Origin of the sequence: Micromonospora sp. LOL_025 (genome assembly GCF_048060285.1) — a bacterium.
In the GTDB taxonomy this organism is placed as follows: domain Bacteria; phylum Actinomycetota; class Actinomycetes; order Mycobacteriales; family Micromonosporaceae; genus Micromonospora.
Genome location: NZ_JBHMIR010000021.1, coordinates 1 through 57109, shown reverse-complemented (window position 1 = coordinate 57109; position 57109 = coordinate 1). Strand labels below are relative to the sequence as shown.

48 protein-coding genes and 1 pseudogene (1 of these 49 cut by a window edge) are annotated in these 57109 nt (G+C 74.8%); 25 read left to right on the top strand and 24 right to left on the bottom strand.

Annotation, left to right across the window (positions count from 1 at the left end; all coding sequences use genetic code 11):
* Window positions 1–1212, top strand: the 3' portion of a protein-coding gene (locus ACFHW0_RS22955; RefSeq protein WP_416610667.1) for an alpha/beta hydrolase. It extends 594 nt beyond the left edge of the window; 1212 of the gene's 1806 nt are visible here — the last part of the coding sequence; its start codon lies beyond the left edge, outside the window; its stop codon occupies window positions 1210–1212.
* Window positions 1213–1261: 49 nt separating this feature from the next.
* On the opposite strand, the gene ACFHW0_RS22950 is transcribed toward ACFHW0_RS22955, so the two are convergent.
* From ACFHW0_RS22950 to ACFHW0_RS22910, 9 genes and pseudogenes are all read right to left on the bottom strand, one after another.
* On the bottom strand, window positions 1262–2425 hold the full coding sequence (locus ACFHW0_RS22950) for an acyl-CoA dehydrogenase family protein (protein WP_416610665.1): 1164 nt from the start codon (window positions 2423–2425) through the stop codon (window positions 1262–1264).
* 16 nt (window positions 2426–2441) lie between these two features.
* A complete protein-coding gene (locus ACFHW0_RS22945) occupies window positions 2442–4466 on the bottom strand; it encodes a biotin carboxylase N-terminal domain-containing protein (protein ID WP_416610663.1) in 2025 nt (674 codons plus the stop codon).
* Window positions 4467–4508: 42 nt separating this feature from the next.
* On the bottom strand, window positions 4509–6110 hold the full coding sequence (locus tag ACFHW0_RS22940; RefSeq protein ID WP_416610661.1) for an acyl-CoA carboxylase subunit beta: 1602 nt from the start codon (window positions 6108–6110) through the stop codon (window positions 4509–4511).
* Window positions 6111–6165: 55 nt separating this feature from the next.
* Complete coding sequence (locus tag ACFHW0_RS22935) at window positions 6166–7305, bottom strand: acyl-CoA dehydrogenase family protein (RefSeq protein WP_416610660.1); 1140 nt, start codon at window positions 7303–7305, stop codon at window positions 6166–6168.
* Window positions 7302–9086, bottom strand: coding sequence for an acyclic terpene utilization AtuA family protein (locus ACFHW0_RS22930; protein WP_416610658.1), 1785 nt, complete (start codon window positions 9084–9086; stop codon window positions 7302–7304). Before ACFHW0_RS22930 ends, ACFHW0_RS22935 begins: the two co-directional genes overlap by 4 nt.
* 95 nt (window positions 9087–9181) lie before the next feature.
* Window positions 9182–9964, bottom strand: a pseudogene (locus ACFHW0_RS22925) (TIGR03084 family metal-binding protein); the annotation flags it as partial.
* Window positions 9965–10017: 53 nt separating this feature from the next.
* The gene (locus ACFHW0_RS22920) at window positions 10018–10620 is read right to left on the bottom strand and encodes a TetR/AcrR family transcriptional regulator (protein ID WP_416610656.1); all 603 of its coding nucleotides are present in this window, start codon (window positions 10618–10620) and stop codon (window positions 10018–10020) included.
* 433 nt (window positions 10621–11053) lie between these two features.
* Complete coding sequence (locus ACFHW0_RS22915; protein ID WP_416610654.1) at window positions 11054–11797, bottom strand: metallophosphoesterase family protein; 744 nt, start codon at window positions 11795–11797, stop codon at window positions 11054–11056.
* Between the two features lie 73 nt (window positions 11798–11870).
* The gene (locus ACFHW0_RS22910) at window positions 11871–12548 is read right to left on the bottom strand and encodes a Crp/Fnr family transcriptional regulator (RefSeq protein WP_089003062.1); all 678 of its coding nucleotides are present in this window, start codon (window positions 12546–12548) and stop codon (window positions 11871–11873) included.
* 219 nt (window positions 12549–12767) lie between these two features.
* Between ACFHW0_RS22910 and ACFHW0_RS22905 the strand changes: the two genes are divergently transcribed.
* The 6 genes from ACFHW0_RS22905 (at window position 12768) to ACFHW0_RS22880 (ending at window position 18187) form a co-directional block, all read left to right on the top strand.
* A complete protein-coding gene (locus ACFHW0_RS22905) occupies window positions 12768–13430 on the top strand; it encodes an adenosylcobinamide amidohydrolase (RefSeq protein ID WP_416610651.1) in 663 nt (220 codons plus the stop codon).
* A 56-nt stretch (window positions 13431–13486) separates the two neighbouring features.
* A complete protein-coding gene (locus ACFHW0_RS22900) occupies window positions 13487–14650 on the top strand; it encodes a CapA family protein (RefSeq protein WP_416610649.1) in 1164 nt (387 codons plus the stop codon).
* Window positions 14651–14741: 91 nt separating this feature from the next.
* Window positions 14742–15530, top strand: a complete 789-nt coding sequence (gene nth, locus ACFHW0_RS22895; protein WP_416610647.1) for an endonuclease III — start codon at window positions 14742–14744, stop codon at window positions 15528–15530.
* Window positions 15531–15633: 103 nt separating this feature from the next.
* Window positions 15634–16257 (top strand): TlpA family protein disulfide reductase, encoded by a 624-nt coding sequence (locus tag ACFHW0_RS22890; RefSeq protein ID WP_416610738.1) that lies wholly within the window; start codon window positions 15634–15636, stop codon window positions 16255–16257.
* The gene (locus ACFHW0_RS22885) at window positions 16254–16946 is read left to right on the top strand and encodes an NUDIX hydrolase (protein ID WP_121401624.1); all 693 of its coding nucleotides are present in this window, start codon (window positions 16254–16256) and stop codon (window positions 16944–16946) included. The genes ACFHW0_RS22890 and ACFHW0_RS22885 overlap by 4 nt, the downstream gene beginning before the upstream one ends.
* Before the next feature lie 62 nt (window positions 16947–17008).
* The gene (locus ACFHW0_RS22880) at window positions 17009–18187 is read left to right on the top strand and encodes a MarP family serine protease (RefSeq protein WP_416610644.1); all 1179 of its coding nucleotides are present in this window, start codon (window positions 17009–17011) and stop codon (window positions 18185–18187) included.
* A gap of 4 nt (window positions 18188–18191) precedes the next feature.
* On the opposite strand, the gene ACFHW0_RS22875 is transcribed toward ACFHW0_RS22880, so the two are convergent.
* The 3 genes from ACFHW0_RS22875 to eccCa all read right to left on the bottom strand — a co-directional run bounded on the left by ACFHW0_RS22875 (window position 18192) and on the right by eccCa (window position 24536).
* On the bottom strand, window positions 18192–18962 hold the full coding sequence (locus ACFHW0_RS22875; RefSeq protein WP_416610642.1) for a phosphatase PAP2 family protein: 771 nt from the start codon (window positions 18960–18962) through the stop codon (window positions 18192–18194).
* A 124-nt stretch (window positions 18963–19086) separates the two neighbouring features.
* The gene (gene mycP / locus ACFHW0_RS22870; protein ID WP_416610640.1) at window positions 19087–20493 is read right to left on the bottom strand and encodes a type VII secretion-associated serine protease mycosin; all 1407 of its coding nucleotides are present in this window, start codon (window positions 20491–20493) and stop codon (window positions 19087–19089) included.
* Between the two features lie 74 nt (window positions 20494–20567).
* On the bottom strand, window positions 20568–24536 hold the full coding sequence (gene eccCa, locus ACFHW0_RS22865) for a type VII secretion protein EccCa (RefSeq protein WP_416610638.1): 3969 nt from the start codon (window positions 24534–24536) through the stop codon (window positions 20568–20570).
* A 102-nt stretch (window positions 24537–24638) separates the two neighbouring features.
* Here eccCa and eccD point away from each other — a divergent pair, with 102 nt between their 5' ends.
* Window positions 24639–26039 carry a type VII secretion integral membrane protein EccD gene (gene eccD, locus ACFHW0_RS22860; protein ID WP_416610636.1) on the top strand — a complete coding sequence of 467 codons (1401 nt, stop codon included), beginning with the start codon at window positions 24639–24641 and terminating at the stop codon, window positions 26037–26039.
* A 33-nt stretch (window positions 26040–26072) separates the two neighbouring features.
* Here the strand turns inward: eccD and ACFHW0_RS22855 are convergent, their stop codons facing one another.
* Window positions 26073–26579, bottom strand: coding sequence for an inorganic diphosphatase (locus tag ACFHW0_RS22855; RefSeq protein WP_121401614.1), 507 nt, complete (start codon window positions 26577–26579; stop codon window positions 26073–26075).
* Between the two features lie 548 nt (window positions 26580–27127).
* Here ACFHW0_RS22855 and dacB point away from each other — a divergent pair.
* The 4 genes from dacB to ACFHW0_RS22835 all read left to right on the top strand — a co-directional run bounded on the left by dacB (window position 27128) and on the right by ACFHW0_RS22835 (window position 32514).
* Complete coding sequence (gene dacB, locus ACFHW0_RS22850; RefSeq protein WP_416610736.1) at window positions 27128–28555, top strand: D-alanyl-D-alanine carboxypeptidase/D-alanyl-D-alanine-endopeptidase; 1428 nt, start codon at window positions 27128–27130, stop codon at window positions 28553–28555.
* A gap of 176 nt (window positions 28556–28731) precedes the next feature.
* Window positions 28732–29802 carry a zinc-dependent metalloprotease gene (locus tag ACFHW0_RS22845; protein WP_416610635.1) on the top strand — a complete coding sequence of 357 codons (1071 nt, stop codon included), beginning with the start codon at window positions 28732–28734 and terminating at the stop codon, window positions 29800–29802.
* Between the two features lie 10 nt (window positions 29803–29812).
* A complete protein-coding gene (gene tilS, locus ACFHW0_RS22840; RefSeq protein ID WP_416610633.1) occupies window positions 29813–30805 on the top strand; it encodes a tRNA lysidine(34) synthetase TilS in 993 nt (330 codons plus the stop codon).
* 68 nt (window positions 30806–30873) lie between these two features.
* Entirely contained in the window at window positions 30874–32514 is a 1641-nt protein-coding gene (locus ACFHW0_RS22835) for a gamma-glutamyltransferase family protein (protein WP_416610631.1), read from the top strand.
* 33 nt (window positions 32515–32547) lie between these two features.
* Here ACFHW0_RS22835 and ACFHW0_RS22830 read toward each other — a convergent pair whose 3' ends face one another.
* A complete protein-coding gene (locus ACFHW0_RS22830; protein ID WP_416610630.1) occupies window positions 32548–33504 on the bottom strand; it encodes a GlxA family transcriptional regulator in 957 nt (318 codons plus the stop codon).
* Between the two features lie 150 nt (window positions 33505–33654).
* Between ACFHW0_RS22830 and ACFHW0_RS22825 the strand changes: the two genes are divergently transcribed.
* The 4 genes from ACFHW0_RS22825 to folE all read left to right on the top strand — a co-directional run bounded on the left by ACFHW0_RS22825 (window position 33655) and on the right by folE (window position 37701).
* Entirely contained in the window at window positions 33655–33792 is a 138-nt protein-coding gene (locus tag ACFHW0_RS22825) for a hypothetical protein (protein WP_199729671.1), read from the top strand.
* A 101-nt stretch (window positions 33793–33893) separates the two neighbouring features.
* Entirely contained in the window at window positions 33894–34469 is a 576-nt protein-coding gene (gene hpt / locus ACFHW0_RS22820) for a hypoxanthine phosphoribosyltransferase (RefSeq protein WP_366643717.1), read from the top strand.
* Window positions 34470–34963: 494 nt separating this feature from the next.
* Complete coding sequence (gene ftsH, locus ACFHW0_RS22815; RefSeq protein WP_416610628.1) at window positions 34964–36997, top strand: ATP-dependent zinc metalloprotease FtsH; 2034 nt, start codon at window positions 34964–34966, stop codon at window positions 36995–36997.
* A gap of 38 nt (window positions 36998–37035) precedes the next feature.
* The gene (gene folE, locus ACFHW0_RS22810; RefSeq protein WP_357722686.1) at window positions 37036–37701 is read left to right on the top strand and encodes a GTP cyclohydrolase I FolE; all 666 of its coding nucleotides are present in this window, start codon (window positions 37036–37038) and stop codon (window positions 37699–37701) included.
* Window positions 37702–37766: 65 nt separating this feature from the next.
* Here folE and ACFHW0_RS22805 read toward each other — a convergent pair whose 3' ends face one another.
* Window positions 37767–38531 carry a hypothetical protein gene (locus ACFHW0_RS22805; RefSeq protein WP_416610626.1) on the bottom strand — a complete coding sequence of 255 codons (765 nt, stop codon included), beginning with the start codon at window positions 38529–38531 and terminating at the stop codon, window positions 37767–37769.
* Entirely contained in the window at window positions 38528–41074 is a 2547-nt protein-coding gene (locus ACFHW0_RS22800) for an FtsK/SpoIIIE domain-containing protein (RefSeq protein ID WP_416610624.1), read from the bottom strand. Before ACFHW0_RS22800 ends, ACFHW0_RS22805 begins: the two co-directional genes overlap by 4 nt.
* Window positions 41075–41269: 195 nt before the next feature.
* Between ACFHW0_RS22800 and ACFHW0_RS22795 the strand changes: the two genes are divergently transcribed.
* Window positions 41270–41833, top strand: a complete 564-nt coding sequence (locus tag ACFHW0_RS22795) for a hypothetical protein (RefSeq protein WP_416610733.1) — start codon at window positions 41270–41272, stop codon at window positions 41831–41833.
* A 3-nt stretch (window positions 41834–41836) separates the two neighbouring features.
* Here ACFHW0_RS22795 and ACFHW0_RS22790 read toward each other — a convergent pair whose 3' ends face one another.
* The 7 genes from ACFHW0_RS22790 to ACFHW0_RS22760 are packed head-to-tail and all read right to left on the bottom strand — an operon-like array spanning window position 41837 to window position 50283.
* Window positions 41837–42439 carry a hypothetical protein gene (locus ACFHW0_RS22790; protein ID WP_416610622.1) on the bottom strand — a complete coding sequence of 201 codons (603 nt, stop codon included), beginning with the start codon at window positions 42437–42439 and terminating at the stop codon, window positions 41837–41839.
* Between the two features lie 13 nt (window positions 42440–42452).
* Window positions 42453–43622, bottom strand: coding sequence for a M23 family metallopeptidase (locus ACFHW0_RS22785; RefSeq protein ID WP_416610621.1), 1170 nt, complete (start codon window positions 43620–43622; stop codon window positions 42453–42455).
* Window positions 43619–44176 carry a hypothetical protein gene (locus tag ACFHW0_RS22780; RefSeq protein WP_416610619.1) on the bottom strand — a complete coding sequence of 186 codons (558 nt, stop codon included), beginning with the start codon at window positions 44174–44176 and terminating at the stop codon, window positions 43619–43621. The genes ACFHW0_RS22785 and ACFHW0_RS22780 overlap by 4 nt, the downstream gene beginning before the upstream one ends.
* On the bottom strand, window positions 44173–46137 hold the full coding sequence (locus tag ACFHW0_RS22775) for an MFS transporter (RefSeq protein WP_416610618.1): 1965 nt from the start codon (window positions 46135–46137) through the stop codon (window positions 44173–44175). Before ACFHW0_RS22775 ends, ACFHW0_RS22780 begins: the two co-directional genes overlap by 4 nt.
* A 1-nt stretch (window position 46138) precedes the next feature.
* A complete protein-coding gene (locus ACFHW0_RS22770; RefSeq protein WP_416610616.1) occupies window positions 46139–49543 on the bottom strand; it encodes an ATP-binding protein in 3405 nt (1134 codons plus the stop codon).
* Between the two features lie 49 nt (window positions 49544–49592).
* Window positions 49593–49955, bottom strand: a complete 363-nt coding sequence (locus tag ACFHW0_RS22765) for a hypothetical protein (RefSeq protein WP_089003089.1) — start codon at window positions 49953–49955, stop codon at window positions 49593–49595.
* A 13-nt stretch (window positions 49956–49968) separates the two neighbouring features.
* Window positions 49969–50283, bottom strand: coding sequence for a hypothetical protein (locus ACFHW0_RS22760; protein ID WP_121401588.1), 315 nt, complete (start codon window positions 50281–50283; stop codon window positions 49969–49971).
* 343 nt (window positions 50284–50626) lie between these two features.
* Here ACFHW0_RS22760 and folP point away from each other — a divergent pair, with 343 nt between their 5' ends.
* The 7 genes from folP (at window position 50627) to ACFHW0_RS22725 (ending at window position 55259) form a co-directional block, all read left to right on the top strand.
* On the top strand, window positions 50627–51547 hold the full coding sequence (folP, locus tag ACFHW0_RS22755; protein WP_416610613.1) for a dihydropteroate synthase: 921 nt from the start codon (window positions 50627–50629) through the stop codon (window positions 51545–51547).
* Window positions 51544–51909, top strand: coding sequence for a dihydroneopterin aldolase (folB, locus tag ACFHW0_RS22750; protein ID WP_121401586.1), 366 nt, complete (start codon window positions 51544–51546; stop codon window positions 51907–51909). Before folP ends, folB begins: the two co-directional genes overlap by 4 nt.
* Window positions 51906–52433: a 2-amino-4-hydroxy-6-hydroxymethyldihydropteridine diphosphokinase gene (gene folK / locus ACFHW0_RS22745; RefSeq protein WP_416610611.1), complete on the top strand. Its 528-nt coding sequence runs from the start codon at window positions 51906–51908 to the stop codon at window positions 52431–52433. Before folB ends, folK begins: the two co-directional genes overlap by 4 nt.
* A 19-nt stretch (window positions 52434–52452) precedes the next feature.
* Window positions 52453–52995 (top strand): DUF3180 domain-containing protein, encoded by a 543-nt coding sequence (locus ACFHW0_RS22740; protein ID WP_121401747.1) that lies wholly within the window; start codon window positions 52453–52455, stop codon window positions 52993–52995.
* 122 nt (window positions 52996–53117) lie between these two features.
* On the top strand, window positions 53118–54332 hold the full coding sequence (locus ACFHW0_RS22735) for an ABC transporter permease (RefSeq protein WP_416610609.1): 1215 nt from the start codon (window positions 53118–53120) through the stop codon (window positions 54330–54332).
* A gap of 54 nt (window positions 54333–54386) precedes the next feature.
* The gene (locus ACFHW0_RS22730) at window positions 54387–54701 is read left to right on the top strand and encodes a hypothetical protein (RefSeq protein WP_416610607.1); all 315 of its coding nucleotides are present in this window, start codon (window positions 54387–54389) and stop codon (window positions 54699–54701) included.
* 60 nt (window positions 54702–54761) lie between these two features.
* Window positions 54762–55259, top strand: a complete 498-nt coding sequence (locus ACFHW0_RS22725; protein WP_416610605.1) for a hypothetical protein — start codon at window positions 54762–54764, stop codon at window positions 55257–55259.
* Between the two features lie 12 nt (window positions 55260–55271).
* On the opposite strand, the gene ACFHW0_RS22720 is transcribed toward ACFHW0_RS22725, so the two are convergent.
* Window positions 55272–56273, bottom strand: a complete 1002-nt coding sequence (locus tag ACFHW0_RS22720) for an ABC transporter ATP-binding protein (protein ID WP_416610603.1) — start codon at window positions 56271–56273, stop codon at window positions 55272–55274.
* A 2-nt stretch (window positions 56274–56275) separates the two neighbouring features.
* Between ACFHW0_RS22720 and ACFHW0_RS22715 the strand changes: the two genes are divergently transcribed.
* Complete coding sequence (locus ACFHW0_RS22715; RefSeq protein WP_311413184.1) at window positions 56276–56959, top strand: ABC transporter permease; 684 nt, start codon at window positions 56276–56278, stop codon at window positions 56957–56959.
* Window positions 56960–57109 lie beyond the last annotated feature (150 nt).

Here is a 57109-nt window from a genome sequence, read left to right as displayed (position 1 = left end):
CGGCCGCTCACCGGCGCGATGTCGACCGCCGAGGTCGCCCGCGACATGGACGTGCTGCGCCGCGCGGTGGGCGACCGGAAGCTCACCTTCCTCGGCTTCAGCTACGGCAGCATCCTCGGCCAGTACTACGCCAACATGTTCCCGGACCGGGTCCGCGCCCTGGTGGTCGACGGCGTGCTGAACCCGAACGAGTGGGTCGGTCAGGGCAAGGCGCGCAGCCTGTCCCAGGAGGAGCGGATGCGCAGCGCGCAGGGCGCGTACCAGGCGCTGCGGGAGATCCTGGTGCGCTGCGACAAGGCCGGCGCCCAGGCGTGTGCGCTGGCCGAGGGCGACCCCGTAGCGTCGTTCGACCTGGTCGCGAAGCGGCTGCGGGCCAAGCCGGTGGTCATCGAGGACCCCGACCTCGGCCCGATCACCGTCACGTACGCCGACTTCGTCGCCGCCAACCTGGGCGCGCTCTACGGCCCGACGGGCTACGCCGAGGTCGTCGACCTCACCGCCGCCCTGCTGGTGCTCACCGACCCGGCGTCGTCGCCGGCCGCCCGCCGCCCGGCGACGGCCGACGTGACCCGGCAGGCCGCCAAGGCCCGCGAGCAGGCCCGACGGTACGACTTCCCGTACGAGAACGGGTTGGAGACCTTCCTCGGCGTGGACTGCACCGACGCGTACCACCCGAAGGACGCCGGCTCGTTCCCGGCGCTCGCCGCGAAGGCCGACAACCGCGACCCGTACTTCGGTCGGCTCTGGACGTGGGCCACCTCGCCGTGCGCCCGCAAGACCTGGACCGTGCGGGACGAGGATGCCTACACCGGGCCGTTCAACCGGCGGACGGCCGCGCCGGTGCTGGTGGTGGGCAACTACTGGGACCCGGCGACCAACTACCGGGGCGCGGTCAGCTCGGCCCGGCTGCTGCCGAACAGCCGCCTGCTCAGCAGCGACAGTTGGGGTCACACCGCATACGGGACGTCGGCCTGCGTGACCGGCGCCGTCGACGCGTACCTGCTGCGCGGGGCGCTGCCGGCCAACGGCAAGGTCTGCGTGGGCGACGTCCAGCCGTTCGCCGAACTGCCGGCCGAGCCGGAGGCGACCCGGCGGGCGGAGGCGTCGAAGGGCGCGCTGGCCGCCGAGGGCACCCCTGCGCGGGGTGAGCCGAAGCGGCTCCCGCCGGTGGTCGCCCCGCTGCCGGCGGTCGGCACGCTGACCGTCCGCTGAGGACCCGGGGTGCGGCGGGCGATCGGGCGCCCGCCGCACCCCGGCCCGCTCAGTAGGACTTGTCCTGGCCGAGGACGTGCTGGGCGACGAAGTTGAGGATCATCTCGCGGCTGACCGGGGCGATCCGGCCGGCGCGCACCGCGCCGAGCAGCGTGGCCACCCCGTACTCGGTGGTCATGCCCGCCCCGCCGAGCACCTGGACGGCGGTGTCGACGGCCAGCGCGGCGGCCTCCCCGGCGGCGTACTTGGCCATGTTGCCGGAGACGCCGGCCTCCAGGTCGCGGCCCGCGTCGTAGAGGGTGGCCGCCTTGTGGATCATCAGGCGGGCCAGCTCGACCTGCACGGCCGCGTGCGCGAGCGGGTGGGCCACGCCCTGGTGCGAGCCGATGCTCCGGCCGCCCCAGACCTTGCGGGTGGCCGTGTACTCGCTGGCCCGCTCGATGGCGTACCGGCCGGTGCCGGCGCCCATCGCGGCGACCGTGATCCGTTCCGGGTTGAGCCCGGCGAAGAGCGCCGGCAGGCCGGCGTCCAGCGACTCGCCGACCAGCGCGTCGGCGGGCAGCCGCACGTCGTCGAGGTAGAGCAGGAACTGGTTCTCCGGGGAGACGATCTCCATGTCCAGCCTGGAGCGCGTCAGCCCGGGCGCGTCGGTCGGCACCACGAACAGCGCCGGCTTGAGCTTGCCGGAGACCGCATCCTCGGTCCTCGCCACCACCAGCACGTACGACGCCTCGTCGACGCCGGAGATGTAGCACTTGCGGCCGGAGACCAGCCAGTCGTCGCCGTCGCGGCGGGCCACGGTGCCGAGCCGGTGGAAGTTGGAGCCGGCCTCCGGTTCGGTGATCGCGAAGACCACCTTCAGCGAGCCGTCGGCGAAGCCGGGCAGGTAGCGCTTGCGCTGTTCCTCGGTGCCGTGCCGGGCGATCACCGTGGCCGCGATGGCCGGGGAGACCACCAGCAGCAGCAACGGGCAGCCGGCTGCCGCCAGCTCCTCGCAGACGATGGCCAGCTCCGTGATCCCGCCCCCGCCGCCGCCGTACTCGGTGGGGATGTTGACCCCGAGGTAGCCCAGCCGGCCGGCCTCGTCCCACAGCTCGGTGGTGTGCTCACCGGATCTCGCCTTGCTGACGAAGTAGTCGTGACCGTAGCGGCGGCCCAGGGCGCGCACGGCGTCGCGGAGCTGGTCCTGCTCGGGGGTGAGGTCGAAGTTCATCGCGGGGCCTCCAGGATCACTCGGGGTTGACCACGGCCAGCACGGCGCCCGTGTCGACCTGCCCGCCGGCCGCGACCGGAAGCTCGGCGACCACGCCGTCGGCCGGGGCGAGCACGGGATGTTCCAGCTTCATCGCTTCCAGGGTCAGCAGCAGGTCGCCGGCCGCCACCCGCTGCCCGACCTCGACATGCACCCGGGTCACCGCGCCGGGCAGCGGCGCGAGCAGCGACCCGGCCGCCAGCTCCGCGGTGGGCTCGGGGAAGCGCGGCAGCTCGGTCAGGCTCGCCGCCCCGTCCGGGCCGTCCACGAAGACGTCCGATCCCACCCGGTGTACGCGGTACGCGCGCCGCACCCCGTCCACGTCGAGCACCACCCGATCGGGGTACGCCCCGACCAGGGTCACGGCCGGCGGCGGCGCGTCTGCCGGGGTCGCTCCGTCCGGGGTCGGCCCGTCGGCGAGGGCGGCGGAACCGGCGTCCGGCGAGACCGACCACTCGGCGAGGCCGCCCGAGCGGTCCAGCCGGTAGCGGACCTCGATCTCGCCGTCCGGCCCCGCATAGCGGATGACCTGCGGGAAGGCGGGCACGTTGCGCCAGCCCGACGGGAGCCCGGCGAGCACCGGCGCGTCGGCCCGACGAGCGGCGGCGGTGGCCAGCGCGGCCGCCAGGGCCACCAGGGGGAACTGGTCGGCCGGCAGCAGCGGGGCGAAGACCTCCTCGTGCCGGTCCAGGAAGCCGGTGTCGATCTCCACCGCGCCGAACTCCGGGCTGCGCAGCACCCGGACCAGCAGGTCGCGGTTGGTGGCCACGCCGTGCAGCTCGGCGCGGGCCAGCGCGCCGGCCAGGGCGCGGGCCGCCTCGGCGCGGGTGGGCGCCCAGGCGATCACCTTGGCGAGCATCGAGTCGTAGTGGACGCCCACCACCGAGCCGTCGACCACGCCCGAGTCCAGCCGCAGGCCCGGCCCGGCCAGCGACCCGAACTCGGCCTTCGGACCGGGCAGGGCGAACCGGTGCAGGGTGCCGGTCGCCGGCCGGTACCCCTGCGCGGGGTCCTCGGCGCAGAGGCGTACCTCGATCGCGTGGCCCTGTGCCGGCGGGGTCGCCGCCACCGGCAGCGACCCGCCCTCGGCGACGATCAGTTGCAGCCGGACCAGGTCCAGGCCGGTGGTCAGCTCGGTGACCGGGTGCTCGACCTGGAGGCGGGTGTTCATCTCCAGGAAGTAGATCTCCCCGTCGGGCGCGAGCAGGAACTCGACCGTGCCGGCGCCGACGTAGTCGACCGCCCGGCCGGCGGCCACCGCCGCCTCGTGCAGCGCCGTGCGCACCTCGTCCGGGAGGACGCCGGGCGCCTCCTCGACGATCTTCTGGTGGCGGCGCTGGATCGAGCAGTCCCGCACGCCGAGGGCGACCACCGTCCCGTGGGTGTCGCCGAAGATCTGCACCTCGACGTGCCGGCCCCGCTCGACGTACCGCTCGACGAAGACCGTGCCGTCGCCGAACGCGCCGGCCGCCTCGCGGCGCGCGGAGGCGACGGCCTCGGCCAGCGCGGCGGCGTCCCGGACGACGCGCATGCCGCGCCCGCCGCCCCCGGCGGACGCCTTCACCAGCACCGGGAAGTCGGTGATCTCGTCGGCGTCGGTCCAGGTGGGCAGCATCGGCACGCCCGCCTCGGCGAGCAGGGCCTTGGCAGCCATCTTGTCGCCCATCGCGGCGATCGCCTTGGCCGGCGGGCCGACCCAGGTCAGCCCGGCGTCGGCCACCGCGGCGGCGAACTCGGCGTTCTCGGCGAGGAAGCCGTAGCCGGGGTGCACGGCGTCCGCGCCGGTCCTGCGGGCCGCGTCGAGGATCAGATCGATCCGCAGGTACGTCTCGGCGGGCGCGTTCCCGGGGAGCCGGACGGCGTGGTCGGCCTCGGCGACGAACGGCGCGTCGGCGTCGGCGTCGGCGTGCACGGCCACTGTCTCGACGCCCAGCGCGCGGCAGGTGGCAGAGACCCGACGGGCGATCTCGCCCCGGTTCGCCACGAGCAGTTTCCGGATCACTGGTCCCGCCTCTCGATCGCATTCATCGGGCGCACTGCCGCCTCACATCCGGAAGACGCCGAAGTTGTCGGCGCCCCTGACCGGTGCGTTGTGGATCGCCGACAGGCAGAGCCCGAGGACCGTACGGGTGTCGCGGGGGTCGATCACCCCGTCGTCGTAGAGCCGGCCGGAGAGGAAGAGCGCGCCGGACTGCGACTCGATCTGCTGCTCGACCATCATCCGCATCGCGGCGTCGGAGTCCTCGTCGTAGTCCCGGCCCCGGGCGGCGGCGGCCTGCCGGGCCACGATGGACAGCACGCCCGCGAGCTGCGCCGGCCCCATCACCGCCGACTTGGCGTTCGGCCAGGTGAACAGGAACCTCGGCTCGTACGCCCGCCCGCACATGCCGTAGTTGCCGGCGCCGTAGGAGGCGCCCAGGTTGACCGTCAGGTGCGGCACGGTCGAGTTCGACACCGCGTTGATCATCAGGGCGCCGTGCTTGATGATGCCGCGCTGCTCGTACTCGGTGCCGACCATGTAGCCGGTGGTGTTCTGGAGGAAGACCAGCGGGGTGTCGGCGGCGTTGGCGAGCTGGATGAACTGGGCCGCCTTCTGTGCCTCCTCGCTGAACAGCACGCCCCGCGCGTTGGCCAGCACCCCGACGGGATAGCCGTGCAGCTCGCCCCAGCCCGTGACCAGGGCGGTGCCGTAGGCCGGCTTGAACTCGTCGAACTCGCTGCCGTCGAGCACCCGGGCCAGCACCTCGCGCGGGTCGAACGGCACCTTCAGGTCGGCGCTCGCGATGCCGAGCAGCTCCTCCGGGTCGTACCTCGGCGGCTGCGGGGACGGGTTGCGCGGCGGCGGGCCCTGCTTGCGCCGGTTCAGCCGCCGTACGCACTGCCGGGCCAGCCGGATGCCGTCGCGCTCGTCGGCGGCCAGGAGGTCCGCGAGCCCGGACGTCGTGGCGTGCATGGCGGCCCCGCCGAGGGACTCGTCGTCGGTGACCTCGCCGGTGGCCATCTTCACCAGCGGCGGCCCGGCCAGGTAGACCTGCGACCGGTCCCGGATCATGATCACGTGGTCGGACATCCCCGGCACGTACGCGCCCCCGGCGGTGGCGTTGTCGAAGACCACGCTGACCGTGGGGATCTTCGCGGCCGAGAGCCGGGTCAGGTCGCGGAACACCCGCCCGCCCGGAATGAAGATCTCCGCCTGGGTGGGCAGGTCCGCGCCCGCCGACTCGACCAGGTTCACCATCGGCAGCCGGTTGGCCAGGGCGATCTCGCCCGCCCGGCGGGTCTTCGCCAGCGACCACGGGTTCACCGCGCCGCCGCGTACCGTCGGGTCGTTCGCGACGACCAGGCACTCGACGCCCTCGACCACGCCGATGCCGGTCACCACGCTGGCGCCGACGGGAAAGTCCGTGCCGTACGCCGCCACCGGGGACAGCTCCAGGAACGGGCTGTCCGGGTCGACCAGCAGCTCGATCCGTTCCCGGGGGAGCAGCTTGCCGCGCCCGTGGTGCCGGGCCACGTACTTCTCGCCGCCGCCGGCGCGAGCCTGGTCGAGGGCGGCGTCCAGCTCGGCGAGGCGCTCCAGCAGGGCCTCCCGGTTGGCGTGGTACCCCGGCGAGGACGCGTCGATCGCGCTGCGCAGTGTCGTCACAGAGCCTCCTCCGTTCGTGACCGCGGGGCTCGCAAACCCGGCTCACTCCTCGCACTCACAGGCCCATGCCCTTCGCGATGATCTCGTTCATGATCTCGGTGGTGCCGCCGCCGATGCCGAGGATCCGGGCGTCGCGGTAGTGCCGCTCGACCTCGGCGTCGCGCAGGTAGCCGTAGCCGCCGTGCAACTGGAGGGCCTGGTCGACCACCTCGGCGCAGGCGGCCACCGCGACGTTCTTCGCCATCGCCACCTCGGTCACCACCGGCTCGCCCGCCGCGACCCGCGCCGCCACCTGGTGCACGTACGCGCGGGCCGCCTCGGCGCGGGTGTGCATCTCGGCCAGCCGGTGCCGGACGAGCTGCCGGCTCGCCAGGGGACGGCCGAACGTGGAGCGGTCCCGGCACCAGCGCACCGCCAGCTCCACGGAACGCTGCGCGATGGCGTACGCCTGGGTGGCCAGCGAGAGCCGCTCCGCGGCGAAGTTCTGCATGATCGCCAGGAAGGCCGTGTCCTCCGCGCCGACCCGGTTGGACACCGGCACCCGTACGTCGGCGAAGGACAGCTCGGCGGTGTCCGAGCAGTGCCAGCCGAGCTTCTCCAGCCGGCGCCCGACCGTGAAGCCCGGCGTGCCCTTGTCGATCACCAGCAGGGTCAGGGCGCCGGTGCCCGGCGGCAGGGTGCAGACGGCGGTGGTCACGAAGTCGGCCCGGACGCCGCTGGTGATGTAGATCTTCGACCCGTTGACCACGTAGTGCTCGCCGTCCCGCCGCGCGTGGGTGCGGATGCTCGCCACGTCCGAGCCGCCGTCCGGTTCCGTGATCGCCAGCGCGCCGATCACGGTGCCGGCCAGCGTCGGCCGGACGTACCGGTCAATCAGCTCCGCGTCGCCGGAGGCGACGATGTGCGGCAGGGCGATGCCGTGGGTGAACAGGGCCGCGACCAGCCCGGACGAGCCGCCGGAGCGGATGATCTCCTCGGTGACGATGATCGAGTCGAGCAGGTCCCCGCCGCTGCCGCCGACGGCCTCCGGGAAGCCGATGCCGAGCAGGCCGAGCTTGGCGGCGGTGGCGTGCAGTTCCCGGGGGATCTCGCCGGCCCGCTCCCAGTCGGCCAGGTGCGGCAGCACCTCCCGGGTGACGAAGGCCCGGGTCAGCTCCCGCAGTTGCCGGCGTTCCGGCGTGTCCACGATGGTCATCGGCCCTCCCCGGGCGTCGTGCCGCCGGCCGGGGAGTCCGGGCCGCCAGGCAGGGAGTCCGGGCCGGGCGTGAGCTCCGCCGGCAGGTCGACGAGCCGGGAGCGGAGCAGTTCGCCGAGCGCCTTGGCCTGCGGATCGAAGCGGGTGGAGGCCGCCACCCCCTGCCCGAGCAGGCCCCGGACGACGAAGTTGACCGCCCGCAGGTTCGGCAGCTCGTACCGCTCCACGGTCAGCGGCGCGGTCTCCGGCAGCAGCTCGCGCAGCCGGGCGGTGGTCAGCCAGCCGCGCAGCCACGACCACGTCGCGTCGGTGCGGGCCCAGATGCCCAGGTTGGCGTCGCCGCCCTTGTCGCCGGAGCGGGCCCCGACCAGCTCGCCGAGCGGCGCGCGCCGGGTGGGCCGTTCGGCCGGCGGGTCGGTCCCGTCGGCCGGGTCTGCGGCGGGCGTCGTTGCGGCGGGCGGGGCGGCGGCGGGCGCCGGCCCGTCGGGCGGCCCGGCGGTGCGCGCCGGCGGCGGAATCGGCACCCGCTCGCCGGAGGGGAGCACCGCGACGTGCGGCACCGCGTCCTGCGGCACGGCGTCGGCGGTGAACACCCCGTAGGGCGTCGCGTCGCCGGGCAGTGTGGTCAGCGTGCAGCCGGGATAGGAGGCCAGGGCCAGCTCCACCGCGGCGGCCGAGAAGGCCCGCCCGGCCCGCGCCCTGTCGGCGTCCCGCAGGTGTACGTGCAGCAGTGCGCTCGCCGCCTCGGTGTCGACCGCGTCCGCGTGGTCGGTACGGGCCAGGGTGAACTCCAGCCCGTCCGTGCCGACCGCCGCCGCGACCTGACCGCGGACCAGGGCCGCCTTGGCGGGGATGTCGAGCCCGCACAGCACGAAGGTCATCGAGTTGCGGAAGCCGCCGAGGTTGTTGACGCCCACCTTGAGGGTGGTTGGCGGCGGCGTGCCCCGGACGCCGCTCACCCGCACCCGGTCCGGCCCGTCGGCGCCCAGCTCCGCCGTGTCCAGCCGGGTCACCACGTCCGGTCCGAGGTAGGCCGGGCCGCCGACCTCGTAGAGCAGCTGGGCGGTGACCGTCTCCACGGTGACCGCGCCGCCGGTGCCCGGGTGCTTGGTGATGACACAGGAGCCGTCGGGGTGCAGCTCGGCCACCGGGAAGCCGGGACGCCGCCCGCCGTCGGGCAGCTCCGTGAAGAAGCTGAAGTTGCCCCCGGTGACCTGCGCCCCGCACTCGACCAGGTGACCGGCGACGGTCGCCCCGGCCAGCGCGTCCAGGTCGTCGCGGCCCCAGCCGAACCGGGCGATGGCCGGCCCGACCACCAGGGACGCGTCGGTCACCCGGCCGGTGACCACCACATCCGCCCCGCCGTCCAGGCAGGCGGCGATGCCGTACGCCCCCAGGTAGGCGTTCGCCGTCAGCGCGTCCGGGCGGGCGAGGGCGTCGCCCTCGACGTACCCGACCCGAACGGTCAGGCCGAGCCGGTCGGCGAGGGCCCCGATGGCGGCGGCCAGGCCCGCCGGGTTCAACCCGCCGGCGTTGGTCACGATCCGTACGCCCCGGTCCAGCGCCGTGCCGAGGCAGCCCTCCAGTTGGCGGAGGAAGGTCTTCGCGTAGCCGAGGGAGGGGTCGCGCAGCCGGTCCCAGCCGAGGATCAGCATGGTCAGCTCGGCGAGGTAGTCGCCGGTCAGCACGTCCAGTTCGCCGCCGTCGAGCATCTCCCGCCACGCCGAGAACCGGTCGCCGTAGAAGCCGGAGGCGTTGCCCACACGCAGCACGTCGCTCACGCCGGCACCCCGCCCGCCACGCCGGTCCTGCCGGCCGTGTCGGCCGCCTCGGCCGGGCCGGCCGTGGGGGCCGTGTCGGTGGCGGTGGCCGCGCCGGTCGCGGTGGCCGTCGGCGGCCGGCCGGGACCCGGTGGGCCGGCGAAGGCCTGCGCGACGTCCAGCCAGGCGTCGGCGACCGGGCCGGTCGCCGCCAGCGCCAGGTCCGCGCGGTGCCTCCGCTGGGTGACCAGCAGGCAGAAGTCGAGCGCGGGGCCGGTGACCCGGTCGGCGGCGTCGGCCGGGCCGTACGTCCAGGTGTCGCCGTCCGGCGCCGCCAGCTCGACCCGCACCGGCGCCGTCGGCACCGGCCGGCCGTGGGCGGCGAAGCTGTGGCCGAGGGTACGGAAGCCGAGGTGCGCGACGTGCCGCAGTCGGGCCGTGCCGTGCCGGGGCGTGCCGAGCGCGTCGGCCACGTCCGTACCGTGCGCCCAGGTCTCCATGATCCGGGCGGTGGCCATCGAGGCGGCCGACATCCGGGTGCCGAACCAGGGCAGCTTCCCTCCCGCCGGCACCCGCGCCAAGGCGTCGGCGAGCGCCGCCCGGCCGGCACGCCAGCGGGGGAGCAGCTCGCTCGGCGGGGCGAGGAACTCCTCCGCGCCGGCGTCGACGAGCAGGGCCGGGTCGGGGGCGGCGAGCACGGCGGCGAGGAACGCCTCGGCGTCGGTGGCGGCGAGCAGCGCGACGTGGTCGGTCCAGGCGAGGTGGGCGATCTGGTGCCCGACGCTCCAGCCCGGCGACGGCGTGGCGCGCCCCCAGTCGGCCGACGGGCCGGTCACCAGGTCGTCGAGCTGCTGGGACTCGTCGGCCAGATCCGCGAGCAGGTCCTTGAGGTCGACCATGGTGCCTCCGGGGGCTGGGCGGGCGGCCAGGACGGGCCGGTCAGGGCGGGCGGTCAGGGGGTGAGCAGGGTGGCGAGCTGGCGTTTCCAGGTGTGCAGCAGGGCGGCGCGGCGGGACGAGTCGTCGTTGAGCAGGTTGGCCACGCCGAGCCCGCGGAGCAGGTCGAGGGTCGCCTGCACCGCCTCGCGTACGCCCGGACGGCGTTCGTCCACGTCGAGCAGCGCGACGGTGAGCCGGTGCATCTCGCGGCCGACCCGGGCCTCCAGCGGCACCAGGGCCTCGCGCAGCTCCCGGTCGGTGCGCGCGGCGACCCACAGTTCGAGGGCGGCGACGAAGAGCGGGCCGGTGAAGGCCGCGCCGAGCAGGTCGATCACCCGGTCGAGCCGCTGCGGGCCGGGCGGCAGCGCCTCGGCCTCGGTGCGCAGCTCCTCCGCCCGCCGCTCCGCGAGGTGGGCGACGGCGGCCGTGACCAGCGCGGCCTTGGTGGGGTAGTGGTGCAACTGGGCGCCGCGCGAGACGCCGGCGCGGGCCGCGACGACGGTGGTGGTGGTGCCGGACCAGCCGTGCTCGACCAGGCACTCGACGGTCGCCTCCAGCAGCCGCGTCCGGGTGGCGCGGCTGCGTTCCTGCTGAGGGACGCGGGTCGATGCGGGCACGGGGACAGCCTGCCGTCACAGAAACAAACAGTCAAGACTGACTTTTTCTGGGCGGGGAGTCGGTCGGCGTGCTGGCCGAGGTTGGTGACCAGGTGGTCGGGCGCTGTCGAGCTGCCCCCATGGATGGGGCAGGGGCCTGCGGGGCCACAGGCCCGCACGGACAGCCCCGCCCGCTGCCGGACGGCAACGGGGCTCCACCCCGGTCCGGGCTCAGGCCCAAGCCAGGCTGGGTCCAGCCAGCCCCGGCTGGGCTCTCAATCCGAAGCTGGGCTCGGTCGCGGCTGTGATCGCGTTCGCCGGGGCTCCGTCGGTAGGGCTCGCGTCGGTAGGGCTCGCGTCGGTGGGGGAGGCCGGCCGGTCCTATCGACGGGGCAGCTCGACAGGGCGCGACGGGTGTCGTCCCACCCGGGCGGGGGCATCCGTCGGTCACTGCTCAGCGGCCGTCGCGCGGGGCGAACACCGCGAGGGCGGTGGCGTCACTGTGACGGGAGCGCAGGTACTCGTCCGCCCACTCGGCGGCGTCGGGGAAGCCCGACTCGGCCGCCACACGGGCGCAGGCGGCGTCCACGTCGAAGGAGGTACGCCGCAGGTGCACCCCCGGCCCGAGGAGTGCCCAGTAGGCGCCGGGACCGCCGTAGGGCATCCCGACGCTGCCCGGGTTGACGATGAGCCGCCGGTCGGCCAGCCGGGTGAACGGCATGTGGGTGTGCCCGCAGACCACCGTCCCCACCTCGGTCGGGACGTCGGCGAGCACCTCCGCCCAGCGTTCCATCCGGGAGTCGACGAGCACGACCTCCTCGTCGTCGCGGGGAGTGGCGTGGCAGAACAGCACCGGACCGAGGCCGCCGACCTCCAGGGTGACCGTCAGCGGCAGCGCCGCCAGCCGGGCCACCTGGTCGTCGCGGAGCTGCTCCGCCGCCCAGTTGGAGACGTCGACCGGGGACGGGCGGCCGGCGCGTGCCTGCACCAGCTCACGATCCGCGTTGCCCCGCACCCAGCAGGCCCGGTCGCCGAGGCCGGCGAGCACGTCCAGCACCTCGACCGGCTGCGGGCCGGCCGCGATGTCGCCGGTGAGCACGATCAGGTCGGCGGCGGCGACGTCCGGCTCGGCCAGCACGGCCTCCAGCGCCGGCAGCGCACCGTGGATGTCGGAGAGAACGGCGACCCGGTCCAGCATCGCTCCACCGTGCCCGCCGGGCGGGCACGGTGTCCAGCGATTCTGCCCCTGGCAGATCTGACGGTCGGACGCGTCAGACGCGGGCGCGGCGGGCCAGCCGCTCCGGGTCGAGGATGATGATGCTCTTGCCGTCCAGGCGCAGCCACCCGCGGGAGGCGAAGTCGGCCAGCGCCTTGTTGACGGTCTCCCGGGAGGCGCCGACGAGCTGGGCGATCTCCTCCTGGGTGAGGTCGTGGGTCACCCGCAGCACGCCGCCGTCGCGGGTGCCGAAGCGGCCGGCCATCTGGAGCAGGTTCTTGGCGACGCGGCCGGGCACGTCGGTGAAGATCAGGTCGGCCAGGGAGTCGTTCGTGCGCCGGAGCCGGCGGGCGAGCACCCGCAGCAGCTGCTCGGCGATCTCCGGGCGGTTGTTCAGCCACGGGCGCAGGGCCTGCTTACGCAGCCGCACCAGCCGGGTGTCGGTGACCGCCGTGGCCGTCGCCGTACGCGGGCCGGGGTCGAAGAGCGACAGCTCGCCCACCATGTCCGACGGGCCCATCACCGCGATCAGGTTCTGCCGGCCGTCGGCAGCCCGCCGGCCGACCTTGATCTTGCCGGACAGCAGGATGTAGAGACTGTCGCCGGGCTCGCCCTCGTTGAAGACGATCTCGCCCTTGCGGACCTCGAGCGTCTCCATCTCCTTGGCGAGCGCCTCGGCAGCCTCCGGGTCGACGCCCTGGAAGATCCCGCTGCGAGCCAGTACCTCGTCCATCGCGCACCTCCGCCTGCGCGTGCCGTCCGTCGGCCGGGTCCGCCGTCCGCTGATCCCTCGCGCGTCGCCAGTCTAGGCGCACGTGAGCAGCAATCAGAGGTGCACCCCTGGAATCTTGATCGTTGGGCGTAACCTGCCGGCCCTGATCAAGCAGTAGGATCGCGCGCCCGCCCGGGCGCCGGGGGCGGCACTCGACGCCCGGGTCGTAGGGTCACCCACGTGCTGAGTGAACCCGTGCTGACCGCCCGCCAGGAAGACGGTCGGGACGTACCCCTGCTGGTCTGGCGCGTCGACCGCCCGCTGCGCGCGGTCAGCTCCGCGCCGCTGGGCGGCGGGATCGGCGTCCGGCACTGGGTCGTCAACGCGACCGTGCCCATGTCGTACGACCGGGACGACCCCGCCGACCACCTGGCCGAACTGGCCGACCGGCTCGACCTCGACGGGCCCGGGGTGGGCCTGCTGACCGGGGTGGACGTCGCCGAGGTGGTCGCCCGGGCGGACACCGGCGTGCGGGCCTGGGCGACGGTCGGCCTGGGCACCCCGGTCCGGGCGGCGGAGCCCGCCCCGGCGGCGCTGGCCCAGCGGGTCGGCACCGTCAACATCGTGGTGTACGTCCCGGCCCGGCTCGGCGACGCCGCTCTGGTCAACGCGGTCGCCACGGCCACCGAGGCGAAGGCGCAGGCCATCGCGGAGCTGGGCGTGCCGGGCACCGGCACCCCGACGGACGCGGTCACCGTGCTCTGCCCCGTCGGCGGCCCCGAGTCGGCGTACGGCGGACCGCGCTCCACCTGGGGCGCCCCGCTGGCCCGGGCCGTGCACGCCGCCGTGACGGCGGGCGGGGCGGGCACCGTCGTGCCGTGGTCGGACCGACCGGTGGGCTGAGACTCCGTCCGATCGGCCCTCGTTTCGGCGTTGCACAGCCGATAAGGTCGCGCTCGATGTACGCTGCCGCCTCCCCTCCGCGTCGCCGGGCCGCACTCGCCCTCGGCGCGCTGCTCGCCGTCCTGCTCACCGCCGGCTGCGGGGGCCCCGGGTCCGGGTCCGACGCGGTCTGGCAGCCCGGCACGGGTGGCGGCAACACCGGCGCCCCGGTCCGCTCGGGCGCGCCCACGAACACCGCGCAGCCGGCCGAGCAGGCGATCTCGCTCTCGGCGACCGGCGACATCATCATGGGCAACGCGCCGAACCGGCTGCCCCCCAACGGCGGGAAGGGCTTCTTCGACTCGGTCGAGAAGGCGCTCGCCGCCGACCTGGTGATGGGCAACCTGGAGGAGCCGCTCACCGTCGACACCGGCACCGGCAAGTGCGGCCCGAACTCGACCCGCTGCTTCCAGTTCCGGGCCCCGCCGGAGTACGCCGCGCACCTGCGCGACGCGGGTTTCGACCTGCTCAACCAGGCCAACAACCACGGCTACGACTTCGGTCCGAAGGGCTACGAGAACACCCAGAAGGCGCTGGAGAAGTACGACCTCGCGCACACCGGGGCGCCCGACCAGATCACCGTGGTCGACGTCAAGGGGGTCAAGGTCGCGGTCGCCGGCTTCTCGTCGTACGTCTGGTCCAACAGCCTCACCGACATCGCCGCGGCGAAGAAGGTGATCACCAAGGCGGCCGGCATGGCCGACGTGGTCGTCGTGCAGGTGCACATGGGCGGCGAGGGCTCCGAGAAGACGCGGGTGCGGCCCGGCACCGAGATGTTCCTCGGCGAGAACCGGGGCGACCCGGTCAAGTTCTCCAAGGCGATGATCGATGCCGGGGCGGACCTGATCGTCGGGCACGGCCCGCACGTGCTGCGCGGCATGGAGTTCTACAAGGGCCGGCTGATCGCGTACAGCCTGGGCAACTTCGCCGGCGGGGGCAACTCGCTGAGCAACGCCGGCCGGCTCGGCTGGGGCGGGGTGCTGAAGGTGTCGCTGAAGCCGGACGGCAGCTGGGCCGGCGGCTCGTTCGTCTCGACGTACATGAACTCCATCGGCAAGCCGACCATGGACCGCGACGACCGCGGGCTGGGCCTCGTGAGGCAGTTGACCAAGAGCGACTTCCCGGAGACCGGCGCCCGGTTCGACGACTCCGGCGCGATCAGCGCGCCGCAGGGCGGCTGACCGGGACGGCACGGCGCGTGGACCCGGCCGACCGTCGCCCGGCCGACCGTCGCCCGGCCGACCGTCGGCCGGGCGACGTAGGCTGGCCGGCGTGACCACGAGTTCCTCCGGCTCCACCGAGACCGACCTCGGGCGCACCCGTCGCGCCCGGCGGATCGGCCGGATACTGACCGAGACCCATCCCGACGCGCACTGTGAACTGGATCACTCCAATCCCCTGGAGCTGGCCGTCGCGACGATCCTCTCCGCGCAGTGCACGGACAAGAAGGTCAACGAGGTCACCCCGAAGCTCTTCGCCCGCTACCCGACCGCCGCCGACTACGCGGGGGCGGACCGGACGGAGCTGGAGGAGCTGATCCGGCCCACCGGCTTCTACCGCAACAAGACCGACTCGCTGATCAAGCTCGGCCAGGCCCTCGTGGAGCGGTACGACGCCCGGGTCCCCGGCAGGCTCGCCGACCTGGTGACGCTGCCCGGCATCGGCCGCAAGACCGCCAACGTCATCCTCGGCAACGCCTTCGACGTCCCCGGGATCACCGTCGACACCCACTTCCAGCGGCTGGTCCAGCGCTGGCGGCTGACCGCCGAGACCGATCCCGTCAAGATCGAGCACGCGATCGGGGCGCTCTTCCCGCGGCGCGACTGGACCATGCTGTCGCACCGGATCATCTTCCACGGCCGGCGGGTCTGCCACGCCCGCAAGCCGGCCTGCGGCGCGTGCACGCTGGCGAAGCTCTGCCCGTCCTACGGCACCGGCCCGACCGAGCCGGCGGCGGCCGCGAAGCTGCTCAAGGGCCCCCGGGCCCGGGACCTGGCGGTGGCGGCCGGGGTCGACCCGGGGCTGGTGCCGGTCCAGGCCGTCGTGGCGGAGGCACCGTGAGCGCGAGGAGTGAGCCGGTGTTGCGAGCCCCGCAGTCGCGAACCACGGTGGCCCGATGAGCGCGAGGAGTGGACGGGTGTCGCGGGCCCCGCGGTCGCGACCGATGAACCGCCGGCTCGCCGCCCTGCTCGTACCCGTGCTGCTGGCCGTCGCCGGGTGCACCGCCGGCACCGAGGAGAAGGATCCGGGCCCCACCGACCGGCAGAAGGCCGCCGCCAACCGGCCGTCGCCCTTCCAGGACTGCTCCGCCCTCGGTACGCCGCCCGCGTCCGCCGCACCTGCCTCCCCGTCCGGGGGCGGGGGCCAGGCGCTGCCCGAGCTGACCCTGGAGTGCTTCACCGGTGGCGCCCCGGTCGCCCTGCGGGACCTGCGCGGCCCGGCGGTGGTGAACGTCTGGGCCTCCTGGTGCCCGCCCTGCCGTCAGGAACTGCCCGCCTTCCAGCGGCTCAGCGAGCGGGCCGCCGGCCGGTTCCGGGTGGTCGGCGTCAACAGCGGGGACGGCCGCGAGGCCGCCCAGGCCATCGGCGAGGACCTCGGCGTCCGCTTTCCGGTGCTGGTCGACCGGGGCGAGAGGGTGAAGCAGGAACTGCTGCGCAAGGGCATTCCCCTGACCGTCTTCGTCGACGGGCAGTCTCGCGTCCGGCACGTCGACTCCTCCGGCGCGCTCGACGACGCCCGCCTGGCCGAGCTGGTCCGGCAGCACCTCGGCGTGACGGTGCCGGCATGAGCCGGCGTCCGCCGGGCTGGTTCGACCCGCTGCTGACCCGGCTCGGCAGCGCGCGCAGCGAGGATTTCACCCGGTTGGTCACCCCGGAGAGCGGGGGGCGGGAGAGCGCGGTGCTGGTGCTGCTCGGCGAGGAGCCCGGTGCCGGACCGGACGTGCTGATCCTCCAGCGGGCGGCCACCCTGCGCAACCACGCCGGCCAGCCCGCCTTCCCCGGCGGCGCGGCCGATCCGGAGGACGCCGACGCCCGGGCGACCGCGCTGCGCGAGGCGAACGAGGAGGTCGGCCTCGACCCGGCCAGCGTCACCGTCCTGGCCGAGCTGCCGAAGCTCTGGATCCCGGTCAGCGACTTCGTCGTCACCCCCGTGCTCGCCTGGTGGCACGCGCCGCATCCGGTGCACCCCCGGGAGCCGGCCGAGGTGGCGCACGTGGCCCGGCTGCCCGTCGCCGAGCTGGTCGACCCGGCCAACCGGATGCGCGTCCGCCACCCGAGCGGCTGGATCGGCCCGGCCTTCTCGGCGCGCGGGATGCTGGTCTGGGGCTTCACCGCCGGGGTGCTGGCCGCCCTGCTCGACATGGGCGGCTGGGCCCGGCCGTGGCCCCGCGACCGGGTCGTGGACCTGCCGCCGACCGGGGCTGCCCCGGCGCCCTCGGCCGGCACCGACGCGGTTGACGAGACCCCGGTGCGCTGACCGGACGGTCACCTTCCGCAGCGATGGTCATCTTGCGAGCCCGGTGCCCGTACGCTTGACGCGTGTCCGCCGTGGATCTCGTACTGCTGCTGCTCATGCTCGTGTTCGCGATCAGCGGATACCGCCAGGGCTTCGTCATCGGGGTGCTGTCGTTCTCCGGCTTCTTCCTGGGCGCGCTGGTGGGCCTCCAGGTGGGGCCGCTGCTGGCCCAGCAGTTCGTCGACAGCGGCACCCGGGTGCTGATCTCCCTGGTGGCGATCTTCGGGCTGGCGGTGGTCGGCCAGGCGCTCGCCGGCTGGATCGGTTCGCACCTGCGCAAGACGATCACCAGTGATGTCGCCAAGCGGGTCGACGACGTCGGCGGGGCGTTCGTCTCGCTCTTCGCCGTGCTGCTGGTCGCCTGGCTCGTCGCGGTGCCGCTCGGCTCGTCGTCGCTGCCCTGGCTGGCCTCCTCGGTGCGCAACAGCGCGCTGCTCACGGTGGTCGACCGGGTCCTGCCGGACCAGGCGCAGCAGCTCTCCACGGCGCTGCGGGACACCGTCGACACCAACGGCTTCCCCGACGTCTTCGGCGACCTGGCACCCACCCGGGCCCGGCAGGTGTCCCCGCCCGACCCGGCGCTCGCCGGCTCCCAGGTGGTGGTCAACAGCCAGCGTTCGGTGGTCAAGGTGCTCGGCTCCGCCCCGAGCTGTTCGCGCCGGATCGAGGGCTCCGGCTTCGTCTACGCCGACGACCGGGTGATGACCAACGCCCACGTCGTCGCCGGGACCCGGTCCACCGTCGTCGAGCTGAACGGCGACCGGTACGACAGCAAGGTGGTCGTCTACGACCCCGACCGCGACCTGGCCGTGCTGCACGTGCCCGGGCTGCCCGGCCCGTCGATGCGGTTCGCCGCCGGCAACGCGGGCAGCGGCGCGGACGCGATCGTGCTGGGCTTCCCGCTCGACGGGCCGTACAACGCCCAGTCGGCGCGGATCCGGGACGTCGACCGGATCACCGGGCCGGACATCTACTCCGCCGGCAACGTGACCCGGGAGGTCTACACCATCCGGGCGCTCGTGCAGAGCGGCAACTCCGGCGGCCCGCTGGTCTCCTCGAACGGGCTGGTGCTCGGGGTGATCTTCGCGGCGGCGGCCGACGACCCGAACACCGGCTTCGCGGTGACCGCCGCCGAGGCCCGTCCCGTCGCCCTCGCCGGCGCCGAGCGCACCCGCGGCGTCGGCACCGGCGACTGCACCTGACCGGTCAGCTTCCCGCCGCCGGCCCGTGACCCGTGGGAGGCGGGGCCGGCCGGCCGGGCGGGTCGGCCCGCCAGACGGTGAGGGCGGCGGCGGTCGCGGCCACCACGGCCGCCCCGAGCAGCCAGCCGGCCAGCACGTCGCTGGTCCAGTGCACGCCGAGGGCCACCCGGCTGAACCCGGTCACCAGGGCGAGCAGCAGGGCGGCCGTCCACACCACCCGGCGCGCGGCCGGCCGGGCGTGCGGGAGGAACACCACCAGCAGCACCCCGGCGGCGAGGGCGGCGTTGAGCGCGTGCCCGGACGGGAAGGCCAGGCCGGGCGCCTCGGCCACCGGGTCCGGCACGTCCGGCCGGGGCCGACCGACGAGCAGCTTGAGCAGCGGGCTGAGCAGGCCGCCGACCACCATGGTGACGGCCACCCAGACCGCCAGCTGCCGGGCACCCCGGCGGACCAGCCAGAGGACCAGGACCAGGGCCCCGACGCGCAGCGGCATCGGGGCGAACACGTCGGTCCAGAGGGTCATCAGGCGTACCCACGCCGGGTGGTCGGCGGCGTAGCCGACCAGCGCGTGGGTGACCGCCGTGTCCAGCTTGCGCAGCGGGGACCAGTCTCCCAGGACCAGGACGGCCAGCAGCGTGAACGGCACCGCCACCAGGAACGCGGCAGCCGCGGCGAGGGTCAGCCGCAGGCCCCGGGAGTGGTCCGGGTGCAGGCGGCGGTCACGCCACGAGGAGCGCGGTGGGGCGGCGAGGGTACGCGGGCCGGACGGGCTCATGACAGTCGTTCTACCCGGGACGCGGCCCGGTCAGACCCGATCGGGGACCTCCGCCGTGGCCCGTCGCCCGTGCGGGGGCGACGACGGTCCCTCCCGGGAGGGCGACGACGGGAGCGCCGGCGGCTCAGCGCGCCGGCGGGCGACGCCACGTCCCGAGGGTGCGCCGGGGCGAGGCCAGCGGGGTCCACTGGCGGAACCTGCGCACCATCAACGCCGCCCCGGTCAGCAGGGCGACGAAGAACGCGGCCCCGGTCCACAGCTGCTCCGGCGTGCCGTCCTCCTGCGTACCCGCCGGTTGCGCCGCCCACCGGGACTGCTGGCGCGGCACCGTGTAGCCGCGCGGGTCGCCGCCGACCCCCGCGACGTCGGGCTGCGTCGACCCCGGGGCCGGACCGAACCCGACCACGCCCGGGGAGGAGTGGTCGTCCAGCGGGTTGCGGCCCACCGGGCTCACCTCGGCGTCCAGCGCGGCGACCGGGTCGACCATGCCGTACCCGAAGCGGTCGTCCCGGCCGGTGGGGCCGATGTCGCGGGCGGTGGTGAGCAGCCGGTTGACGACGTCGCCGGCGGACATCTCCGGGTAGCGGGCCCGCACCAGCGCGGCGGTGGCGGCGACCAGCGGCGCCGCGAAGCTGGTGCCCTGCACCCGCCAGTAGCCGCCCGGCCGGGCCCCGACCAGGCCGGTCGCGGGGGCGGTGAGCACGGTGGCCCGCCCGGTGATCGAACCGGACCAGAGGTTGTCGCTGTCGCGCTCCGACCCGGCGACCGCGATGACGCCCGGCTCCCGGGCCGGGTACCAGACCTTCGCGTTGGACGAGTTGCCCAGGTTGCCGGTGCAGGCGACCACGACGACGTCCCGGGCGAAGGCGTAGTCGAGCGCCGCCGCCAGGGCGGGGCTGTCGCCGCTGCCGCCGAGGGACAGGTTGATCACGCGGGCGCCGTTGTCGACGGCCCAGCGCACGCCCTTCGCGACGATCAGGGCGTCGTCGTAGCGGTTCTCGGCGTCCAGGACGCGGACCGGGAGGATCCGGGCGTCCGGCGCCAGGCCGACGGCCCCCCGCGCGTCGTCGTTGCGGCCGGCGATCAGCCCGGCCACGGTGGTGCCGTGGCCGACCGGATCGGGGTCGCCGGCCGCGCCCCGGGGCGCGACCAGGTCCAGGCCGGGCAGCACCTGGCCGGCCAGGTCGGGATGGGCGGCGTCCACACCGGAGTCGACCACCGCGACGGTGACACCCTTACCGGTCGAGCTGCGCCACGCGGTCTTCGCCTGCAACACGTCGAGCTGCCACTGCTCGTCGCGGACCTGGTCGGGGCGGTTCTTGCCGTCGGGCGCCGCGAGCGCCACCGGGACGGCGGCGGCCGACGGGTGGAGGACCGGCCGGGCGGCGGGCTGCCGAGGGGTGGCGTCGGCCGCCGTGGCCGGACCCGCGACCGACACGACGGCGGCCGCCAGACCGAGCAACGTACGTCCGGCGATCCGCCGAGCCGCTGGCGGACAGCTGTGCCGCACGGTCGTCACATCCTCAGGCATTCATCGCGACGCAAACATGACGATCGGAGATTACCGGTTCCTCGCCGCCTTGCGGGGCGTTCCCGGGACACCGGTCACGGCGGCGGCAGATGGGCCAGCTGGACGAGGCGTACGCCCTCGCGCCGGCTGACCAGCCGGCCCCGCCCCGGGGGCAACGGACCGGGCCGGACCGGGCCGACCAGCGCCCCCTCCTCGGGGCTGCCCGCCATGACCAGCCCCGAGGTGGACAGCTCGCGCAGGCGCTGCACGAGCGGCTCGTACTGGGCCCGTCCGGCGCCGCCCGAGCGGCGGGCGAGCACCAGGTGCAGCCCGACGTCCCGGGCGTGCGGCAGGTGCTCCTCCAGGGCACGCAGCGGGTTGGACGGCCCGCTGGCGACCAGGTCGTAGTCGTCGACCAGCACGAACAGCTCCGGCCCGGACCACCACGACCGCTGCCGCAGCTGGGCGGGCGTGACGTCGGGCCCGGGCACCCGCCCCGCCATGTAGCCGGCGGCGGACTCGATCAGGTCGGTGGTGTGCGCCGCGGCGGAGCCGTACCCGATCAGGTGCGGCGACGCCGACTCGGTCAGGTCCACCAGGCTGCGGCGGTAGTCGACCAGGATGACCCGGGCCTGCTCGGGGGTGAACCGGGTCATGACCGAGGTGGCCAGCGCGCGCAGGAACGACGACTTGCCGCACTCGGCGTCGCCGAAGACCACGAAGTGCGGCTCGGTGGCGAAGTCCAGTGCGACCGGGCGCAGGTCCGCCTCGGCGATCCCCACCGGGATGCCCAGACCGGTGGCGGCGGTCAGGTCCAGCTCGGCGTACGGGAGCACCGGTGGGAGCAGCCGCACCGGAGGCGCGACCGGGCCGGCCCAGCCCTCGGCGGCCCGCTTGACCAGGTCCGTGGCGTCCCCGCCGGAGGCGGCGAGCTGCGGCAGCGCGGTGAGGAAGTGCAGGCTCTCCGCCGTGATGCCCCGGCCGGGGGTCTTCTCCGGCACGTTCGTCGCCGCCCGGCGGGCCACCAGCGAGTCGGCCGGGTCGCCGAGGCGCAGCTCCAGCCGGGAACCGAAGAGGTCCCGGATCGCCGGCCGGAAGTCCAGCCAGCGCACCGCCGTCGCCACCACGTGCACCCCGTACGACAGCCCTCGGGTGGCCAGGTCGGTGATGAGCGGCTCCAGGTCGTCGTACTCGCCGCGCAGGGTGGCCCAGCCGTCCACCACCAGGAACACGTCGCCGAACGGGTCGGCCCCGGGCTGGCCGGTGTGCGCCAGCGCGGCCCGCCGCTGCCGCCAGGCGGCCATCGACTCCACGCCCAGCTCGGCGAAGCGCTGTTCCCGGTCGACCAGCAGGGTCGCGATCTCGCCGACCGTACGCCGGACGGCCGTCGGGTCGGCGCGGCCGGTGACCCCGCCGACGTGCGGCAGGTCGCGCAGCGCGGCCAGCCCGCCGCCGCCGAAGTCGAGGCAGTAGACCTGCACCTCGGCCGGGGTGTGGGTGAGCGCCAGGGCGCAGATCAGCGTGCGCAGCGCGGTCGACTTGCCGCTCTGCGGGCCGCCGACCACCGCGACGTGGCCGGCGGCGCCGTCCAGCGCCAGCCAGAGCAGGTCGCGGCGCTGCTCGAAGGGCTTGTCGACCACCGCGACCGGCACCTGGAGCGCGCCGTGCAGCTCCGGGTTGCCGAAGGTGAGACCGCGCGCCGGGTCGACGCCGACCGGCCCGAGCAGCTCGTCCAGCGCGGGCGCCCGGCCGAGCGGGGGCAGCCAGACCTGGTGGGCGGGCGGCCCTTGCCCGGCGAGCCGGTCGACCATCAGCTCCAGCAGGCTCTCCGTGCCGCCCTCGTCGGCCGTCGCGGGCAGGGCGGGCGGCCCGACCGGCTCCGGCTTGGGCACGAGGTGGGTGGAGAAGGCGAGCAGGCGCGGGGCCCCGGTGCCGCCGGCGCCCGGCGCCGCACCGCGCCGGCGCAGCGCCCCCGAGACGTACGCGGCCTTGAACCGCACCAGCGGTTCGGTGCCGAAGCGCAGGTAGCCGTGGCCGGGGGAGCGGGGCAGCTCGTGCGCGTCCGGCACCCCGAGCACCGTGCGCGACTCCAGCGCCGAGAAGGTCCGCAGCCCGATCCGGTACGACAGGTGGGTGTCCAGCCCGCGCAGCCGGCCCTCCTCCAGCCGCTGCGAGGCCAGCAGCAGGTGCACGCCGAGCGACCGGCCCAGCCGGCCGATCTGCACGAACAGGTCGATGAAGTCGGGCTTGGCCGAGAGCAGCTCGGAGAACTCGTCGCAGATCAGCAGCAGCGACGGCAGCGGGGCGAGCGGGGTGCCGGCGGCGCGGGCCCGCTCGTAGTCGCGCAGGCTGGCGAAGTTGCCGGCCCGGCGCAGCAGCTCCTGGCGGCGGACCAGTTCGCCGTTGATGGCGTCGACCATCCGGTCGACCAGCGGCAGCGCGTCGGCCAGGTTGGTGATCACCGCGGCGGTGTGCGGCAGCCGGTCGAACGAGGCGAAGGTCGCGCCACCCTTGAAGTCGATCAGTACGAAGTTGAGCTGCTCCGAGCTGTGCGTGGCGGCCAGCCCGAGCACCAGGGTGCGCAGCAGCTCGGACTTGCCGGAGCCGGTCGCCCCGATCAGCAGGCCGTGCGGCCCCATCCCGTCCTGCGCCGACTCCTTCAGGTCCAGCTCGATGGCGCCGCCGTCGGTGCCCACCCCGATCGGCACCCGCAGCCGCTCCCGGGCGGACCGGGGCGCCCACCCCTGCTCCGCCGTGAAGCTTTTCGGGTCGCCGAGACCGAGCAGCTCGGGCAGGCCCAGCTCCGCGCCCGGCGGGGCGTCCGGGCCGCGCGCCGCGGTGGCCAGCCGCAGCGGGGCCAGCCGCCGGGCGACGGCCTCCGCGTCGACCGGGTCCAGCCGGTCCGCCGTACCGACCTCGGCGTGCCCCTCGGCGGAGTGGGAGTGCAGGCGGCCCCCGCGCAGCTCCAGCAGCAGCGCGAAGCGGTCCAGCAGGCGCGGCGGCGGGGTGTCCAGGTCGATGATCGTGACCGCGTCGATGCCGCCGTCGCCGGTCAGGTCGGCGGCCCCGGTCAGGTCGCCCCCGTCGAGCACCACCACCACGTGCGGGCCGTCGGTGGCCGGGCCGGCGGGGCTGAACCGGGACCGGCTGGCCAGCACCTCGTCCAGCAGCCCTTCCAGCTCGGCCCCCGCGCTGGTGACCAGCCGGACCGGGCCCAGCGCGTCGGTGCGGGTGGGGTGGTGGGCGTGCGGCAGCCACTTGACCCACTCCCAGGCGGCCCGCCGTTCCGGCCCGGCGCAGACGGCGACGAGCAGCTCGTCCGGGGCGTGGAAGACCGCGAGCTGGGTGAGCATCGCCCGGGCCAGCGCCTGGGCGGCGGTTCCGCCGTCGTCGTCGGCCGGGCCGGCGGCCCGCACGAAGACCCGGGCGAAGCTGCGCAGCGAGAGCGCCACCGGCAGGTCGGGCACCACGGAGTACGCGTCCAGGAACCGGCGCAGCGCGCCGGCGGTCATCGGTTCCAGCTCCTCCATCGGGCGGGTGACCGGGGGGACCAGCGGGGTGGCGAGGGTCTGCGGGCCGACGGCGACCCGGACCACCGCGAAGTCCGGGTCGGTGGGGCGGCGTTCCCAGACGCGGTGGCTGTCGACGGTCGACCAGAGCCGGCCGGGATCGGGGTGCCGGTAGTAGAGCCCGGCGCGCTGCTGCCGGGCGGTCTGCCGGACCCGGCGCCGCAGCACGGTCAGGTGCCGCAGGTAGTCCCGGCGGGCGGCCATCATCTCCGACTTCTTCGGGGTGCCGGAGGCGCTGCCCCACGAGGTCACCAGCATGGCCAGCGAGGAGAGCCCGAACATCCCGCCGACCACGTAGGAGTACGCGCCCCCGCCGCGGCCGAACATCATCGCCATCGCCACGGTGCCGCCGAGCATCGGCAGCACCATGAGCAGCTGCTGCCAGCGCCCGCCGGCGACGGCGGGGATCTCCGGCGGCGCGTCCACCGGCAGCTCACCCACCGGGATCTCCGGCGCCGGTCGGCGGGGCGGCCGCTTGATGACGACAGTGGACACTCGACCCTCCTGACAGCGCTCGGTAACCCGAGCCTGGCTCATGGTAGGTAAAGTCCTGTCGTCCGCGCAGCCACCAACCCCGCCGGAGATGGAGATCAGTCGATGACCATCGGGCTGGCCCGGGTCACCATCAGCGCCCCCCAACGGCGGGTCGACGTCGCGCTGCCCGAGCAGGTGCCCCTGGCCGAGCTGCTGCCCGAGGTGCTGCGGCACGCCGGCGAGGGGCTGGCCGACGACGGCGAACGGCACGGCGGCTGGGTGCTGCGGCGCACCGACGGCGCGGTGCTGACCACCGCCCAGGCGCTGCTGCCGCAGGGGGTCCGCGACGGCGAGGTGCTGCACCTCGTGCCGGCCCGCGCGCAGTGGCCCGAGCTGGGGTACGACGACGTGGTCGAGGCGATCGCCGACGGCGCCCGGCGGCGCGGCGGGGCGTGGTCACCCGCTGCCACCCGGGCCACCGCCCTGGCCGGGGCCGCCGTGCCGCTGGCCGTCGGGTTGCTCGCCGTGACGGCCGGCGGGCCGGCGCACGAGTCTGCCTGGCCGGCCGCCGCCGTGGTGGCGCTCCTGCTCACCCTTGCCGGGGTGGTGGCGTCCCGCGCCCACGCCGACGGGCCGGCCGGCGCGACGCTGGGCGGCTACGCCCTGCCGTACGCGGCGGCGGCGGGCGCGCTGGCGGTCAGCTCCGGCGACCCGGTCGGGCCGGTTCCGGGGCTGCGCTGGATCGGCGCGCCCGAACTGCTGGCCGGGTCGGCGGCGCTGCTGCTGGTGTCGGTGCTCGGGCTGGTCGGCGTCGCCACCCGGCTGCGGGTGTTCGTGGCGGGCGCCACCGCCGGGTTCGTGGGCGCACTCGCGGCCCTCGGCGGACTGCTGCTCAGCCCGGCCGGCACGGCGGCGGTCCTGCTCTGCGTGCTGGTCTTCGCCGTGGGGGCGGTCCCGCTGCTGGCCATCCGGCTCGGCAAGGTGCCGCTGCCCCCGATCACCCTGCCCACCGACGAGCCGGGCGGCGCCGACCGGGCCCGCGACCTGCCGGACCGCGACCGGGTCCACGCGGCGGTGGCCCGCACCGAGGAGATGCTCACCGGGATGCTGCTCGGGCACGCCGTGCTGGCGGTCGCCGCCGCGGTGGTGCTGTGCCTCTCCGGCGGGACCGCCGGCCGGCTGCTGGTGGCGGTCGTGGCGGCCGTGCTGCTGGTGCGCTCCCGGCTCTTCGTGTCCCTGCGCCACCGGGTGCCACCCGTCGCCGCCGGCCTCGCCGGGTACGCCGTGCTGGGCGCCGTGCTCGTCGGGCGCCTCGGTCCGACCGGCCGCCTCGCGCTGGTCGTCGGCGGGCTGGTGCTGGCCCTCGTGGCGGTGGCCGCCGGCACCACGTACGCCCGCCGTCCGGTCTCCCCGTACGTCGGCCGGATCGCGGACCTGACCGACACCGCCCTGGTGGTGTCGGTGGTGCCCGTCGCCTGCGCGGTGCTCGACCTGTACGAGCGGGCCCGGGGGCTGCTCGGCTGAGCGGCCCCCGGGCCCGTCGGTGGTCTGGTCGGGTCAGTGCGCGGACTCGCCGCGCGCCTCGGCCTCCCGGGCGCGCCGGTACGACGCCACGATCTCCGCCTCGGCCTCGATCCGCCCCACCCACGTGGCGCCCTCGACCGACTTGCCGGGCTCCAGGTCCTTGTAGACCTCGAAGAAGTGCTGGATCTCCAGCCGGTCGAACTCGCCGAGGTGGTGGATGTCGCGCAGGTGCTCCTGGCGCGGGTCCTCGTAGGGCACGCAGAGGACCTTGTCGTCGCCGCCCTTCTCGTCCGTCATCCGGAACATGCCGATGGTGCGGCACCGGATCAGGCAGCCCGGGAAGGTGGGCTCGGGGACCAGCACGAGCGCGTCCAGCGGGTCGCCGTCCTCGCCCAGCGTGCCCTCGATGAAGCCGTAGTCGGCCGGGTACTGCGTGGAGGTGAAGAGGGTGCGGTCCAGCCGGATCCGGCCGGTCGCGTGGTCGACCTCGTACTTGTTGCGGTGACCCTTGGGGATCTCAACCGTAACGTCGAAATCCATCTGCACGCTCCCTCGTTTGCCCACGCTGGCCAACGGAAACCAGCGGCACGCCGCTCCCGCACGGGTGAATGCCCACCCGCGGGCTCCGGCCGCCGCATAGTGTTCGGACCGAAGTAGTGTCACCCAAGCAGATTTTCGGGGGCGAGGAGGGGGCCGTGGGGAGGGAAGATTCACACTACCGTCCGGATGCCGACGCTGGACCGGGTACCGGTCGATCTGCTTCCGGCGGGGCGACCGGGCGGTTCCCGGTGCCCGACGCCCACCTTCCCCACCCGCCCGCGTACCCGGGCGGCCACGACCTGACGCCCGGCCCACCCCCGGGCGACGCCGTCCCGGCCGGCCCCGGCGTTTCGGGCAACGGCGCCCCGGCCGGTCCCGGCGCTCAGCCCGGTCCCGCCGGTCAGGCCGGCGCGACCGGTCCGACGGGCCAGGACACCTCCTCGGGTCCGACCGATCTCTGGCCCGCCGCCGCGAACCGGCCCGCCGGCAGGCCACCCGGCCCCGGTGCCCCGGACCCCGCCGCGCCGGCTCCCCGTCGCCGCCGGGCCCTGCCCGTCGTGCTGGCCGCGGTGCTCGTGCTGGTGCTGGCCGCCGTCGGGATCGCCGTGGTCCGGCCGGGACCGGTGGCGGACTGGCTGGGCGACGAGCCCGCCGGTCGCGGTGCCGCCGCGACGGTGGCGGAACCGGCGCCCGCCGAGGTGCTGGCCGGCACGGACGCGAACGCCCCGATGCCCACCCCCGAGGGCGTACGCGCCGCGCTCGCCCCGCTCGTCGGCGTGCCCGCCCTCGGCGACCGGGTCCACGTCTCGGTGGCCGACGTGACCACCGGCCAGCCGCTCTTCGGCCGGGGCGAGGACGACGCCACGGTGCCCGCCTCGGTGACCAAGCTGGTCACCGGCGTCACGGTGCTCGCCGCGCGCGGTCCGGCGTACCGCATCCCGACCCGGGCGGTCGCCGGCGCGGCCCCGGGCGAGGTGGTGATCGTCGGCGGTGGCGACCCCACGCTGGCGGTCGACAAGAAGGGCTTCTACCCGGGCGCGGCCCGCCTGGACGACCTCGCCGCCCAGGTGCGTGCGGCCCTCGGCGGCACGAAGCCGACGAAGGTGACCGTCGACTCGTCGCTCTACTCCGGCCCGGTCTTCGAGCCGGGCTGGGACGACGACATCCCCACCGGCGGCTACGGCGGCGCGATCACGGCGTTGATGACCGACGGGGCCCGCAGTGATGTGACGCGCGCGAAGAAGGACGAGGCGGCCGGCAACCACTGGGCCGAGCGGGTGGCCCAACCGGATCTCGCGGCCGGCCGGGCCTTCGCCCGGCTGCTCGGTGTGCCGGCCGGCGCGGTCGCCCGCGGCACCGCCCCCGCCGCCGGCGCGACCCCCGCCGCCGCCCCGGGGCCCGGCGCGGAGCTGGGCAGGGTGGAGTCCCTGCCGATGGTCCGGCTGGTCGACGTCATGATCAGCGACAGCGACAACATCGTCGCCGAGGCGCTGGCCCGACAGGTCGCGTTGGCCCGCAACCAGCCCGCCTCGTTCGCCGGCGCCGGGGCGGCGATGGACGCCGTGGCCGGGGAGCTGGGCCTGCCGGCCGACGAACTCACCCTCGCCGACGGCAGCGGCCTGTCGCGCAGCAACCGGATCAGCCCTTCGCTGCTCACCGACCTGATCGCGCTCGCGGGCGACGGCAGCCGCCCCGAGCTGGCCGCGATCTTCGGCGGCCTGCCCGTCGCCGACTGGTCCGGGACCCTCGCCGACCGCTACGAGACGGCGGCGACGAAGGCCGGCGCCGGGGTGGTCCGGGCCAAGACCGGGACGTTGACCAAGGTGCACGCCGTCGCCGGCCTGGTCAGCACGGCGGACGGGCGGCTGCTCACCTTCGCGGTGCTCACCGACGCGGTGCCCCCGGACGGGCTGACGGCCGCCCGGGGAGCGCTGGACCGGATCGGTGCCGCCCTGGCCGCCTGCGGCTGCCGCTGAGCGCCACCGCGCGGAGCCGGCCTCGGGCGGCACCGGCGGCGCGCGGTGCCGGCCTCGGGCGGCACCGGCGGCGCGCGGTGCCGGCCCCGGCCGTGGACCGCCGTCGGGCGGGACCGGCGTCGATCGCCGGACGCGAGCCCGGGCCGGGGTGTCGCGGCGCGGGTACGGTGGGGTGCATGGCGCAGTTCGTGGACTGGGATCTGGCCGCCGCGACCGCGGGGGCACTGAGCAAGTCGGGCCCCCGGGTGTCGTACGCCGAGGCCACCGACGTGGTCGCTGAGCTGCGGCGGCTGACCGACGAGGCGGCCGGGCACGTCGCGGACTACACGGGCCTCCGCTCGCAGGTCTCGCACCCGCCGGTGCGGGTGGTGGACCGGCGGGACTGGGCGGCGACCAACATCGCCGGGCTGCGCGAGGTGATCACCCCCCTGGTCGGCCGGCTCACCAAGGACAAGCAACCGGGTGCGCTGACCGAGGCGATCGGCTCCCGGGTCACCGGCGTGCAGGCCGGCACCGTGCTGGCGTACCTCTCCGGCCGGGTCCTCGGCCAGTACGAGGTCTTCTCCGCCGACCCGGGCCAGCTGCTGCTGGTCGCGCCGAACATCGTCGAGGTGGAGCGCAAGCTCGGGGCCGACCCGCGGGACTTCCGGCTCTGGGTCTGCCTGCACGAGGTGACCCACCGCACCCAGTTCACCGCCGTGCCGTGGATGCGGGCGTACTTCCTCAGCGAGGTGCAGGCCTTCGTGGACGCGTCGTCCAGCGGCGGCGAGCACCCGCTGGAGCGGCTGCGCCGGGGCGTGGCCACGCTCTCGGACGCGGTGAAGGACCCGGAGAGCCGTACCAGCGTGCTGGACATCGTCCAGACCCCGGCGCAGCGGGCCGTGCTGGACCGGCTCACCGCGCTGATGACCCTGCTCGAGGGGCACGCCGAGTTCGTCATGGATGGCGTCGGCCCCCAGGTGGTCCCGAGCGTCGAGCAGATCCGGGCGGCGTTCAACCGGCGCCGGGAGGCCGGCAACCCGCTGGAGAAGGCCATCCGCCGGCTGCTCGGCATCGAGGTCAAGATGCGCCAGTACGCCGAGGGCCGCAAGTTCGTGCACGGCGTCGTCGACCGGGTCGGCATGGCGGGCTTCAACAAGATCTTCGCCTCGCCGCTCACCCTGCCCCGGCTGGAGGAGCTCGGCGACCCGGACGCCTGGGTGACGCGGGTGCACGGGCCGGTCGGCCCGGCCCCGACCGTCGGCTGACCGTACGCCCGTGGCCGCGCTCGCCCCGCCGGTGGCCGCGATCCGGGTCGCGGTCCGCCGCGCGCTTGCCGACCTGCCGTCCGGGGGACCGGTGCTGGTCGCCTGCTCGGGCGGCGCGGACTCGCTCGCGCTGGCCGCCGCCACCGCGTTCGTGGCGCCCCGGTTAGGTCGCGCCGCCGGCCTGGTGACGGTCGACCACGGCCTCCAGGAGGGCTCGGCGCGGCGGGCCGCGGCGGTGGTGACCTGGGCCCGCGAGGTCGGCCTGGCCCCGGTCGAGTCGGTACGCGTGGAGGTGGCCGGGCGACCGGGCGGGCCCGAGGCGGCCGCCCGCGAGGCCCGCTACCGGGCGCTCGCCGAGGTGGCCAACCGGCTCGGGGCGGCGGCCCTGCTCACCGGGCACACCCGCGACGACCAGGCGGAGACCGTGCTGCTCGCGCTCGCCCGGGGCGCCGGCCCGCGCGGGCTGGCCGGGATGCCCGCCAGACGGGACCTCGACGGGGTGCCGCTGCTGCGCCCGCTGCTGGAGGTCGGCCGGGAGCAGACCCGTACGGCGTGCGCGGTGCTCGGGCTGAGCCCCTGGGAGGACCCGCACAACGCCGACCCGTCGTACGCCCGGGCCCGGGTCCGGGCCGACCTGCTGCCCGCCCTGGTCCGCGCGCTCGGGCCGGGGGTGCTGGACAACCTGGCCCGCACCGCCCGGCTGGTGGCGGCGGACAACGCCGTCCTCGACGAGCTGGCCGCCGCCGCGCTGGCCGACGTCCGCCACCCGGACGGCGGCCTCGCGGTGCGGGGGCTCGCCGATCTCGCGCCCGCGGTACGCGGCCGGGTGCTGCACGCCTGGGCCCGGGAGTTGGGCGCCCCGCCCGCCGCCCTGTCGTACCGGCACGTGACCGCACTGGACACGCTGGTCACCGGCTGGCGGGGGCAGGGGGCGGCGCACCTGCCGGGCGGGCTGCGGGTGCTCCGCCGCGACGGCCGGCTCGCCGCCATCGGCCCCCGCTGATCCACTCTCCGGAAACGGGGGCCCGTTCCGGGGCCGCGGGATCCGCCGGGAGGCGGTAGACATGGCGCATGGCGTACCCCCGACAGCCGCTCTTCGCGCCGCACGGCGCGGTGGCGACGAGCCAGCCGCTGGCCGCGGCGGCCGGCCTGGCCGTGCTGCGACGCGGCGGCAACGCGGTCGACGCGGCCCTGGCCACCGCGATCACCCTGACCGTGGTGCAGCCCCCCTCCAACGACATCGGCGGCGACCTGTTCGCGATCGTCTGGGACGGCGAGCGGCTGCACGGCCTCAACGCCTCCGGCCGGTCTCCGGCGGCCCTGACCCGCGAGCTCGTGCTCGCCGCGACCGGGGGGCGCGGCGCGGCTCCGGTCGACTCCCTGGGCGGCGCGCAGCGGGCGGGGGCGGCGATGCCCGCCCGGGGCTGGCTGCCGGTGACCGTGCCCGGCGCGCCGGCCGGCTGGCGCGACCTGCACGACCGGTTCGGCTCGCTGCCCTTCGCGCATCTCTTCGCCGACGCGATCGGCTACGCCGAGCACGGTCACCCGGTCTCCCCCGGCGTGGCGGGGATCTGGTCGCGCGCGCTCGCCGCGCCCGGCCCGGCCGGTGCGGAGTTCGCCGAGTTCGACCGCGTGTTCGCGCCCGGCGGCCGGGCGCCCCGGGCCGGGGAGCGCTGGCGTAACCCGGACGCGGCGCGGACCCTGCGGCTGATCGCCGACACCGGGGCGGAGGACTTCTACCGGGGCGGGATCGCGGAGGCGCTGGCCGCGCACGCGGCCCGCACCGGCGGCCTGCTCACCGGGGACGACCTGGCCCGGCACGCCTCGACGTGGGTGACCCCCGTGTCCGCCCGCTACCGGGGCCACGAGGTCTGGGAGCTGCCGCCCAACGGGCAGGGTCTGGCGGCGCTGCTGGCGCTGCACATCCTCGACGGGGCCGACCTCGCCGGGCTGCCGCTCGCCGAGCGGCTGCACCGGCAGATCGAGGCGATGAAGCTCGGCTTCGCCGACGCGCACGCCCACGTCGCCGACCCGGAGCGGGTGCCGGTGCCGACGCAGGCGCTGCTCTCGCCGGCGTACGCGGCGGCCCGCCGCGCGCTGATCACCGAGCGGGCCGGGGAGCCGACCGCCGGCGACCCGGAGCGCGGCGGCACGGTCTATCTCTGCACCGCCGACGCCGGCGGCATGATGGTCAGCCTGATCCAGTCGACCTACCTGGCGTTCGGCTCCCGCGTCGTGCTGCCCGGGCACGGCTTCGCCCTGCAGAACCGGGGGCTCGGGTTCCGCCTCGACCCCGCCCACCCCAACGTGGTGGGGCCGGCGAAGCGGCCCTACCACACGATCATCCCCGGCTTCCTGACCCGCGACGGGCGGCCGGTGGGCCCGTTCGGGGTGATGGGCGGGCACATGCAGCCGCAGGGTCACGTGCAGCTGGTCTCGGCGACGCTGGACGGCGGGCTCGACCCGCAGGCGGCGCTGGACGCGCCGCGCTGGTACTGGCATGCCGGCCGGTCGGTGCTGGTCGAGTCGGAGCTGGTCGCCACCGCCGAGGGGCGGGCCGCGGTCGCCGAGCTGCGGGCCCGGGGCCACGAGATCGCGGTCGCGGAGGAGCCGGGGGTCTTCGGGCACGGGCAGGCGATCTGGCGGCTGCCGGACGGCGGCTACGTCGTCGGCTCGGAACCCCGGGTGGGCGGTGGGATGCTCGGCTGGTGACCGGGCCTCCGGCCCCGCGACCGGCCCGGGGGCTCAGGTTCCCACCCGGTCGCGGAAGGTGGTCCGGTAGGTGTGCGGGGTGGCGCCGACCCGGCGGGCGAAGTGGTGCCGCAGCGCCGCCGAGTCGCCGAAGCCGGCCCGGTCGGCGACGGCCTCGACGCTGAGCCCGGTCTCCTCCAGCAGCCGCCGGGCCAGCAGCACCCGCTGGTTGGTCAGCCAGTCGTGCGGCGTGGTGCCGGTCTCGGCGCGGAACCGCCGGGCGAACGTGCGCGGGGACATCTCCGCCCGGGCGGCCAGCTCGTCGACGGTGACCGGGCGGTCCAGGTGCCCCATCAGCCATTCCAGCACCGGCTCCAGTGTCGGCGCCTCGGGGGTCGCGGGGATGGGCGCCTCGATGTACTGCGCCTGCCCGCCGTCGCGGTGCGGGGGGACCACCATCCGGCGCGCCAGCCGGGTGGCCGTCGCCGAGCCGTGCTCCTGGCGGATCAGGTGCAGGCAGGCGTCGATGCCGGCGGCCGTGCCGGCGCTGGTGAGCAGCCGGTCGTCCTGCACGTAGAGCGAGTTGCACCGGACCCTGGCGGTCGGGTGGCGGCGTTGCAGTTCGTCGACGTACCGCCAGTGGGTGGTGCACTCCCGACCGTCGAGCAGGCCGGCCTCGCCCAGCACGAACGCGCCGGAGCAGACGCTGAAGACGTACGCCCCCCGGTCGGCGGCGCGGCGCAGCGCGGCGAGCACCGTGGCTGGCACGACGGTGCCGTGGTGGGCCGGGACGGCGACCAGGTCGGCCTCCTCCATCGGGCCGAGGTCGGCGTGCGGGGTCAGGTGGAAGCCCGACGAGGTGCGGACCGGGGCCCCGTCGGGGCTGCACACGTGGAAGCGGTGGCCGGGGAACCCGTCGGCGGTGCGGTCGGTCCCGAAGACCTCGGCGAGGACCCCGAGTTCGAAGGTGGCGACCTGGTCCAGGACGAGTACCGCGACGGATCTGAGCATGTGACGAGGGTAACCGCACGGATGGCAGGAAATCGAGGTGCAGTGGCATTCCTGCCACTGTCCGGGCGATGGTGGCCGGCGGAGACTGGTTCCAGTCCGGTGCGCACCGGCGGCGGAAACGACACCAACCACGCGAAAGCGAGCGCCGCCATGGAGATCCTGCTCTTCCTCTTCTTCTTCGTCGTCCTCGCCCTGGCCTCGGCCGCCGGCCTCACCGCCGACAGCCGGGACTCGGCCGACTGGAAGCCGTCCGACGACGGCCGCCGCTGGCGGTCGCGTGCCTGCTGAGGTGGATCGCGGCCTTCGCGAAGTTCGTCCGGCGTGGGACCGCGCCCAAAAGGGGCGGCCCCGCCGACGGAGGCCATCGGGCGTACGGCAGGCTAGGAGCCATGGCTGACGGCTCCTGGTACGACGCCGACATCGACCACGTGATCATCTCTGAGGCGCAGATCCGCGAGAAGACCGCGGAACTCGCCAAGCAGGTCTCGGCGGACTACGCCGACGTCGATGACGGGCTCCTGTTGGTCTGCGTCCTGAAGGGCGCGGTGATGTTCATGGCCGACTTCGCCCGGGCGCTGGGTCGCAGCGGGCCGCCCGCCGAGCTGGACTTCATGGCCATCTCCTCCTACGGCCAGGGCACCACCTCCTCCGGCGTGGTCCGCATCCTCAAGGACCTGGACCGGGACATCGCCGGCCGGCACGTGGTCGTGGTCGAGGACATCGTCGACTCCGGCCTGACCCTGTCCTGGCTGCTGCGCTACCTGGAGTCCCGCTCGGCCGCGAGCGTCGAGGTGGTCGCGCTGTTCCGCAAGCCGGACGCGGTCAAGGTGCCGGTGCCGGTGAAGTACGTCGGCTTCGACATCCCGACCGAGTTCGTCGTCGGCTACGGCCTCGACTTCGGCGAGCGCTACCGGGAGCTGCCCTACGTCGGGGTGCTCAAGCCCGAGGTGTACGCCCGGTCCTGAGCCCTCGCCGGGCTCCCGTCACATCGGCACCGGTCGAGCGGACGTTCAGCGGGCTCTCAGCGAATCGGACTACGGTAGAGGCCGGTGGCGTGGAGGCACCCTCCACGCCCGACCCCTCGCACCGCGGGACCGGGCGGACGGGAGGCCGGGCGCGGAGCTCCCGTCACGCCGGCTGACCCGGTTCGCCCTACGCGTAATTGTTGGGCTCGCAGGCGCGTTCCGCGCGCGCACGATGATCGGATCGTGCGTGATCGCGGGGTTCGCAAGCTCGCTCGGTGCGCGCACAGCTGTTCCCTTTGTGCGCTACTGCGGGGCTCGCAAGCTCACTCCTCGCGTGCACGGTGTACCGTCGAATGACCGCGGCGCGGCAGTTTCGTGCCTCGGGGTCGAGCCGGCCCGCACGGCGGCTCCGGCCGCCGCCGCAGGCGGCGACACCATCAGACGGTCAGGACGTCGATCAGGAGGATGCGGGCGCCTCGGCGCTCGACAACAGCATGGAACGTACGCGTTTCTTCCGCCGACCGGTGGTCTGGATCATCCTGGTCATCCTCGGCGCCGTTGTGCTCAGTCAACTGTTCACCGCTGGTCCCAGCTACCACCGGGTGGACACTTCCGTTGCGCTCGACCAGCTCAACAAGGGCGGCATCGACAAGGTCGTCTTCCAGGACAAGGAGCAGACGCTCCAGCTCGACCTGAAGGACAAGGCCAAGTTCGGTGACACCGACACCGACCGGATCGAGGCGCAGTTCCCCTACGAGGTCGGCGACGAGGTCTGGAACGAGGTCCTCGAGGCCAAGGCGAACAACCGGGTCACCGGCCCGGCCGACGCCAAGGTGTCGTCCGACAGCATCTGGGTGAGCCTGCTGGTCAACCTGCTCCCGATCGCCCTGCTGGTGCTCCTGCTGCTCTTCTTCATGTCGCAGATGCAGGGCGGCGGCTCCCGGGTGCTCAACTTCGGCAAGTCCAAGGCGAAGATGATCACCAAGGACACGCCGAAGACCACGTTCGCGGACGTGGCCGGCGCCGAGGAGGCCGTCGAGGAGCTGCACGAGATCAAGGACTTCCTGCAGAACCCGGCGAAGTACCAGGCCCTGGGCGCCAAGATCCCGAAGGGCGTCCTGCTCTTCGGCCCGCCCGGCACCGGTAAGACGCTGCTGGCCCGCGCCGTCGCCGGCGAGGCCGGGGTGCCCTTCTACTCGATCTCCGGTTCGGACTTCGTGGAGATGTTCGTCGGTGTCGGCGCCAGCCGGGTCCGCGACCTCTTCGAACAGGCCAAGGCGAACGCCCCGGCCATCGTCTTCGTCGACGAGATCGACGCCGTCGGCCGCCACCGCGGCGCCGGCATGGGCGGCGGTCACGACGAGCGCGAGCAGACCCTCAACCAGCTGCTCGTCGAGATGGACGGCTTCGACACCAAGGGCGGGGTCATCCTGATCGCCGCCACCAACCGGCCGGACATCCTCGACCCGGCGCTGCTGCGCCCGGGCCGCTTCGACCGGCAGATCCCGGTGGACGCCCCCGACATGGAGGGCCGCAAGGCGATCCTGCGGGTGCACGCCAAGGGCAAGCCGTTCACCCCCGACGTCGACCTCGACGCGGTGGCGCGGCGCACCCCGGGCTTCAGCGGCGCCGACCTGGCCAACGTGATCAACGAGTCTGCGCTGCTCACCGCCCGCAAGGACCAGCGGGCGATCACCAACGACTCCCTGGAGGAGTCGATCGACCGGGTGATCGCCGGTCCGCAGCGCCGGACCCGGGTGATGAGCGACCAGGAGAAGAAGATCACCGCGTACCACGAGGGTGGGCACGCGCTGGTCGCCTGGGCGCTGCCGCACGCCGCGCCGGTGCACAAGGTGACGATCCTGTCCCGCGGTCGGTCGCTGGGCCACACCCTGGTCCTGCCCACCGAGGACAAGTACACCCAGACCCGCGCCGAGATGGTCGACACCCTGGCGTACGCGCTGGGTGGCCGGGCCGCCGAGGAGCTGGTCTTCCACGAGCCGACCACCGGCGCCGGCAACGACATCGAGAAGGCCACCCAGCTGGCCCGCGCGATGATCACGCAGTACGGCATGAGCTCCAAGCTCGGCGCGATCAAGTACGGCACCAGCGGCGACGAGCCGTTCCTCGGCCGCAACATGGGCCACGAGCGGGACTACTCCGACGCCGTCGCCGCCGAGATCGACGGCGAGATGCGGGCGCTGATCGAGCTGGCCCACGACGAGGCCTGGGAGATCCTGGTGGAATACCGGGACGTCCTGGACAACATCGTGCTGGAGCTGATGGAGAAGGAGACCCTCTCCACCGCCGACATGGCCCGGATCTGCGCCCGGGTGGCCAAGCGGCCGCCGATGGCGCCGTACAACGGCTTCGGCAAGCGCCAGCCCTCCACCGAGCCGCCCGTGCTCACGCCGGCGGAGAAGGACGCGCTGAAGGTGCAGGCCGAGGCCGACGGCGCCCAGGCGACGGTGGGCGGCGGCACCTCGAACAACTCCAACAACTCCAACAACTCGGACGGTACGCACTGAGCACCGACCCGACGGCCAGTTCCCGGCAGCACCGGGAACTGGCCGTCTCCGCGACCGAGCCGGACGGCGACGACACTCTCGACTACGTCGCCGCGCGACTGATCAGCGGCAAGCTCACCGGTCGGCCCATCGAGGAGACCATGGACCTCGGGCGGATCGAGAAGGCGGTCCGCGAGATCCTGATCGCCGTCGGGGAGGACCCGGACCGCGACGGGCTCCAGCAGACCCCGGCCCGGGTGGCCCGCGCGTACGCCGAACTCTTCGCCGGCCTCCGGGTCGACCCGGCCCAGGTGCTCAGCACCACCTTCGAGGCCAACCACGAGGAGTTGGTGCTCGTCCGGGACATCGACGTGATGAGCCTGTGCGAGCACCACCTGCTGCCGTTCCGGGGCAGCGCCCACATCGGCTACATCCCGGGACCGGACGGCCGGATCACCGGCCTGTCCAAGCTGGCCCGGCTGGTCGAGGTCTTCGCCCGCCGGCCGCAGGTCCAGGAGCGGCTCACCTCGCAGATCGCCGACCTGCTGATGGAGCGGCTCGCGCCGCGCGGCGTGGTGGTGGTGCTCGAGTGCGAGCACATGTGCATGGCGATGCGCGGCATCCAGAAGTCGGGTGCCAAGACCATCACCTCGGCCGTGCGGGGCACCCTCCAGCGCGACGCCAAGTCGCGCGCCGAGGCGATGGCGCTGATCATCCCCCGCTGACCGCGACAGACCGGCCGGCCGAACCCACACCCGGGTCGGCCGGCCGTCGCTCTGTGCGGTGGTGCTCAGCCGGCCAGCATCGCGAGCAACAGGCCCGCGCTGACCAGCACCGCCGGGACCAGGCACACCAGGGCACCGAGCCGGGCCGTGCGCTCCACCCGGCCCTCCGTCGGCGGGGGAAAGAGCCGTCCGACGCCGATCCAGCCCGCCACGAACGCCACCGCCGGCATCGGCAGCCCGCAGACCAGCGCGGCCACGCTGGCCGCCCCGGTGCCGGTCGCCACGAACAACGCGACCTGGATCGCCGGCACCAGCAGGGCCAGGGGCCCGTACACCAGCAGGTTCCGCAGGCGCGGCGGCCAGGCGGCCAGGCGGGGCAGCCCACGCGCGGAGAGCGTCGCGTCCGCGGCGTCCGCCCGGCCCCGGGCGGCGCGCAGCGCGGCCAGCACCGCCGCCGGCCCGCCCGCCATCGCCCGGGCCGCCTCGGTCAGCTCCGGCGGCGTCGGGACCAGCGAGATCGGCGGTACGCCCCGCTCGCGCAGTCGGGCCTCCTGCGACGCCAGCCGGGTGCGTACGGCGGTCAACTCCTCGCGGGCGGCCTGCACCGACCGGGCCTGCTCGCCGGCGGCGGTGGCCGCGTCGCGGCGCACCCCGTCGAGCTGGCGGGCGGCGGCGAGGTACTCGGTCCACGCGGCGCGCACCGGATCGACGCTACCGACGCTTCCCGCCGGCCCGGCCGTGTCGGCGTGTTCCGGCGTCGGATCTGTGCTGGGACGCTGCCGCCCCGGCGCGACGTGCCCGGTCGTGGTCCGTGCCCCGCCGCGGGTCATCCGGGCTCCTCCTCGCCGAACGGGACCAGCACGGTGCCCTGCTCGCCGGGGCCGTCCCAGAGCACCGCCCGGCCGGGGCGGGGCCGCCACTGCACCTGCCGGCCGAAGACCGACGCGAGCTGCGCGCCCGGCAGGTCCACCACGGCCACGGCGGCGAGCTTGTCCACCTCGCCCTCGGGTTCGAGCAGCGCCGCGAACGACGGCACCGTCCGCCAGCGGCCCAGCAGGTGCCGGCCGCCGGGCGGTCCCTCCCGCAGCAGCGCGCGCAGCCGCTCCGGGGGCAGCTGCTCCGGCGTCGGCACGTCCAGTCCGAAGACCACCAGGTAGGCCGGCGCGGCGTCGTCCACGGCGGCGAGCAGGCCCGCGCCGTCCACCGTGTCCACCGGATGCCGCCCGGCCAGCTCGGCCGCCAACGCCTCGGCCAGCGGCCGGCACTCCTCGTCCGGCGCGGCGAGCACGAAGCGGGCGGCCCCCGGCGCGTGGTGCGCCGCCGCGCTGCGCGCCGCGGTGGCCAGTAGCCGGGCCGCCTCCGGGCCGGGACCGAGCACGGCCAGGTTACGCCCCGGGGCCGGCCCGAGCGACACCGCGACGGTGGTCCGGGGCACGTCCACCGCCCGGCCGAGCAGGGCTGCGGGACCGGGTGCCTGCCCGGCGAGCGCGGCCCGGTGCCGGGGATCGTTGCGCAGCAGCGGGCGGGCGTAACCGGCGAAGACCACCGGCGGGGTGGTCCCCTCCGGGCGGGCCGACCAGAGCCGGTGCCGCAACTCCTCCACCGTGTCGGGGTGGTCCTGCGGGTCCGGGAACCGGACCATCCGCTCGTGCCCCCGGGTCGCGCCCCGGGGCCCGCCGAGCCCGCCGGCGGTGTTCACCACCGCGCTGCCCACCGGCAGCCCCGCGGCCGAGTCGTTCGTCGGCTCCAGCACGGCGCCCCCGCCGGGCAGCGCCACCCGCACCGGGAACTGCCCCAGCACCGAGTCCCGGTCCGTACGCGAGCCCAACCCCAGGTCGCCCTCGCCGGCCAGCACCAGGTGCACCCCGTACGCGCGCCCGGTGCGGGCCAGCGCGTCCAGCCGGGCGGCGGCGTCGGCGGCCAGCCGGTCCCGCTCGGCGAAGAGCAGCGGAAGGTTGTCGAGCACGCACACGATCCGGGGCATGGTTCGGTGCTGCCGCAGCTCGGCGAAGCGCTGCCCGCCGGCCCTGCCGCCCGCCTCCTCGCGCCGGCGCACCTCCGCCACCAACTCGTCCAGCAGGCTCAGCACGTACTCGCGGTCGGCGGCCATCGCGGCGGCCCGCACCTGGGGGATCCACGACCGGTCGCGCTCGGTCTGGAGGAACTCCACGAAGGACTCGGCGTCGGCCAGATCCGCCAGGTAGAGAGCCAGCTCGTCGGGACCGTACCGGGCGGTCAGGCCGAGCAGCGCGGTGGTGAGGAACGTGGACCGGCCCGCGCCCGAACGGCCGCTGACCAGCCAGTGCGGCGTCAGCTCCGTGAAGCCGAGCGACACGGGGCGGCCACCGGCATCCCCGACGGTCGTGGTCAGCCCGCCCACCCCGCTCGCCGTCCACAGCTCCTCGTCGGCCGCCGGCAGCAGATCGGTGAGCGCCAGCCGGGAACCCGCCTCCACCTGCGCGGCCAGCCGGCGGCAGACCGCGTCGACGAGTTCGGCCGGCGGATCCGCCTCGATGAATACCGGCGAGTTCAGCCCACCCGGCGGCTCGGCGCCCGGGCCGGCGAACGACCCGCCCGGCGGGTCACCCAGCAGCGCGTACGCGGTGCGGACCGCCAGCGTCGTCGCCCGCGGCAGCGGCTCCCGGTCGCCCGCCGGAGGCCAGCCCGCCACCACGAGGTGCAGGCCGGCGGACCGGCCCGGCTCGGCCAGGCCCTCGATCCGGGCCAGGTCGGTGGCTCCGGTCGACTCGGGCAGGGCGGCGATCACCAGCAGCAGCGTCCGGTCGTGCCGGCGTCGCCCGCTCGCCCCCGGCGCCACCCACTGCTCGGCCTCGGTGAGCACGGCCCGCAGCCCCGCCACGTCCACCGCCGTGGGCGGCAGCAGGCCCGCGTCCGCGAGCGGCGCGAACGGCGCGAGGGCCGTGCCGGTCGCGTCCACCGCGCGGACCAGCAGCGCCCCGGCCGGGGTCGCCGCCAACAGCCGCAGCAGTACGCCCCGCAGCAGCCCCGCCACCCGGGGATCCCGGGCGTCCACGTCCACCGAGAGGTGGCCCGTGCCGAGCAACGGCACCAGTGCGGGGAACCGGGCGTCGTCCAGCGGTGCCGCCGTACCGACCCGGACGAAGGGAGGCGGCCCCTCACCGGCCGGTGTGGTCGGTGCCACCGTCTCTAGGGGAGCGCCCGCCCAGCCGGGGGCCAGCACCGCCGCCGCGGACCTGAGCCGGTCGGCCAGCTCGTACTGGCGGCGCTGGTCGGCGGGGACGGGCCGGGTGTCGTCGAGGACGCACGCTGCGGCGGTCGCGGTGGCGGCGGCCTGCCTGTGCAGGGCGGCGGCGCGGTTGGTGCGTGCCTTCGGACCGGCCACCGCGTCCACCCCCTCTGCCCGAGGTCGGCAACCCCTCCCCGCGCAGAGACCGTAACCCAGCCGGGCCGACTCGTCCGGGATGCGCGGCGGCACTGCGCCGGGGATGTCGTGGATCTCACCGATGGGGAGTGGTCCGTCACGATCCGCTGGATCTGGGGCATTGGGTCTACCGGGTCCAGCCGCTAGCCTCAGAGGGTGGAATCAGTGCAGCCCCCCGCCGGTTCCCAGGTTTCCCGCGTACCGGCGCAACGGCCCCCCTCGGACCACCTGGCGCCGCCCTCGCCGGCCCCGGCACCGGAGCGGCCACGGCGGCGGCTGCGCACCGTGCTCACCGTGGTCACGAGCGTCGTCGTGGCACTCTGCCTCGGCGGGGTGGCCGCCGGATACGTGCTCTACAACCGGGCCGCGGCACCCGACCGCAGTGCGCCCGACGTGGTGGTGGACAACTACCTCCGCGCCTTCCTCGTGGACCGCAACGACACCCGCGCCAACCTCTTCACCTGCGAGGGAAACGGCGATCGGGCTGCGGTCTCCGGGCTGCGCAGCGAGATCGAGCAGCGTGAGGCCAACTTCGACGTCGTTGTTAAAGTCAGTTGGGGGCCGCTCACCCGAACCGAGACGAGCGAGGGTGAATCAGTTGCCACGACGCTCACGATCTCTGGCTCAGCTAACGGCCAGCCCCGCAGCAGCAGGCGTGAGGACTGGGTGTTCGACGTGGTGGAACAGAATGAAGGTTGGCGGGTCTGCAGTGGCCGTAAGGCTGGCTGAGCGTCATTCGACCCAGAGCAGATGCACCGGGACCTCAAGTGTGGTCGGTGACTGGCCCCGCCAGGCCCAGCGGTACCACTCCACCTCCGGAGTCACCCGGACGCAGATGTCGCCTTCCGCGCCCGAATAGGTCTCGGTGACGGCCCGCAGGTCCCGGTGCTCGACGGAATCCACGACGTGCACCACCCGGCGACCCGTGACGGCGTCCGACTCGAAGACCGGGGTCGGCATGCGATGCGCCGGGGCGTCCAGTGAGACCAGGCGGACGCCCGGCTCGCGATCCACCGACGCGTCCGGCCGCCGGGCCCCCACCGTCTCCACCCAGACCCGCTCGACCGGGACCAGCGGCGCGAAGACCTCCACCTGATCGGACTCCGCCCGGTACCACTCGTGCTCGGGGATGACCGGCACGTAGGTCCGGCTGCCCTGCACGACCCGGTCGTCGGCCCGGAGGTCACCGCGCCAGCCGAGCCCGGGCAGGCCGACCAGCACGCGCTGCCCCCGAAGCTCGACGCGGCCGGTGGCCGGCACGATCTCGATCGGTCGGGGCGGTCGGGGCGCCCAGTCCGGATGGTCGGCGAACGGGTCGGGAAGCGGCTCGTTCATGACGGCGAGCGTCTCATCCCGCGCCCTTGAGGGGCGCGCCGCGCGATCGCATGAACGGCACCGGGTCGATGGCGCCCTCGCTGCTCCTGTCCCCGTCCTCGTGCACCTCGAAGTGCAGGTGCGGACCCGAGGAGTTGCCACTGCTGCCCACCTCGCCGATGACCGTGCCGGCCTCGACGAGTTGGCCGACCTTGACGCGGGGTTTGCTGACCATGTGGCAGTAGCGGGTGATGAACCCGCCGGCGTGCAGGACGTCGACGAACCAGCCGCAGCCGCCCTTGTTCGGCCAGCCGTCGACGTCGCAGGTGCGCCGGCCGCGATTGTCCGGGTCGCAGCGGGACACCAGGACGCGTCCGGTGGCGGCGACGCGGATGTCGGTGCCCTTCGGCGCGGCGATGTCGACCCCGTTGTGCCTGGGGCGGCTCGCGGTTTGGAAGCCCGAGCCGACGCCGCCGGGTATGGGAGCCGTCCAGCCGGAGGCGGCGATCTGCCCGGCGGCGGCGCGGTCGCACGCCTTCCTTCCGTTGACCAGCGCGATCCGGGCGGCCCCGCCGGCCAGCGCGTTGACGATCCGGGCGGCCGTGTCCTCGTGCTTGGCGTATGCGTCCGGGAAGGCGCTGATCTGCACCGCCTGGGCGGCCCGGGTCAGCGACATCGTCTCCCAGCCGGGCACCTTGACCAGCTTCTCGTAGAACTTCCGGGCGGCGTACTCGGGCGTCATCCGCTGCGCCACGGTGCCCCAGCTCGCCCTCTGCTGGAACAGCCCGACGGAGTCGTGGTCGGCGCCGACGCCCTCGTTGGGCAGGTCCTCGGACTCGCCGACGGTCCGGTTCGCCAGGTTGCGCAGCCGGGACTCCTGCATGGCGGTCGCCACGGCGATCACCCAGCCGCGCGGCGGCACCTTCATCTCCTGCCCGACCTTGATGATCCGGGCGGCGTTGCGTAGCTGGACCTGCCCGTATCCCGACATCCGGGGTATCTTGCCGCGAACATCGACCCGGTAGTCCTCCTTGCAGTCCATGCTCACCGCCGTCATGGAGTCTGCGGAGTCGCCGCCGAGTTCCGTGAGCAGGAAGGCGCCCGCGCCGCCGGTGCAGCAGAGCAGGGCGAGCGTCGCCGTCAACGCGGCGGCCAGTGCGCCGAGTCGGAGCTGTCGACCGCGGGGCCGCGTCCCGTCGCTCATTTCTGCTCCCAGTCCACCGCGTCCACCAGCCACCGCCCCTCGGGCGCCACCAGTTCGAGGCGGAGCCGTCCCGTGTCGAGCGGAACCAGCACCTCGACGAAGTTCTCGGCCCGGGGCTGAAGCGTGACGTCGCCGTCGACCTGACCGGCCGGAACCCCGGACGGGTCGACGCCGGCCAGCTTGTCGGTCAGGACCGGGGTCGACAGGGGACGCAGGCCCTCCTGCCACCGCTGCGCCGTCATGCCCGGCTTGCCGAGCCAGGCGGCGACGAAGCGCTCAGCGGTCTGCTCCGGCGTGAGATCGCCGGGTCGGGTGACCGGGGAGGGGGGAGCGCCCGTGGAGAACGCCCCGTCGTCGCCGGCGGTCGGGTCGACCGTCGTGATCGGTCGGTCGGGGCGGTTGCTGAGCCCGGAGGTGGGATCGCCCGGCCCGGACACCAGCCGCGCCGCTCCGATGATCCCGAACACGAGGACGGCGATGCCGATCGCGACGCCGAACCGGGACCGGAGCACCCGGGTGACCAGGAATTCGACCGCCCGCCGCACCGCACTCACCGCGCCTCGGACCGGATCCGGGGAGTCGTCCGGTCAGGTTCGCGTTCCACGGACCCGGGACGGTAGATGACGAACGAGGGGTTCTCGTCCGGCACGTCCGGCTCCGTCCAGGTGGCCGGCTGCCGCCGTCGGGGGCGGGGCGCGACCGGGCGGGAGGTGCCCCGTTCCTCGGACGGCGCCGCCTTCTCGGCGGCCGATTCGCGGCCGTCGGGCCGCTGCCGCTCCTCCCCACCGGGGTTGGCGGCCTGCCCACCGCGGGTGGCGGCGTGTGCCGGATCCTCCCGCCGGGCCTCGGGCCGGAGGGTGCGCTGCTCCGCCACGACGGCCCGACGCCGGCCCATCGCCGGCTCGGCCGTGCCGCCGGGCTCAGCGACGTCGAGCCGGGCGGCGGTGCGCATGTCCCGGAAGAAGCGCCGGTGCCACGAGCCGGCCGAGCTGACCGCCTCGCTGCTGTCCTTGCCGCCGAGCTGGGTGATCCTCCGGTAGGGACGCAGCAGCAGCCAGCCGACCACCCCGCAGAGCCAGACCAGCACCACCTGGAGCCAGCCGGGCAGGGTCGGCGTGCTCATGATGAGGTCGACCGCGAAGAGGTAGATGGCGGCACCGGTGCCGAAGATGGCGATGTTGAAGACGGCGGCGACCACCGCGTTCGCCAACCGCCGCAACCCGGCGCTGGCCGGGCGCATCAGGCCCACCGTGCCGAGGATCGGCGCGGCGATCACCGCCCAGCGGAAGATCAGGAAGCCCAGCAGCACCAGCAGCGAGGCGGTCAGGTCGAACATCGCGAAGAGCACGGCGGCCAGCACCGCGATGAACCCGGCACCGACCCGGTCCATGTCCCGGATGCCCTGGAGATACTCGTACGCCTCCGGGTCCTCGGTCTCGATCTGCTGCGCGACCCGCGCCCACTGCTGCTGCTTGGCCTTGATGGTGGCCTCTCGCGTGGCCGGGTTCGACCGGAGCTTCGCCGCCTCCTCCCAGGAGAGCGACTTCGCGTCGTAGAGGGCCGGACCGTATTTCTTCGCCGTCTCGCTGTCCGCCGAACCGAGCACGCCCCGCAGCCAGTTGCGGTAGAGCATGGCCTCCGTCGCTGTGTCACTGGCCCGCACGGCGGGCGGACGGTTGTCCTTGCACGCCTCCGGATTCGGGTCATCACACTGGCTTGGAGGGGTGTCCTTGGTGGCCGGGCCGACCGCGTCGTGGACCACGCCCAGGGTGGTGACGAGGGTGCCGTCGGCGATGTTGGCCGACTTGACCGGCCAGGCGGCCAGGGCGGTCACCGCCACCATCACCAGCAGGGCCCAACCCGCCGTGGTCATCGCGTTGCTCATGTCGGACTGGCGAGAACGCCAGAGCAGGTACAGGCCGACCACGCACAGGGTGACGATGCCGAAGACGCTGAACACCTTCTGGTAGACGGCCTTGGTCGCCTGGTCCACCAGCGGGTCGGCCCAGCCCCACATCGAGCGCGGGTCCCAGGCGCGTTCCCGCAGCGCGTTCGAGGCGCCCACGATCGCCGTGGCGATCATGAACTCGCCGTTGGCCACCGTGTTGGTGAACTTGTAGTCGGGGTGCAGCACCGCGGTCGCGCAACCGCTGTCGACGTCGTACGTGGAGTAGCTGTATCCGGCGTAGCCGTAGTCGCTGTAGAAGCCCTTCGGGCCTGGCTTCGTGGCCGATTCCGGTCGTGATGCGAACCAGCCGGCGAGCCCGGAGTCGGGAGCGCCGGGGGTCGGGGCGTTCCGGCACTTGACCTCGGAGTCGGCGACTTCCTTCAGCTTGGCGACGCAGGCGCGGAAGTCGGCCTGCCACTCCGGGGTGGTGCAGAGGTCGGCCTTCGCCTGGGCGGTCAGCGGTGCGGGGGCCGCCGTGGCGCCGACGGCCGGCCAGCCGATCGTGGCCCCGGCGAGTACGCCGACCGCGAGCAGGAACGCCGCCAACCGTGCCCGGGCCCGCGCCATGTCACGCCTCCATGTTCGGCAGGATGGCCGGCAGCACCCCGGCCGCCGCGGCGATCGCGGCGGGGGTGGTGTCGAGGTGGTCCAGCAGCCCGTCGACGTACGAGACGTCGACCCGGACCTTCTGCACCCGGCCGTCGACGTCCCGCATGACGAATTCCCGGAAGCCGAGCCGGGTCGAACTGGTGGCGTCGGCGGTGGAGAGGGAGGCCAGGATGGCCTCGTAGCCGTCGTTGACCGGCACCCGCAGCAGGCGGAGCGCCTCGGAGGCGATCTCCGCGTCCTCGGCGATCCGGCCGACGAAGACGGTCGAGACCAGGTTCTGCACGTCCAGGCCGAGGATGTCCCGCGGATTCTGCGAGGCCACCAGCGCGGCGAGGTTCCACTTGCGGGAGTCGCGTGCGAGCCGGACCAGGAACGACCGCCCGGAGCGCCACCCCTCCATGAAGTGCGCCTCGTCCAGGCCGACGAGCTTCCGGGACGACATCGAGCCGCCGTAGCAGCGGCGTACGGCGAGCCGGTGCGCGGTGTGCAGCATCGGCAGGGCCAGCGCCTCCTCGGCGGACCAGTATTCCCGCTCGATCTTCAGGTCGGGCAGTCGCAGCCCGGCCATGGTGATCACGGTGAGCGCGGCGTCCGCGCCGAGCAGCCCCTCCGGCGGCCGGCCGAAGAAGAGCATGGCCAGCGGCATCTCGGCGGTGTCGAGCAGCAGGTTGGCCAGTTCCTTGCCGGCGTCGTCGTCGAGCTGGCTGAGGCAGGCGACCACGTCGTCCAGGGTGGAGGTCTCCTCCGCCGGCACCTGGCGTACGGCGTGCCGGAAGAGGGTGGCGGTGGACGCCTCCCGGGCGACCTGCGGGGGCACCAGCATCATGCAGATGTCCTGCACCAGCATCCGCCGCTCGGCGCGGGCGTTGGAGACCGCGATCTCGAACTCCCGGTCGCCCGAGGCCCCGGCGCCGAACTCGCTGCGCAGCGGCGTCGGGATGAGCGAGTACGGGGCCAGGGTGCCGTGCTCGGAGCCGGTCAGGTTCAGCACCCGCGCGTACGGCCGCAGTTCCGGCATGGCGCAGAGCCGGGCGAGCGGGCCGGACGGGTCGAGCAGCGTCACCTGGACCCCGCGTCGGGCCGCGAGGTAGCCGAGCGCGCCGAGCAGGGTGGACTTGCCGCCACCCGGTTCGGCGACGAATACGGCGAGCCCGGAGCGTTCGCGTACCTCCATCGGGAAGTGCAGGTCGAGGAAGACCGGCCGGCGGCAGGTGCCGGCGGTGCGTCCGATGAGGTCGCCGCGCCGGTCGCCGACGGTGGAGGCGGCCTGGGGGAGCGCGGCGGCGAGCAGGTTGACCGGCATCCGCCGGACGTAGCCGGTGTTGGCGATCGGCTCGCCGGGGATGAACTCGCGGGCCAGCCAGTCCTGGTTCTTCGGGTGTTGCAGCGAGATCCGCAGCTCGCGGGAGTAGAGCTGGATCAGCCGGCGGGCCCGCTCCAGGCACTCCTCGCGGTTGCGACCGCCGACGGCGATCCGGTGCCAGCCGTGCGCGCGGGCGGAGTCGACCGGCAGCCCGGTGGTCATCTCGTCGCCGATGACCAGGGCCCGCTTGGCCAGCCGCTCCAGCTCCGGCGGGGCGTCGATGCCGTGTTCCGCGTAGTCGAGCTGCTGGGAGCGGATCATCCGCAGCCGGTGCTCCAGGTTACGGAAGGAGTCGCCGGAGCCGAGGATGTCGACGCGGGTGGAGAGCTCCATCGGCCACGGCAGCCGCTCGTGGAAGTGCAGCCAGGGCTCGTGCCGCTCGGGGATCTCCAGCGGCTCCATCCGGCCGACCGCCAGCACGGCGACGTGCCGTTCCTCGCCGGTCATCCGGTTGACCAGCTTGACGGTCGAGCCGTACGGGGTGCGGTAGCGCTCGACCTGCTCGGTGAGGGCGAGCAGGTCGCCGCGTTCCCACTTGCCGTCGGTGAGCGGGGAGAGCTGCCCGGGCGGCGCCATGCAGAGCGCCACCGAGCGGTAGAGCAGCCACTCCAGTTCCTGCGCGGTGACCCGTCGACCGCGCATGCCGAACGCGCCCAGCACCTCGTCGAACTGCTCGACGGTGCGGCCGAGCTTGCGGCGCTCGCCCTCGGCCACGCCCCGGCCGAAGGTGCGCAGCAGCCGCTCGGTGAGCGAGTCGCCGAGGGAGCGCCGGGCGAAGGTGACGCCGAGGTAGGTCTGCCCCTCGGCGTGGTTGACCGAGAGCAGGTGCCGCTGCGCGGCCACGAGGTGGTCGCCCCAGCCGGCGGTGCCGGGCACGTCGGGCAGCGGCGAAGCGGTGTGCGCGTCGATGGTGCGGGCCCACTCGTCGGCCGGGAAGGGCCGGGTGGTGCGCCGCAGGTGCAGTCGGAAGCCGGCCAGCCCGGCGTACTGCTCTGAGATCGCCGAGAGCAGCGCCTCCCGTTCCGCGTCCGGCCGGAACGCCCAGCGCACCTCCGGCAGCCAGTACCAGGCGGTGACGGTGTTGGGGGTGAAGGTCAGGTGACCGGCGATCTCGGTGATGGCCAGCTCGACCGCCGGGTCCCGGTCCCCGAACTTGATCTTCGGCGGCTTGACCCGGGCGGGCTTGGTGGGCTGGCCGCGCCGGCCGGCGGAGCGTTGCCGCGGCGGCGCCACCTCCCGGCCGGCCCGCTCCGGCGGGCGTTCCCCGGTGCGACGGGACGCCGGCTCGGAAGCCGGGTCCGGCGCGGGTGGGTCGAGCGGTGCCGCCTGCTGGAGAGGTGCCGGGTGGGACGACGGCGGTGCCGCCGCGACGGGCGGCACGCCGGCCGTCGCGTCCTCCGCCCCCACCGGTGGGCGGAGCGTGGGCAGCCGGTCCCCGGACTGGTGCGGCACCCGGGACCTGACCGGTCGGGCGGGCGGCTCGTACGCGTCGGCCGAGGGCTGGTCGGCGGCCGGTGCGACCCCCGGGGACGTCCGGTGGGCCGCGTCGGCCGGGTGGCCGCTCCGGTAGGCGTCGGCCCCGTGGCCCGCCCGTGCGGGCGGCGGCAGGGGGGCGGCGGGAGCAGGCGGGAGCGCGGCCGGGGCCGGTGCGGCGGCCGGCTGCTGCCCGATGGCGGGTTGCCCGCCGGCCCGCTGCGGGGGCGCCGTCGGCCGGGTCGCGCCGGGGCGCGTACCGCCGAACAGGTCGAGGAAGGGTGAGTCGATGTCGGCGCTGTCGCCGGTGCCGGCGGGTTGCGGCTCGGCCGGCGGCGTGCGGCGTGGCGCAGGGCGGGGAGCCTGGAAGACACCCACGCCACCGTGCCCGGGTGTCGTCACCAGGGCCGGATCGAGGGCGACCTCGTCCACCTCGGGATCATCCGCGTAGTCGAACGACCGCGCACGGTTACCGTGCGGGACGGCCGGACGCCCTGCCGGGGAACCCGGCGTGGAACTGCGATTCATGCGACCGCCTCATCCGCGTCGTTCGACTGCCTGGTCGGGGTGCGACCGGTCATGCCAGTTCCTCCCGGATCCTGATCCGACTGCCGACCAGGCGGGGGTCCCGCTGCTCCGCGGCCGGCTCCCGGGTCCGCCGCCAGTCGGTCAGCGCGGTGCGGATCACCATGCGCGCGGGCCGGTCCGGGTCGACGTACCGGAAGATGAACGAGGTGCTCACGATGGCGAGCGCGATCTCCCAGGCGGGGAAGAGCTCGACCTGCAACGTGAACAGCCAGTGGATGAACATGTAGAGGGGAACGAGCAGCATGAACAGCCCGTACTGGGCGTACGGCAGGTGGACGGGAAGGGTGTAGCCGGGCGGCCCGAGGTAGACCAGGCGAGCCCGGTAGATGTCGTCGTCGGTGCGCAGCCGCATCTCGTGCCCGCGCCTATTCGAAGATCAGGTCGATCAGGTAGTCGCCGATGAAGAAGAGTGTGGCGGCTCCGGCGATGAAGGCGAGCCCGACGATCGCGATCGCCGAGCTGGTGAGGACCTTGGAGATCTCACCCCGGCTGGCGCGCCCGATGAAGATGACGCCCAGCACGGCCAGCAGGATCGGAGCGATCTTGCTGGCGAAGAACGTGACGACACCCTCGGTGTCGATCCCCTTGGGCGCAGGCTCGGCGAGTGGAGTCGACGCCAGGGCAGAGAGCGTGTGGGCGGCGGCGGACGTCGCCGTCTCCATCAGCTCGATGGCGATCACTGGAACCTCCCCAAGTCGCGGCCGGCGGCGCCGCGGTGGTGCAGTAGGCATGCCTGGCGGGAACGGTGCTCCCTGTGCGCAGCGTCGGCGACCCTGCGTTCGTTACCCACCACGGAGGGTGGTGAGCTTTGGGCGGATTCTCCCGCTTCGGCCCTCCCTCCAGGCTTCGCCATCTCGATGCCGGGCAGTTCCAAAGCGTACGGGCACCCACTGTTTGCGACAAGCCGCGAAGAGTCTGCCCGATCCGCCCCCGGCGACCGATCGTACACCCGTTCGAATGCGCATGTCATCGCCCTCGACCCGGCCCGCTCGGGGCGCTCCGCTCGACCGGTACCGTCTAGCCGTGACCGATCTGGTACGGGCCTCGACCCCGGTGGTGATGGGCGTCCTCAACGTCACGCCCGACTCCTTCTCCGACGGCGGACGGTACGCCGACCTCGATGCCGCCGTGGGACACGGCGTGCGGCTGCGGGCCGACGGCGCCCACCTGGTGGATGTCGGCGGCGAGTCCACCCGGCCGGGCTCCGACCGTGTCGACGCGGAGACCGAGACGGCCCGGGTGGTCCCCGTGATCCGGGAGCTGACCGCCGCCGGCGTGCCGGTCAGTATCGACACCACCCGCGCGCGGGTCGCCGAGGCGGCCCTCGCCGCCGGCGCGTCCGTGGTCAACGACGTCTCCGGCGGCCTCGCCGACCCCGACATGGCCCGGGTGGTCCGCGACGCCGGCTGCCCCTGGGTGCTCATGCACTGGCGCGGCCACTCCCGCGAGATGGGGGAGCTGGCCCGCTACGCCGACGTCGTCGCCGACGTGCGCGTCGAGCTGGGCCGCCGCGTCGACGAGGCGCTGCGGGCCGGGGTCGCCGCCGACCGCATCGTCGTCGACCCGGGGCTGGGCTTCGCCAAGACTGCCGCGCACAACTGGGAGCTGAGCAGGCACCTGTCCGAGCTGCTGGACCTGGGCTTCCCGCTGCTCTTCGCGTCCAGCCGCAAGTCGTACCTCGGGCGGCTGCTGGCCGGTCCCGACGGCACCCCCCGCCCCACGGACGGCCGCGACGTGGCCACCGTCGCCACCAGCCTGCTCGCGGTGGCGGCCGGCGCCTGGGGCGTACGCGTGCACGACGTCCGAGCCACCGTGGACGCCCTCGCCGTCTGGCAGGCCACCGGCGCGCCCCGCCTGGCACCCGCGTCCACCGGTGGGGCCCGGGCGGCCCACGCCGGCGCCGGACGGGCGGACCGCACCGCCGACCACGGAGGAGACCGATGACCGACCGGATCCAGCTGACCGGCCTGCGGGCGCACGGCCGGCACGGGGTGTACGACTTCGAGCGCGTCCAGGGCCAGGACTTCGTGGTCGACGCCGTCCTGGAGATGGACCTCGCCCCCGCGGCCCGCTCCGACGAGGTGGGCGACACCGTCCACTACGGCGAACTGGCCGAGCGGCTGGTCGCGGTGGTGACCGGCGAGCCGGTCAACCTGATCGAGACGCTCGCCGACCGGCTGCTGGCCGTCTGCCTGGCCGATCCCCGGGTCGAGGCCGCCACGGTCACCGTACACAAGCCGGAGGCGCCCGTCCCGCACGCCTTCACCGACGTGGCCGTGACGATGACGCGGCGGCGTGACCGGTGACCCGCGCCGTCCTCTCCCTGGGCAGCAACCTCGGTGACCGGCTCGCCCACCTGCGCTGCGCCGTCTCGGCGTTCGGCGACAGCGTGCTCCTGGTCTCCGGCGTCTACGAGACTCCACCCTGGGGGGACGCGGACCAGCCCGCGTACCTGAACGCCGTGCTGCTCGCCGAGGATCCGGCGGCGACCCCGTACGACTGGCTGGAGCGGGCCCGGGCGGCGGAGCGCGCCGCCGGGCGCACCCGCGACCCGCAGCGGCGTTTCGGGCCGCGCACCCTGGACGTGGACGTCATCGCCGTGTGGACCGACGGCGACGAGCCGGTGCTCAGCGACGACCCCGAGCTGACCCTGCCGCACCCCCGGGCCCACCTGCGGGCCTTCGTGCTGCGGCCGTGGATCGACCTCCAGCCGTACGGGCGGCTGCCCGGACACGGCTGGCTGACCGACCTGCTCAACACCTCTCCGGTGGCCGACGACGCGCTGGATCTGCGCCCCCGGCCGGATCTGGCGATAGAGTCGACGGCATGACCCAGTGGAGCCGGCCGGCATGACGCAGGCGCAGTCCCCGCGACCGGGCGGGACGGGCCCCGAGCGGTCCCGGATGGGCCCCACCCGGATCTCCACCCTGGTGGTGGCCGCCCTCGGCGCCGCCGCGGTGGCCTGGTTGCTGATCAGCACCCTCTACTACGACTACCTGCCCGAGCTGCCCTGGCTGCCGGTGGTCACCCTCGCCGCGCTGGCCGTGCTGGAGGCCTACGCCGCCGTCAACACGCGGGGGCGCATCGAGCGCAGGCCGGGCCGCGAGCCGGTCAACCCGCTGCTGGTGGCCCGGTTCGTGGTGCTGGCGAAGGCGTCCGCGTTGGCCGGCGCGATCTTCACCGGGTTCTACGCCGGGCTGACCGGCTGGCTCTTCGTGGAGCGCACCGACGCCGCGATGGACGACCGGCCGATCGCCGGCGCCGGCCTGCTCGCCGGGCTGGCGCTGGTGGCGGCGGCGCTCTGGCTGGAGCGCTCCTGCCGGGTTCCCGAGCAGGAGGACGACGAGGACCGCGAGCCCGGCGGCCGGGAGGGCCGCCCCGGCCCACGCTGATTCCGGGGGGTTACGCCCGGCCTCCCGCGCGGGTACGGTGCCTCCGACCGGAGAGCAACGCCGCCCCGGTCCGCCCGCGCGTCGGACCAGGCTGGACGGGCGGCCACGTGGGAGGCGGCGTCATGCGGTACGACGAACCGGGGCGTGAGCCGTCCCCCGAGCCCTCGTCCGGCATCCCCGCCTCCGTCCTGGAGAACGTCTTCGACGACCCCGCGCACGGCGAGCCCGGCCGCGACCGGTTCGCCGTCCACGTCGTCTGGGAGCTGCTGCTCCTGGCCGGGCTGGCCGTCCTGGCGTACCTGCTCTGGCGGGAGGACCCGGCCGTGCTGCGGGGCGACGGGCTGCGCTCCCTGCTCCTCGACGCGGTCGTGCTCGGGCTGCTGGCGCTGGCCGCCGGGCTGACCCTGCGTACCGCCGCCGTGAACCTGGCCGTCGGCCCCGTGGCGGTCGCCGCCGCGCTGCACGTCGCCGAGCAGGGCGACCGGGGCGTCAGCGCCGCCGCCGGCCCGGCCCTGCTGGTCGCCGCGCTGGGCGGGCTCGCCCTGGCGCTGGTCGTGGTGGTGCTGCACGTGCCCGGCTGGGCCGCGTCCCTCGCGGGCGCGGCCGGGGTGGTCGTGTACGTCGAACAGCGCTCGGCGTCGGTCCTGCCGCAGGGCGACTACGACCCGGAGCGCGGCGCCCTGCACCTCTTCGTCGGGTTCGCGGCCGTCGCGGTGCTCGGCGGCCTGTTCGGCTCGGTGCGGGCCGTCCGCCGGGTGGTCGGCCGGTTCCGTCCGGTCGTGGACCCCGCCCGCCGCCGGGGCGCCGTGGCGGCGGTGGTCACCTCCGGCGCGCTCGTCGGGTCCACGGTGCTGGCCGCGCTGGCCGGCATGCTGACGGCCAGCCGGGACACCGCCCCGGTCGTGCCGGACCCGGGGCTGGACTGGACGGTGCTCGCGGTCGGCCTGGCGCTGCTCGCCGGCACCAGCGCCTACGGCCGGCGGGGCGGCGTCTTCGGCACCCTGCTGGCGGTCTGCCTGGTCACGGTCTTCCTCGCGTACGCGCAGGCGAAGGGCTGGACGGTGAGCCGGTGGGCGGTCGGCGCGGCGGCGCTCGGCGTCGGGCTGCTGGTCACCCGGCTGGTCGAGGCGTACGGGCGGCCGGCGACCGGCGCGGCGGCGGAACCGGTCCCCGCCGGCGACGGCCGGATCGGCGCGGGCTGGACGGCGCCGCCGGCGGACCCGGTCGGCGACTGGCCGCCCGCCGTGCCGAGGCGGTCCCCCGAGAGCCCGGTGGACCCGTGGAGCGATCCCGGTTGGGAGACCGGCCCGCGTCGCTGGGACGCCGGCGAGCGGTGAGCCGGCGCCGCGTCCACCGGGCCGGGAGTGATCTCGCCGGTTAGGCTCGGCGGCATGACCGACACACCATCGACCTCCGCCGGCCCGTCGTTCGAGGAACTCGACGCGCTGTCCACCGAGGAGCTGCGGGAGCGGGCGTTCGCGGTCGCCCGGGAGCGCCGCGACGTGCGCTTCTTCTGGTCGGTGCTGCGGCACCTGCCGAACGCGGACGAGGCCGCCGTCCTCGACGGCGCGCCCAACTCGGTCGGGCCGACGATCGACGAGGCCGCGGCGCTGTGGCGCGAGCTGACCGGGCACGGCTACGAGGAGTCGGCGCCGCTGCTGCGGGCCGCGTTCATCGACTACCTGATGAAGCACCCGCGAGGGTGACGGCGACCGACGGCCCCGGTCAGGTTTGCCCCCCGGTGTCCGCCGGGAACTGATCCGATCATGGCGCTCACCAACCCGTCACGCACCGGCGGTCGCTACGGGACGGCGGCGGGCACGGGCGCACTCGCGGCGCTCCTCCTGGTCGCGGTCTGCGGCAGCCCGGCGTACGTCGGCTGGGCCGCCGGCACCGACCCGAACTCCGCCGGCGGCTGGTACCTGCAACTGCTCTCCTGGCCGGCGTGGCACTTCGACGGCGACGGGGCGACCGGCAACCTGCTCGTGGCGAACCTGCGGGCCGTGCTGCTGGTCATCCTCGCGGCGCTCTTCCTCTACCTGCTGCCCACCTCGCAGGTGGCTCGGGTGCAGGGGTCGGGGACGCAGTTCTTCTCCGGCTGGGCCGCGTACGTCCTGGCCAGCGGCTTCGCCTCGCTGCTCGCTGCCTTCCTCGGCCCGGAGCCGGCGCTGCTCACGGCGATCCAGGCGGGCGGCACCGGCGCGTCCTACGGATTCCTCGCCGGCTGGGTCATCGGCGCGGCGAGTCTCGGCGGTCGCGCCTGACCCGGCCGCGCCTCACCGCTCGGGCGCGCCCAGTTCGAGTAGCCGCTCCCGGCTGAGCACCCCGATCGGCCGCCCCCCGTCGGTCACCACGACCCGGTCCGCGGCCGAGGTCAGCAGCACCCCCAGCGCGTCGTACGCCGAGCCGCCGACCGGCATCGTCGGCAGCCCGGCCGCCCCGGTCTCCGGCAGCGGCTCGACGGACCCGCCGGTGACCGGGGTGACCGCGAGCCGGCGGATGCCCCGGTCGGCGCCCACGAACTCCCGGACGAAGGGCGTGGCGGGCGCGCCCAGCACGGCGGCCGGGGTGTCGAACTGCTCCAGGCGCCCGCCCTCGGAGAGCACCGCGATCCGGTCGCCGAGCCGGACCGCCTCGTCGAGGTCGTGGGTGACCAGCACGATGGTCTTGCGCACCTCGGCCTGCAACCGGAGGAACTCCTCCTGCAACCGGGTCCGCGCGATCGGGTCGACGGCGGAGAACGGCTCGTCCATCAGCAGCACCACCGGGTCGGCGGCCAGCGCCCGGGCCACCCCGACCCGCTGCCGCTGCCCGCCCGAGAGCTCGTGCGGGTAGCGGCGGCCGAACGTGGCCGGGTCGAGCCCGACCAATTCCAGCAGCTCGTCGACCCGGCGGCGGCTGCGCTGGCGGGGCCAGCCGAGCAGCCGGGGCACGGTGGCGACGTTGGCGCTGACCGTCTGGTGCGGAAAGAGCCCGACGTTCTGGATCACGTAGCCGATCCGGCGGCGCAGCCCGACCGGGTCGACCCGGGTGACGTCCTCGCCGCCGAGCAGGATCCGGCCGCCGGTCGGCTCGATGAGGCGGTTGACCATCCGGAGCACCGTGGACTTGCCGCAGCCCGACGGTCCGATCAGCACCGCCAGCTCGCCGGCTCTGATGTCCAGGCTCAGCTCGCGTACGGCCTCGGTGCCGTCCGGGTAGCGCTTGCGGATGCCCTCCAGCGTGATCGACGCCGCGCGCGGTTCGGCGGGGGCGGTGCCCTCCGGGGTAACGTCCACACATGTCCTTCCGCCTGAGCTACCGGGCCGACCCGGGTAACCCGTGGTTCTCCTGGCAGTACGTGCGGGACAACTCTGACACGATCCTCGCCGCCGTGCGGGAGCACGCCTCGCTGACCGCTCGCGCGGTGCTGATCGCCGCCCTGATCGCGCTGCCGCTGGCGGTGGCCGCGTACTGGTACCGCTCGCTCGCCGGGCCGGTCCTGGCCCTCACCGGGGTGCTCTACACGGTGCCGTCGCTGGCGCTCTTCGCGTTCGTCGCCCCCTACCTGGGCATCGGCGCGGCGACCGCGCTCAGCGTGGTGGTCCTCTACGCGCTGCTGGTGATCGTCCGCAACGCCGTCGCCGGGCTCAACCAGGTGCCCCCCGAGGTCCGCGAGGCGGCGGAGGGGATGGGCTACGGCCGCTGGGGCCGGCTGTTCCGGGTCGAGTTGCCGCTGGCCCTGCCGGGCATCCTCACCGGACTGCGGCTGGCGACCGTCTCCACGGTGGCCCTGGTGACCGTGGGCGTGGTGATCGGGCGCGGCGGCCTGGGGCAGCTGATCTTCGCCGGCTTCCAGAACAACTTCTACAAGGCGCAGATCATGACGGGGACGCTGCTCTGCGTCCTGCTCGCCCTGGTGCTCGACCTGGTCCTGGCCGGTGCGGGCAGGCTGCTGACCCCCTGGCTGAAGCGGGCCCGGTGAGCGCGAGGAACGCAGCGCAACGGAGTCCCGCAGTCGTGAGCGGAGGGTTGGCTCGGTGAGCGTGAGGAACGCAGCGCAGCGGAGTCCCGCAGTCGTGAGCGGAGGGTTGGCTCGGTGAGCGTGAGGAACGCAGCGCAGCGGAGTCCCGCA

What these genes read in the sequence shown, in the direction of transcription:
- ACFHW0_RS22830 (WP_416610630.1), bottom strand. Translation starts at nt 33,504, where the DNA reads ATGCTCAGATCCGTCGCGGTACTCGTCCTGGACCAGGTCGCCACCTTC.
- ACFHW0_RS22890 (WP_416610738.1), top strand. Translation starts at nt 15,634, where the DNA reads ATGAACCGCCGGCTCGCCGCCCTGCTCGTACCCGTGCTGCTGGCCGTC.
- ACFHW0_RS22950 (WP_416610665.1), bottom strand. Translation starts at nt 2,425, where the DNA reads ATGAACTTCGACCTCACCCCCGAGCAGGACCAGCTCCGCGACGCCGTG.
- ACFHW0_RS22845 (WP_416610635.1), top strand. Translation starts at nt 28,732, where the DNA reads ATGGCGCAGTTCGTGGACTGGGATCTGGCCGCCGCGACCGCGGGGGCA.
- ACFHW0_RS22715 (WP_311413184.1), top strand. Translation starts at nt 56,276, where the DNA reads ATGTCCTTCCGCCTGAGCTACCGGGCCGACCCGGGTAACCCGTGGTTC.
- ACFHW0_RS22790 (WP_416610622.1), bottom strand. Translation starts at nt 42,439, where the DNA reads ATGAACGAGCCGCTTCCCGACCCGTTCGCCGACCATCCGGACTGGGCG.
- ACFHW0_RS22910 (WP_089003062.1), bottom strand. Translation starts at nt 12,548, where the DNA reads ATGGACGAGGTACTGGCTCGCAGCGGGATCTTCCAGGGCGTCGACCCG.
- ACFHW0_RS22900 (WP_416610649.1), top strand. Translation starts at nt 13,487, where the DNA reads ATGTACGCTGCCGCCTCCCCTCCGCGTCGCCGGGCCGCACTCGCCCTC.
- ACFHW0_RS22770 (WP_416610616.1), bottom strand. Translation starts at nt 49,543, where the DNA reads ATGAATCGCAGTTCCACGCCGGGTTCCCCGGCAGGGCGTCCGGCCGTC.
- ACFHW0_RS22735 (WP_416610609.1), top strand. Translation starts at nt 53,118, where the DNA reads ATGCGGTACGACGAACCGGGGCGTGAGCCGTCCCCCGAGCCCTCGTCC.
- ACFHW0_RS22835 (WP_416610631.1), top strand. Translation starts at nt 30,874, where the DNA reads ATGGCGTACCCCCGACAGCCGCTCTTCGCGCCGCACGGCGCGGTGGCG.
- ACFHW0_RS22765 (WP_089003089.1), bottom strand. Translation starts at nt 49,955, where the DNA reads ATGCGGCTGCGCACCGACGACGACATCTACCGGGCTCGCCTGGTCTAC.
- ACFHW0_RS22875 (WP_416610642.1), bottom strand. Translation starts at nt 18,962, where the DNA reads ATGAGCCCGTCCGGCCCGCGTACCCTCGCCGCCCCACCGCGCTCCTCG.
- ACFHW0_RS22725 (WP_416610605.1), top strand. Translation starts at nt 54,762, where the DNA reads ATGGCGCTCACCAACCCGTCACGCACCGGCGGTCGCTACGGGACGGCG.
- hpt (WP_366643717.1), top strand. Translation starts at nt 33,894, where the DNA reads ATGGCTGACGGCTCCTGGTACGACGCCGACATCGACCACGTGATCATC.
- eccD (WP_416610636.1), top strand. Translation starts at nt 24,639, where the DNA reads ATGACCATCGGGCTGGCCCGGGTCACCATCAGCGCCCCCCAACGGCGG.
- ACFHW0_RS22775 (WP_416610618.1), bottom strand. Translation starts at nt 46,137, where the DNA reads ATGGCGCGGGCCCGGGCACGGTTGGCGGCGTTCCTGCTCGCGGTCGGC.
- ACFHW0_RS22805 (WP_416610626.1), bottom strand. Translation starts at nt 38,531, where the DNA reads ATGACCCGCGGCGGGGCACGGACCACGACCGGGCACGTCGCGCCGGGG.
- ftsH (WP_416610628.1), top strand. Translation starts at nt 34,964, where the DNA reads ATGGAACGTACGCGTTTCTTCCGCCGACCGGTGGTCTGGATCATCCTG.
- ACFHW0_RS22785 (WP_416610621.1), bottom strand. Translation starts at nt 43,622, where the DNA reads ATGAGCGACGGGACGCGGCCCCGCGGTCGACAGCTCCGACTCGGCGCA.
- mycP (WP_416610640.1), bottom strand. Translation starts at nt 20,493, where the DNA reads ATGCCTGAGGATGTGACGACCGTGCGGCACAGCTGTCCGCCAGCGGCT.
- ACFHW0_RS22885 (WP_121401624.1), top strand. Translation starts at nt 16,254, where the DNA reads ATGAGCCGGCGTCCGCCGGGCTGGTTCGACCCGCTGCTGACCCGGCTC.
- ACFHW0_RS22740 (WP_121401747.1), top strand. Translation starts at nt 52,453, where the DNA reads ATGACGCAGGCGCAGTCCCCGCGACCGGGCGGGACGGGCCCCGAGCGG.
- ACFHW0_RS22935 (WP_416610660.1), bottom strand. Translation starts at nt 7,305, where the DNA reads ATGACCATCGTGGACACGCCGGAACGCCGGCAACTGCGGGAGCTGACC.
- ACFHW0_RS22825 (WP_199729671.1), top strand. Translation starts at nt 33,655, where the DNA reads ATGGAGATCCTGCTCTTCCTCTTCTTCTTCGTCGTCCTCGCCCTGGCC.
- ACFHW0_RS22915 (WP_416610654.1), bottom strand. Translation starts at nt 11,797, where the DNA reads ATGCTGGACCGGGTCGCCGTTCTCTCCGACATCCACGGTGCGCTGCCG.
- folB (WP_121401586.1), top strand. Translation starts at nt 51,544, where the DNA reads ATGACCGACCGGATCCAGCTGACCGGCCTGCGGGCGCACGGCCGGCAC.
- ACFHW0_RS22730 (WP_416610607.1), top strand. Translation starts at nt 54,387, where the DNA reads ATGACCGACACACCATCGACCTCCGCCGGCCCGTCGTTCGAGGAACTC.
- ACFHW0_RS22855 (WP_121401614.1), bottom strand. Translation starts at nt 26,579, where the DNA reads ATGGATTTCGACGTTACGGTTGAGATCCCCAAGGGTCACCGCAACAAG.